Below are 57671 nucleotides of genomic sequence, written 5' to 3'. Positions count from 1 at the left end.
ATCTAGTAGATTCATAATATCCCTCATTACTTAACACAGGCCCAATCAATCTATCAAGAGCATTATAATCGCTATATTCACTCATATTAAGGCTAAATTTCGGAATTTTAAACTCTTCCGATAAAATATCCGTCAATTTGCATTTTCCAGCTCCAGAAGCACCAATAAAGGCAAATAAACCAATAGTACTTCTATTGGCAAGCAAATTAAATTTTAATAATTTAATATTTAATATCAAATCAAATACCAAACTATCCTCTATAATAAGTTCTTTTTTTATTCTATTTTCTAAATTAATTAGTAATTCACTATTATACTCTTCAAAATTAAAAATATTAGAACCAACAAAAGACTTAATCAGAGCACAAACATCATCTTTTGTTATGATCCTTTTTATGTTTTCAAGCTTAAACTTAGAACCTAGCTCATCTAAAATATCAAAAGCTTTATCTGGAAGAAATCTATCTTTAATATATTTTTGAGACATGACAATGCAAGCTTGTATTGCCTCGTCCGTATATTCTACATTATGATATTTTTCATAATCTTTTTTAATCTCCTGCAAAATAATATAGGTATCATCAAAATTGGGTTCTTTGAGCTCTATGCTCTGAAACCTTCTAATTAAAGCCTTATCTTTTAAAAAAAATTTTCTATATTCATATTCTGTAGTAGCTCCAATAAATTTGATTTTTCCCAAAGTCAAAATGGGCTTCAACAAATTAGAAATATCCATACTACCAAATGATGTAGCTCCTGCCCCCACTATCATATGGATTTCATCAATAAAAAGAATAACTTTTTTTCTTGAATTTAAAAAATCTAAAACCCTGTTAATTCTACTTTCAAGATCACCCCTATATTTAGTACCAGAAATAAGCCTACCAATATCAAGAGAATAGATTTCATATCCTATTAAATCCGCTGGAACATTCTCTATTTTTATTTTATATGCAAGACCTTGGATTAATACTGTTTTTCCAACACCAGGTTCTCCAAATAAAATAGGATTACTTTTATGTTTTTTAAGTATTACCTGGATTAAACGAGATAATTCTCGCTTTCTACCGATTAAAGGATTGTGTTTTAAATCCAAAGTATCAATAACGTTCGTTAAAAAATTACCAATAGCATCTTTATTCTCTAAAAAAATATTATTTTTATCTAACTGATCACTATTATTATCAAAAATATGAAAGCCTCCTTTACTTTTTTGGGCATTATTATTAATATATTCTGCAATTAATTCACCGCCATAAACTGAATCAGATTTAGCATTAACAGCCAAATAATCATGAACTTCAATAAGTTTGTCAAAAATAGTCAAATTAAAACCTGAATTAACTAACGTATCTAAAATACTGTTTTTTCTTTTTTTGACAAGGACCCATAACAAATCTTTTTCTTGTATTTTATAAGGTTTTTTATAAAAAAAAAGAACACCAATTATATCGTCATACAAATAATCCATACTAGAAACATAATCTGGAATATAATTGTCTCTTAAAGGAAGTTTGCTAAAAAATTCTTTTAGTTGTTTATTAAGTTTATCAAAATCAATTGTGCACAAACTAAGTAGCTCTTTAACTTTATCGCTTTTTATCAATCCATAAAAAATGTGCTCTTCTGTAAAAACAAGATGCTTAGACTCCATGAAAAACAAAAACGTGTTTAAAAACAAACAATTTAAAGCTCTTCTGTCATACATTAAAAATCAACTATAAAATAATTCGTAAAAATTTTTTTTTACCTACTCTTAATTCAATCTCATTATTATTAAAATCCACTCTAGTAAGACAATGGTTCTGATTTTCTACCCTTTTACCATTGATATACACTCCTCCAGAATTAATCAATCTTCTACCTTCTGACTTGCTAGGCACAATTTTTGAATCTAACATTAAATTGATCAATAATACTTCTTCTTCTAAGCTAGAAAAGCTAAATTTAAAAAACGGAATATTACTTCTATCTCCACTACCCCTAAATGCAGCAAAGGATGCCTCTTGAACCTTTAAAGATTCCGCTTCTCCATGAACAATTTTAGTTATTTCAAAAGCTAAAATCTCTTTGGCTTTATTTAAGGAATTTCCTTTAAAATTTGAAATTAATTCAATCTCATCTTCTTCTAAAAAAGTAAAAAGGTTTAAAAAAGTTTTCACATCAGAATCTGAAGTATTTCTAAAATATTGATAAAAATCATAAATACTGTAAAGATTAGAATCAAGATAAACAGCACCTTTTTCTGATTTACCCATCTTTTTTCCATCACTTCTTGTAATTAATGGAAACGTAAGTCCAAAAGCTTCTGCTCCAAATTTCCTTCTAATTAAGTCAACGCCCGAAATAATATTCCCCCATTGATCATCACCACCAATTTGAAGTCTACAATTTTTAATCTTATTAAGCATATAATAATCATAAGACTGCAAAAGCTGATAATTAAACTCAATAAACGAAAGTCCAAAATCTAGTCTTCTTTTATAAGTTTCAAAGCTTAACATGCGATTAACAGAAAAATGAATACCAATATCTCTTAAAAATTCAATATAATTGAGATTATCTAACCAACTTGAATTATGAATAAAACATTTTGAACTAAACTTAGTTATTCTTTGAAGCTGATTTTTTATTGACAAAGCATTATTGCTAATCTCTTCTGAAGATAAAATCTTTCTCATTTCACTTTTCCCGGAAGGATCGCCTATTTTTGTTGTAGAATCTCCAATCAAAACAATTGGTATGTGACCATGTTGTTTAAGATGCATCATAGCTAAAAAAGGAATCAAATGGCCAATATGAAGAGAACTAGATGTTGCATCAACTCCAGCATAAAAAACTATTTTTTCTCTATCCATTAAGTCACTTAAAACTTTTAAAGATGTACATTGCTTTAAAAATCCCCTCTTATGCAACAGATTTAAAGCAGGATTCATTTATTAAAATCCTCTTTGTAATTTAAAATCTCTGTTTTAATATGTGAATATAAATCATTAATAAAAATTCTCTTCTGAGTCATATTATTTCTTTCTCTAATAGTAACTGTTTTATCCTCAACGGTGTTATAGTCTACCGTTACACAATAAGGGGTTCCTATTTCATCTTGACGTCTATACCTCTTACCTATTGTTCCATTATCATCGTAAAATATATGAAAATCATCACAAAGCTCCATGTAAATCCTTCTGGCAACTTCAATAAGCTCAACTTTTTTAACAAGAGGAAATATAGCAATTTTGTAAGGAGCCAGCTTAGGATGCAATCGTAGAACAATACGCTTATCCCCATCTGAGAGCTTCTCCTCATAATAAGCATCACAAAGGGTCATTAAAACAGACCTTGTAAGCCCCGCAGAAGTTTCAATAACATAAGGCACATATCTCTCTTTTGTTAACAAATCATGGTACTCAAATATTTTAGGTTTGTTAGAAAATTTAGAATGCTGAGTTAAATCATAATTACCCCTATTGTGAATACCTTCTACTTCTTGAAATCCAAATGGAAATTCATACTCAATATCAAATGCAGATTTTGCATAATGAGCAAGTTGTGCCGAATCATGAGCTTTAAATCTTAATCTATTGGGGCTAATTTTAAGAGTTTCTATAAAAAAATTCATTCTATTTTGCTGCCAATAACAAAACCATTCATCTATTTGCTTAGGATGAACAAAAAACTGCATTTCCATTTGCTCAAACTCACAAGTTCTAAATATAAAATTTTTAGTAACTATCTCATTTCTAAACGCTTTACCTACCTGAGCAATTCCAAAAGGAATCTTAAGCCTTGAAGAATCTAAAACATTTCTAAAATTAACAAAAATTCCTTGTGCTGTCTCGGGCCTTAAATAAATCTCACTAGAACTATCCTCTACTACTCCAATATGAGTCTTAAACATTAAATTAAAACTTCTTGGAGAAGTAAAATTATTCCCAACTTTGCAATTTGGACAATTTTTTGACAAATCAACAAAATCAGCCCTAAATCTACTTTTACAATCTTTGCAATCAACCATAGAATCTGAAAAACCATCAATATGACCAGATGCTTTCCAAATTTCAGGTCGCATAAAAATAGCACTGTCTAAACCTACAATATTTTCATGCAAGTACACCATGCTCTTCCACCACTCTTTTTTTATATTTTTTTTAAGCTCAACTCCCAAAGGTCCATAATCCCAAGCTCCCGAAAGACCTCCATAAACCTCTGAAGACTGAAACACAAACCCTTTTCTTTTTGCAAGAGAAATAATATCTTCCATTCTAATCATAAAAATATCCTTAATAACTATTCATTTGTTCTTAAAAATTCCTGTGCCAATTTTATTCTTTCAAAAACTTTAGACTTACCTAGCAATTTTAAAGAATCAAAAAGCGGAGGAGAAACTTTGCTGCCAAGCACTGCAATTCTAATAGGAAGAAGAATTTCTCCCAATTTAAAACCATTACTCTCGGCAAAATCATAAAAAATTTTATCATTTTCTTCTGACGATCTTTTTTCAAATCCTTCTAAAATAGGCCTTACTAACTCTAAAATAAAGCAAACCTCTTTAGCCGTTTTTTTTCTACTTAAAAAGTCATCTAAATTCCAAGATTTAATGTCTTCATAAAAAAATCTGGTCATATTTAAAGCATCACTTAGCTTTTTAATTCTACTCTTTATAAGAGGAACTAATAATTTTAATTTCTGACTCTCTTGTAAAGTGCTAGGATTAGAAACATACCCTTTTTTTTGGAAAAAAGGGAGCAAAAGATTAAATAAATCTTCATCTTTTTTCTCTCTAATATAGTAACTATTGAAAAAATCCAACTTATGATAATCAAAAATTGCAGGAGATTTATTGATCTTCTCAATTGAAAAAAATCGCTCAAGGTCATTTTTTGAAAAAAATTCTCTCTTATCATCATAAGACCAACCAAGCAATGTAACATAATTAATAATAGCTTCTGGAAGATACCCATCATCAATAAACTGCCTTAAAGCTGTTGATCCATGTCTTTTGCTTAACTTTTGACCATCATTTCCCATAACCATTGGAAGATGACAATAAATAGGCGGCTTCCAATTAAGAGCCTTATAAAGAAGCGCGTGCAATGGACCTGAAGAAACCCATTCTTGAGCCCTTAATACATGGGTAATTTTCATTAAATAATCATCAACAACATTCGCAAGATGGTAAGTTGGCAGTCCATCTGATTTAAGAATTACAGGATCAGGGCTAATGTCTTTATTTGACCATGTAATCCTTCCAAGCAAAACATCATCAAAGCTAGTATCTCCTTCTAAAGGAATTTTAAATCTAACAACAGGCTTGATTTTTTTAATTAACGCATTCTCAACTTCATCATCACTTAAATTCCTACAATGTCTATCATATCCAGGTGGCATCTTATTAATATTTTGAATTTTCTTAATCCTTTCCAACCTTTCAGAACTACAATAGCAATAATAAGCGTGCCCAGATTCAATTAAATATTTAGCATATTGTTTATATATTATACTTCTTTGAGACTGAACATAGGGCGCATAATCGCCCCCTACAACAGGCCCTTCGTCAAAAGAAATACCAAGCCATTTAAGACTTGCATAAAGATCATTTTCTGCTTCTGGGAAATATCTGCTTTGATCTGTATCCTCAATTCTAAGTAAAAACTTACCCCCACAAGACTTTGCAAAAAAATAATTAAACAAAGCTGTTCTAATCCCACCAATATGTTGCAAACCCGTTGGAGAAGGCGCATAACGAACTCTTATACTCAAAAACAACTCCTTCAATAAAAAACATCTTTTTTAGAAAAATCATAAATATAATAAAAAACAACAAAAAATAAATTTGAACCAAGTAGTCTTGTATGATTAGAATCTATCCTATTTTTAAATTTATAATATCGATTTCTAATCTCAATTTTCTTGCTTTCAAGCAAATCAAAAGATATTCTTGATTTTCGCAATAAATAATAGAAATAAAGAGTAAAAATATCATTTTTTAAAAAAAACTTATCTAAAAAATTTACTAACTCTTTTAGCTTTAAATGCTCCTCAAATGACAGCATACTAAGAGCCTCGCAATATTTCACCCACTTGTTTCTACTGGACTTGTAATTTAAAATCAAACTAGAAGCTTTCTCTTTCTCTCTAAAACTAATAAGAACAGAATAAAGCTCTATTATTGTCTTATGTCTCAATTTGTTGTCTTTTAAATAAAAATAAAGCTCATCAAGACTTTTTTTGTCTTGTTTTATTAAAATAAACCTAAGAAGAATAGATATTTCAAAAACACTTTTAAGCTTTTTACGAACCATTTTAAGCTTTAAAAAAGTAAATGTATCTTCCATCCCATTTAAAATAAAATATAATCTTGGAGAAAAATATCGGGAATAAATAACATTAAAAACAAGCACTAGTAAAAAATAAATTACAATAAATTGATAATTAAACAAAATAAAGCTTAATTCCATTTGAAATCTTAAAATTGTAAGAAAATAAACAAATAATCCAAGAAATATAATATTAAAACCTAAGCGTATTTTTTCTACCATAAAAATCTCTTCAAAAGAAGCTTAATTCAAAAATTGAGATATAATAAGTATATTATACTAATAGATAGACAATTAATAAATAATATGATATACATGGTTATTATAGCTTAATTTCAAGGAAATAAATGCAAAATTTTGAAAGCATTATCAAAAATATAAAAACTTCGTCATATTTAATAGATAAGGAATTCTTAGTTTGGCCTGAGAATGCATTTATTGGTGACAAAAACATTGCGCTTATTGAAAAATGGAAATTAAAATCATACATTAAAGAGAGAACAAATTTTTTCAGTGATGATTCTGTTAAAAAAGAATATGAAGAAATACACAAAAAATTTGACGAAGAAGCTATTTCTAGTTACCATGTAATAATAAGCAATTTAGAGGAAATTTATGAAAATTGTAAAAGAAATAAAAAAATATATTACCAAGATATTATCCCTACTGTAAAAAAAGTAATAGAATTTTATAAAAAACAGAAAAAAATTTTTATCAAGTATTTTAGAATTCCTAAGCTTTCTGCAAATTATCACATTATTCATTCAGTAAATACAGCTATCTTAACAGTAGCTCTTGGCAATGAAATGGGACTAAATAACTACAAAACAGTAGAACTTTGTAGTATTGCTCTTTTACATAAAATAGGGTTTCTATTTATCCCATCAAAAATCAGCGAAAAAAAGGAAAGATTAACTGACGAAGAACTGAGCATAATAAAAAAATATCCCATAATCAGCTATAAAGTAGCTTCAACTAGCAATTTGTCACAATCAATATGCTTGACACTTTTAACACACAAAGAAAATCTAGACGGGACAGGCTATCCTAAAGGCCTGACAAGTGAAAACATAAGCATAGAATCAAATATAATAGGCGCTGCTAGCGCCTATTCTGCTATCATTTTAGATAAGGCCTACAAAAAATCTTTTAATTCTGGGGCCTCTATTATTGAATTAATTAAAGATGCTGACAAAAAATTTGACAAAAGAGTTTTAAAGTTAATAATCAATGCAATATCTTCTTGCCCTTTAGACTTTATTGTAGAACTTAATGATAATTCTATAGCCAAAATAGTGGATATAGATGATTTTAACCCAAATCTTCCATACATAAACTACATAATAAAAAATGGAAAAGTTGTAGACAAAAATGAGCAATCTAACATTCAGTCCATACCAAACACAAACACAGGAATAAAAAAAATACTCAATCAAAATGAAATAGAATTAATTAAAAATAAATATTCTTTAACGGATATCATATAAGAACACTTAAAAGGAGAAAAGCATGATCTTAATCATATCAGCCATGCAAGAAGAATCAGAGGAAATAAACAAGTTGCTTGATGACAAAGAAGAAATTATATTAAACGGCTACTTAGAAAATACAAAAATTTATAAAGGAAAAATTTTGGGAAAAGATGTAATATCCTTAACTACAGGAATTGGAAAAGTTAACGCAACAACTTGGGGCAATCAAGTTATATCTAAGTATAAAATCACTCATATAATAAACTCTGGGAGTTCTGGCGGAATAAAAGAAAACTCTAACCTTAAAATCTCAGATATCATAGTATCCTCAGAAACAGCATACTATGACTTTGACTTAACCAAGTTTGGACACAAAATAGGACAAGTTCCTAATTTGCCACAAAGGTTTAAAGCAGATGAAGAACTATTAAAAAAAATAGTCAATATTGTTGACAACAAGCTTTTAAACATTAATATCCATATTGGCTTAACACTAACAGGAGATCAATTTGTTGACAATGAAAAAAATCTTGAGACAATTAAAAAAAATTTCAAAGATGCTTTAGCTGTAGATATGGAAGGAGCTGCAATAGCTCAAGTAGCATATATCTTTAAAATACCATTCATAATAATTCGTTCAATTTCCGATTTACCAAACAATAAAGATAACCATATAGACTTTAATACATTTCTAAAACAATCATCAATAAATTCGAGCAAAATGACAAAGGAACTTATCAGGTTAATATGAATAAAATAATAGCAGCTAACCAAATTTTAACTTCTGAGGCTGTATCTGAGGGACACCCAGACAAAATTGCAGACCAAATCTCTGATGCCATACTTGATGAAATGCTAAAATTAGATAAAAATGCAAAAGTAGCTTGCGAAGTCATAATTGCACAAAATTTAGTAGTAATAGCAGGAGAAATAAATAGTCCTGCAAAAAAACACATAGATATAAAAGAAATCGCTAAAAACATCATTAAAAATATAGGTTATACAAATATTGATTATGGGCTTGATTACAAAACAATAACGGTAATAGACGCGATTGGCAATCAATCGCGTGACATTGTAAACGCAATTGAAAAAAAAGGATCTAATACCCTTGGAGCAGGTGATCAGGGAATAATATTTGGATATGCTTGCGATGAAACAAAAAATTTTTTACCCGCTCCTTATGAACTTGCCAATTCAATTCTAAAAAAAGCCAGCAATCTTAGAAAATCAGGAGCAATAGAATGGTTGAGACCCGACTCAAAATCTCAAGTCACTATGGAATATGATAAAAATAGAAATCCTGTGAAAATAAAAAATATTATAGTTTCTCATCAGCACCATCCAAATATCCCCCAAAAATTAATACGACAAACAATAATTGAAGAAATTATTAAGCCTACCATTCAAGACAAGTCAATGCTTGATGAAAATACTAATTATTGTATTAATCCTTCTGGAAATTTTGTAATTGGAGGACCTACCGGAGACACAGGCCTTACAGGAAGGAAAATTATTGCCGATAGCTATGGAGGATTTGCAAAACATGGAGGAGGGGCATACAGCGGGAAAGATGCCACAAAAGTAGACAGATCGGCTGCTTACATGGCAAGATATATCGCAAAAAATATGGTAGCAGCTGGAATTTCTAAAGAATTTGAGCTACAACTTGCATATGCAATTGGGATTGAGAACCCAATATCCATTCAAATAACTGCAGGAATAAATGATCCCAAATATGAAAACAAAATATTAAATTTCATTGTCAATAACTTCGATTTAACTCCCAATGGTATAATTGAAAAATTAAAACTAAAACAACCCGTATATCTTAAAACTTCTACCTATGGCCATTTTGGAAAAAATGAATTTGAATGGGAAAAATTAGATTTTGTAAAAAAAATACACTCGGTGCTAAAAAATTGAAAAAAATAACAAGCTTTACAATAGATCATACAAAATTAAAACCTGGCATATATGTTTCAAGAAAAGATACCTTTGAAAATGTAATATTTACTACAATGGACATTAGAATCAAAGCCCCCAACATCGAACCGATAATTGAAAACGCAGCAATACACACAATAGAGCATATAGGCGCTACTTTACTTAGAAATAATGAGGTTTGGGCCGAAAAAATAGTATATTTTGGTCCTATGGGATGCAGAACTGGTTTTTACTTAATAATTTTTGGGAGCTATGAAAGTAAAGATCTTGTTGACTTAATATCGTGGCTTTTTTCCGAAATTGTAAATTTTTCAGAACCCATTCCAGGTGCAAGTCATAAAGAATGCGGAAATTATAAAGAACACAATCTTGATATGGCTAAATACGAAGCTTCTAAATACTTACAAATATTAAACAATATCAAAGAAGAAAATTTAATATATCCCTAACTAACAAGGTTTACAAAATAGAAAGTATCTCACTATCATTTTTTGTTGCTACATCAAACTGAAAAATAAAACCTAGGGTTATTTTATGCATTTGATTTAAAAGTAAAAGTTTGTTATAAAAAATTGGAGAAATTGTATATTCCAAAAAAATAAAATCTATATTAATTCTAGCTCCAATGTCTATTCCCAAAATAACATTATTCAGCAATGCCCAATCATTTGAGCCTCTAAAACGAATTTTAGCATCAATATATGAAAATTTTAAACCTGTAAAAAAGTTTAAACTAAACATTGCAGTATAAGGTAAAAAGAAATAATTACCATACATCCTCATTGATATTGAGACATCTTTTACTATGAAATAACTTAAAGAATGCTTCAAATATGATTGGTCATCCAACATAAACATAATATCCTTGGTGTAAGGAGTATAGCTCGGCAAAAATTTAATATCTAAATTAAATTCTCCGCCAATTGCGAAACTTTGAGAAACATTAACGCCAAGTCCACTGAAAAACTGATACCTAAGTCTTTCATAGAAGAATAAATCTTGAGTAAAATTATCAACACCAACCCCAACTCCATTGTACACATTAAGATAACCAGGAATTCCTGAATAAATTCTTAATGCATTAAGCATAAAAACAAAAAAGAAAAAAAAGTTTCTTCCCATAAAGAATCCTTTTTTATAAAATAAATTTAAAGATTCATACTTATTTTCATAGATAATTCTTTAAATTTTTCAACTTCAAGATTAAGCTTATCACCTCTTTTAAAACCAAAACCATCATTTTTAAATCTTGGAATTACATGAAAATGAGTATGAAAAACTTCTTGCCCTGCACCAGCTCCCAAAGAAGAATAAATATTTATTCCACTACAAATACTTGAATTTATTTTTTTTAAAGCATTGGAAATTTTTTTACACACTCTTAAAATTCTTTCGTTAAATTTATCATCCATACTCAATAAATCCTCACTATGTTCTTTAGGAATAACAAGAGTATGTCCAACAGTTAACGGATTAATATCTAAAAATGCTAAAATTAAATCGTCCTCATAAACTTTATAACTGGAAAGCTCCTTGTTTACTATTTTACAAAAAATGCAATTATACATTAAAAATGTCCTTATAAAAAATAACAATTAATACATTAAAATGAAATTTAAACAGCATAACTAACCAAAACCCATTTTGCTATATTAAAATAAGCTATCAGAGTAATAGCATCTGCAATAGTAGTGATTAAAGGACCTGCCATAAGTGCTGGATCCAACTTGAAAATTTTAGCAACAATGGGCAAAAGACCTCCCAATATCTTGGCTACTGTCAAACTTACCATTAAGCAGGATGAAACTACAAACGCTATTTTCAACTTATCATCATGCTGTGGAGCTACAAAAAATACAATTCTTAAAAAATTAACACCAGCAAGAATTACTCCCACTAAAATACTAACACATATTTCCTTTAAAAAAACTTTAAAAAAATCTTTTACCTTGATAGTACCAAGAGCAAGCTCACGAATTATTAATGCAGATGCTTGAGAACCAGCATTGCCCGAAGTATCCATTAAAAGAGGAATAAAACTAGCCAAAACCACTAAAGACAACATTAAATTTTGATAATTCGAAATGATTGTAGCTGTAAAAGTAGAAGATACCATAAGAACTAAAAGCCAAATTATCCTATTTTTTGTCATAACCAAAATAGAAGTATCAAGATAAGAAGTGTCTAAAGGTTTAACAGCAGCAATCATTTGAAAATCTTCAGTATTTACTGATTGAATAACTTCTAAAATATCATCAATAATAATAACACCTATCATTCTCCCCTCATTATCAACAACAGGAACACTGGTAATATCATATTTTTGAAAAAGAAGTGCAACATCTTCTTTCTCATCGTTGACTCCCACAATATAAAAACCGCTATTTCTCATTATTGATGACAGAATGACATCGTCTTTGGCTAATATTAAATCTTCGATTTTTATCACTCCTTTTAAATGCTTTTCATCATCTGTAATATAATAAGTGTAAATATCTTCTTTGGTTTTAGCTACCCGTCTAATATAATCAAGAGCTTGACCAACAGTGAAATCTTCTTTAAGTTCAACATACTCAATTGTTACAATTGATCCTGCAGAATCATCACTGTAAGACAAAAACTTATTAATGATTTCTCTATTCTCTTCTGTAGAGCTTGCTAAAAATCTCTGAACAACATTTGCAGGAACCTCCTCTAAAAGATCAATAACATCATCAAGATTTAATTCATCAATCATTTCACTGATTTCTTTATTCGTAAAAGAATTTGCTAACTTATTTTTTGTAGATTGATCAAAATTCGAAAAAGTTTCAACTGCTATTTTTTTAGGCAAAAATCTGTAAAGTAAAATCAATTCAGATCCATTAAGTCTTTTAAGAGCCTCAGCAATGTCAAAAGAATCGTGCTTCAAAAATTTTTCTTTAATTTTAGAATAACTCTTCTCTTTAAGAAAAATTCTCAATTCATCAATATCTATCATTAAAAGGCCTCCAAAAATTTAAATTTTACAAGACATTTAATGAATCCAATTCATCAAAGCTTATCCAACAACATAGAACATCTTCCTGAAGGAATAGGAAGGGTTTTTTCTTTTTTATTTAATATATTTATTGTAAAATAATAAAGTTTTTCAGATTCCATTTTTATTTCCCAACCCCTTTTCCCTTTATTACAAATTATTGTAGTTTGATTCTTTTTAAGAGATAAGCTTTCTATCCCCATAATCTCAAGAGTAGGGATGTTCCAATATACAGTTTTATCGGGCAAACTAATCGTAAGACCAATAATATTTTCTATCATCAAGCTAATGCTAAAAAGCGCAAGGTAGCAAATAAGATTTTTTTCAGTATAAGTTTTTTTATTAGAATCAAAATATGCAGGCCCTTCTTGCATAGGCTTATAAGCTTCCCAAATGTGCCCTTTAATTTTATTAAACGGAATTAAAGTATCTAATATATAATATAAATGTCTTATAGTAAATTCTCTTGCAATATTTGCACGACCACAATATTCAAGACCTTTGATCACAAAAAAATTCATATAAGTATAAACTGAGCCATAATATCCATTGCCATCTTCACTAAAACCTGGCTCACTAACAGAAAGCGTTGGAAAAGGGTTTGGAGTCCCAAAATGCTTAGTACTTTTTAAATAAAAAACCATTCTTTCTATTCTGTCTTCACTAGGAATCTCAGAAAGCATTGGGAAAAACCCTACTATTGTCTTAATTTCAATAATATTCTCATTAATATCAAGATCATAATAAAATCCATCTTTTTCACTCCACATTAAAGAATTAATCTTGACTTTAAGAGAAAAAAAACGTTTTTTGTATTCAAGTGATAAATTTTTATCATTTAAAATGTCTGCTAATTTAGAAATACAATATGCACTATGAAGTTGTAATGAATTAAAATCTATAGGATAGTGTGCATTTACTCTTGGAGAGTTTTTATAAAAAATTTTATTTACATCAACTGAATAAAGACCATTTTCCTTTAAAAATTTTCTTTCTATCCACTTATAATACTTATCAAGAATTGGTAAAACTTCAGAAATTCTCTTTTTATTTCCTGTTTTATGATACAAATTATATTCAGCCCATGCAAAAATAGGAAACCCAATATTCTCTTCATTCTCATCAAGATCAACAATAGCATTGTTATTGTCATACCTAGCCCTAATTGCGCCAGATTCCTCCTGCAGCTGATAAAATTTGTCAATCGAAGATGTAGATGAATATTCTCCATTACTATAGACAAGAAAAAAGCTTGACATACAAGCTTGCATCTGATCTATATAATTACAATTCTCCGAATAATAATTTTTATCTTTTTTGCCTTTATCAGCAACTTTTTGTAAAACGACCTTGTCTTGAATCCAAGATAAACTTTTATTATAAATATCAATAAAATCTTGATCATAATAATAAATCTTGGGAAACATTTTTTTATTCAATGCTAAATCCTCTAAAACAATAGAAATTTGCTTATATTTATTATAACACAATAAATATAGCATAATTAAAAACTAAAAAATTAAAATCTTTTTTAAAAAAGTCTATAGCTTTAATATTTGCTTTATAAAAATTTCATATCCTTCCTGATTGAAAGGAACAACAATCTCTTTATTGATTATTTTACTTTCAAGAACTTTTATGTATTCAAATTCATTCGCATTAGATAAACCAACAACACCATCTCTTAATCCCATTTTAATAATTTTTCCACCTTCCTCCCAAGTATTATTGTTTTTAAGATATTCGCTAGTAATCAAATATAATGCGTCACCAACATTTTTTATAACAGAAGTAATAAAATTTTTAGGAGCAAGATAAGACTGATCTTGATCAGATCCAATAACATAATAACCATCACCAAGTTCTTTTGCTGCCTCGATAACACCAATCCCTGCCAAACCAGCTGCAAAATGAATTATATCTATTCCTTTAGAATACATTTTATTAGCCATGATTCTACCAATATCAACATCGGAAAAAGAATTGGAGTATTCACTTACAATTTTTATGCCTTTATTAGCATACTTAGCACCAGCCTCATAGCCATAACGGAATGCATCCACTATATCGCCCTTTACCCCTCCTATAAAACCTATTTTACCAGAAACGCTTTTTTTAGCTGCAATATAGCCGGCTAAAAAAGCACCTTGCTCTATTCTAAAAACAATACCAATCAAATTTTTAGGGATCTGAACATCATCACCATAAATAGGATCTATTATTCCGTAGCTAATTCTTGGATTTTCCAATGAGACCGATAAAGCAACATCTGTAAGCATATACCCTACAAGCCAAATCAAATCTGAACCATTCATTTTTAAATTATCAAGATCTGAGACATAACTAGAATAAACCCCAGAAGCAGCATTAGAAAAAACTTTTTCAATACTTTCTGGAAAATCTTTTTTCAAGCGCAACAAGGCCTTATTAGCACTAGAATTAAAAGATTTGTCATCAAGAATACCATCTACAAACATAGATATCTTAATTTTACTTGAACCAGATTCTATTTCATTTTCACCCAAGCAAGAAGTCAACAAAATACCGAATATAAAAATTGTAATACTCATATAGAACGCTTCTCCATTCCCACCATTTACACAAAATCAATGCGTTTTTATATTTAAAAAATAAAATACATTGATTATTTATTCAAAATTTATTCAAAATTTATTCAAATAAATTCTTTAAGAAATTTTTCATAACTTTCTTTATTATACGGAACAATAACTTCTTTATTGATTATTTTACTAGAAAGACTATCGATTTCTTTTTCAAGTTCAAAGGGAATCATCTTGGGATTTCTTACGAACCCTACAACTCCTTCTTTAAGACCATAATTTATTAATTTCCCACCTTCAAAAGCATTAGTTTTTAAATAGTTAGATGTAAAAATATTTAAAGCTCTACCGACATCTTTAGTTGAAGATGTAATAACATTATCAGGAGCAAGATATGATTGATCCTCATCAACTCCAATAATGTAATGCCCAGAACCAAGTTCTTTCGCAACCTCAATAGAACCAATTCCTCCAAGACCTGCAGCATGATGAATTATGTCTATTCCATCAGAATACATTTTAGTTGCAACGCTTCTACCAGCTTCAATGTCAGCAAAACTACCAATATACTGAGTAGATATCTTTATATCTTTATTGGCATACTTAGCACCGGCCTCATACCCATACCTGAAAGCATCTACTATCTCACCCTTTATTCCCCCTAAAAATCCAATTTTACCCGTTTTAGAAATTTTTGAAGCAATATAACCTGTCAAAAACGCGCCTTCTTGAGCTCTAAAAGTCATACCTACTAAATTCGCAGGAATAGGCTCATCAGAATAAACAGGATCAATAATTGCATATTTCACCTCAGAATTTTGCAAAGAAACAGCCTTGGATACATCGCTAAATTTATACCCAATAAGCCAAATTAAATTTGAGCCCGTATCTTTAAGCCCTTCAAGATCAGATAAATAAGAATTTGATGTAGATTCTTTTAAAATAAATTCAACTTTAAATTCTTCTTTAACCTTTTTTATACCATTTAAAGCGCTCTCATTAAAAGATTTATCATCAAAAGTTCCATCAATTATTACAGACACCTTAGGAATTCCACCCTCAAGACTACCCCTACCACTACAAGATAAAAAAACAACACCTTCAAACAAAATCAATAACAACAATTTACCCATAAAATATTTTCCTTTTCAAATAAAGCTATACCTAAGTAGTTTATAACTTTGATTTAAATAAATCAAATGCATATTCACTATCAGGAATAACAATTTCTCCACTTATTATTTTATTTTCTAAATCAAGAACTTCATCAACTAGTCTATCATTTAAAACATCAGGATCCTTAACAATTTCTATTACCCCTTCTTTCAATCCTCGATCAATAACAACTCCGCCCTTAAAAACTCCATTTTTAATATAATCTGATGAAACAGAATAAATAACCTTACTAATATCCTTAAGTATTGAAGTAATAACATTTTGCGGGGCAATATATGATTGATCTTGATTTAAACCAACAACATAATATTTAGGTCCAAGCTCCTTAGCAGCGTCAAAAACCCCAAGCCCTGTTATACCGGCTATTGGAAAAATAACACCTACTTTATCCTCTTTGTACATAAACCGAGCCATTTCTTTACCTTTCTCTTTATCAAAAACAGAAGGCGCTTTTTTCGATACTAATCTTATTTTGGGGTTAGCATAAAAAATTCCAGCCTTAAAACCAAACTTAAAATCATTCAAATGTTCACTTATAGGACCTGTTAAAAATCCAATCTTTTTCCTTTTACTCATCTTAGCAGCAATATATCCAGCTAAAAATGCAGCTTCTTCATTTCTAAACTTAATGGCCAAAGAATTCTTAGGAACTTGAATATCGCCATAATCAAAAGCATCTATAATCCCATAATAAATATCTGGACGTTCATACGAAAGCTTAACCGATAAATTGGAAAATTCATACCCAATCAACCAAAAAAGATTTAAAGGATTTTTTTGAACCTCATAAGCATCCTCTGCCATTGCTTCATCAACAGTAAGAAGTCTTTTGCCCTCAATAGGATAAGGCCTTAAAGATTTAGTTATAAGTTTTATTCCAAAATCATCTCTAAGTTTTACAACACCATAATGAACACTTTGATTATAGCCTTTATCATAAAAGCTACCATTAGCCAAAACACCTACAATAACTTTATCAGATTTAACAGACTTTTTATTAGATTTAAAACAAGCCAATACTAATAAAGGTAAAACAATAAAAATAAACCTTTTAAACAAAATTAATCCTCTCCTTACAAAATTTACTTTAAAAATTTAAATTTTTTAAAATCAAAATATTAACTTTATTTTACTAACAAGTAGCATTCTTTATTTATAAAACATAAAATATTAATAAACTTATAAAAACAAATAATACTTTTAACATTAACAAAAACACGGCGGTAGTAAAAAATTAATTTTTACTACCTCACCACAATATCCAAATTTAAACCCTTTTATAAGATTAATCTAAACTAAACTTACAAAAATTAAAAAACTCTTTAAAATCCTTTTAAAAGGATTAAAAACATTTTTAACAAGTGCCCCATACAAATCAAGTTAATTTTTTATTTGCAAAATAAAGTTATCATAAGATATCTTGTCATAAGGCGCTTTTATTATACCATTAATTATGCTTTGTCCAATTTTCAATGATTTGTCATAAATCTCAGAATAATTTGATTTTAAATTTTCATTTAAAACCAAACCAAGTCCATCTTCTTTAAGCCCAAACAAAATGGTCTTGCCCCCATCCCAAACTCCAGTTTCTAAATACTTTTTTGTTAAACTATACATCAATGAATCAACTTTCTTTACAGCAGAAATAAGAACATTATTAGGAGCAAGATATGCTTGATCCTGATCAACTCCAACAATATAATGGTCAGGCCCTAATTCTTTTGCAGCCTCAATTACTCCTATACCAGAAAGTCCTGCAGCTGCGAATATAATATCAACCCCATCTCGATACATATTAGATGCTGTTGAACGACCAAGTCCAAAGTCCCCAAATGTGCCAACATATTGAGAGACCACTTTAATATTGGAATTTGCATACTTAGCACCAGCTTCGTATCCATACATAAAAGATTCCAAAACTTTTCCCTTCACCCCCCCAATAAATCCAATTTTACCTGTTTTAGAAGCCTTTGACGCAAAATATCCTGCTAAAAACGCCACCTCTTCGGATCTAAAACTAATATTAAGAAGATTTTTAGGTATTTGAATTTCATTATAAACTCCTTCTATGATTGCATAACTAATGGAAACGTTTTCTTGAGCTCTTTGCAAAAGAGTATCTGACAATCGAAATCCAATTCCCCAAATCAAATTTGAATTGCCATCTTCTAAATTTGAAATATCTCCCAAATAAGAATTACCTGTAGATGCTTTTTCAATTATATTTATATTAAAATCTGTCTTTAATTTTCTTATCGCCTTAGAAGAACTTTCATTAAATCCTTTATCATCAAAAGCACCATCAACTATAAGCGAAACTGTTTTTGATTCTAAATTACCACCATCAGAGCCAGAACAAGCAATAATAAATAATAAAAATAATAAATAATAAATTTTTTTTAACATAAAAATACCCTCACTTTAATAAAATAAATACAAAAAATAGCCTTATAATACACAATATATAAGCAAAAAAAAGACACCTTACAAAAAAAGGTGTCTTTTTACCATCTATAATGAGTAAAAGCTTTGTTTGCTTCAGCCATTCTGTGAGTATCTTCTTTCTTCTTAAAAGCAGCGCCAGTAGAATTATATGCATTTAAAAGTTCGTTTGACAACTTCTCCTTCATAGACTTACCACTAGATTTCCTAGCAGCAAAAATAATCCACTTCATAGCCAAAGCCTCTCTCCTCTCTTCTCTAACTTCAACAGGAACTTGATATGTAGCGCCACCTACTCGTCTACTTCTTACTTCTACCAACGGTTTAATATTGTCTAAGGCTTTATAAAAAACAGCCATTTTATCACTATCTTCAAGCTTATCAGCAAGCAAATCAATCGAACTATAAAGTATATTCTCGCTTATTGATTTTTTTCCATCATACATCATTCTGTTTGCAAACTTTGCAACAATCCTAGAATTATACCTGGTATCAACAAAAATTTTCTTTTTGATTTTTTTATTTTTTCTTGACATATTTAATATTAACCCACCTTCCAGTTAAGCTTTAGGTTTTTTTGTTCCATACTTAGATCTACCCTTTTTCCTATTATTAACACCAAGAGTATCCTTGGCTCCTCGAACAATATGATACCTTACTCCAGGCAAATCTTTAACTCTACCACCTCTAATTAGAACCACGGAATGTTCCTGTAAATTATGACCAATTCCTGGAATATATGCTGTTACTTCAAACCCATTTGAAAGTCTAACCCGTGCTACTTTTCTTAAGGCCGAATTGGGCTTTTTGGGTGTTACAGTCATTACACGTGTACAAATTCCTCTTCTTTGAGGGCAATTTTGAAGCGCAGGAGATGCGGTCTTCTCCGTTTGACTTTTTCTAGGCTTTCTAATTAATTGATTAATTGTAGGCATACATCAACGCTCTCCTTTTCTTGAAATTATTAATAAAATGGTAGCAAATATATCACTTATTTTCAAGTTAAACTTTAAAATCGATATTCTCACTAACTTTAATCTTTTTATAAAGCCCCATACCAGTTCCAGTAGGAATTAAATGACCAATTACAACATTTTCTTTCAATCCTCTAAGATCATCTATTTTCCCAGCAATAGAAGCATCTGTTAATACTTTTGTTGTTTCCTGAAAAGAAGCCGCAGAAATAAAAGAATCTATATTAAGAGATGTCTTAGTTACTCCTATAAGAATAGGACTTGCTATTGCTGGCTCACCACCTTGTTCGATTACTTTTCTATTTTGCTCATAAAAAGTGTGCTTATCTACCTTTTGTCCATAAACAAAATTAGTATCGCCAACTGCTACAATCTTAACTTTTTTCATCATTTGTTTAATTATCACACCAATATGTTTGTCATTAATACTAACGCCCTGTTTTCGATAAACATCTTGAATTTCTGCTAACAAGAACTCTTGCAAACTAATTCCGCCTAAAATTTCAAGTACATCATGGGGATTGATTCTACCATCACAAAGCATATCTCCTGCTTTAACAACATCTCCATCTCTAACTAAAAGATGCTTGCCGGCCGGAATATAATGCTTATGTTCAACTCCATACTCATCTAAAATATTAATCAGTCTTTTACCTTTTTGAATTGATTTAAATTGTACAATTCCACTTACTTTAGCCATCTCAGTTAAATTCTTAGGGATTCTTGTTTCAAAAAGATCATTAACACGGGGCAAGCCTCCTGTAATATCTTGAGTTTTTTCAGAGCCTTTAGAAAGTTTCGCAATAACATCTCCTATATTAACATTCTGACCATCTTCAACTTGAAGGTAAGCATCACCTGGCAATACATAAGATGCAACCTCAATACCACTACTATCAACAATAAAAATTCTAGGATCAAGGGACTCAAAAACATTATCTGTAATTCTTTTTTCAGCATTTCCTGTTTCAGTATTTATCTCTTCCTTAAGAGTGGTTCCTAAGATAATATCCTTAAACTTAATTCTACCTTTAACCTCTGCAATAATAGGCTCTGCAAACGGGTCAAATGTACCAATAACTTTACCCGATTCAACATAATCACCAACTTCTATTTCAAGCTTTGTGCCGGCTTTCAAGGCAACCTCTTGTTCTTCTGATACTATGAAAAATTTATCATCTCTTAATTTAACATAACCAATATAAGAAGAGAGAATTTCTGCACCATTTTTATTAATAAATAAAGGGACTCCTTTGATTACTCTTTGAGAATCTAAAACTTTAATCTCTTTTATGTTATTAATTATTTCCTCATAAAAAACATTGATTATTTTTAAAGTTCCTTTTCTTGTGAAAAGAATTCCATTGTCAACCTGAACATTAAAACCTTCTATGCCATTAAGTATAAAAGCATTCTTTAGAGATATTTTATCATCCTCACTACCAGCCTGGGCAACTCCACCAATATGAAAAGTTCTCATGGTTAATTGAGTACCTGGTTGCCCTATGGACTGAGCAGCAATTATTCCCACTGCCTCACCAATGTTAACAGGTTTGTTCTTTGAAAAATCTCTACCATAACATTTTTGACAAACGCCATGTTCAGCTTCACATGTTAAAACAGACCTAATCACAAGTTTTTCAATACCGATTTTCTCTAATAACTCTATTTTAGCTTCTGATATTTCTTCATTTGCATCCAAAACAATCTCACCGGTAATTGGATTTTTTATTCTTTCAATAGAATAACTCCCAACAGCTTTTTCTTTCAAAGATTCTAATATTTCTTCACCATTTTTTACAGTCTCAACTTTTATTCCGTTTATAGTGCCACAATCCTCTATTCTAACAACAACATCTTGAGCAATGTCTACTAATCTTCTAGTTAAATACCCAGCATCAGCCGTCTTAAGAGCAGTATCCGCTAGACCCTTTCTCGCTCCATTTGTAGATATAAAAAACTCTATCACAGAAAGACCTTCTTTAAAATTAGAAATAATTGGAAGCTCAATAATATCCCCAGAAGTTTTTGCCATCAATCCTCTCATACCAGCAAGTTGCCTTATTTGATTTCTACTACCTCTAGCACCAGAATCTGCCATCATATATATAACATTAAATCCATCTCTGTCTTTCTTCAAAATTTCCATCATCTTATTAGTAAGTTCTTCATTTGTCTTTAACCAAACAGAAACTACATTATTATAACGTTCTTCACCAGTAATAACACCTTTGGCATAATCATTTTGAATTTTAGCAATCTCTTTATTTGCCCTGTCTACATAAGTTCTTTTTTCATCAGGAACAATAATATCACTCATGCTAATTGTGCACCCAAACTTAGTGGCATACCTAAAACCAAGCTCCTTTATAATATCAAGCATTTCAATTACAGTAGAAGAACCATGAACCACATAAACCTTTGATATTAAAATTTGTAGTTCCAAATCACTAAGAGTTTTATTTACAAATTCAATTCCATTGGGCAAAGCCTCATTAAATATAACCCTGCCAGCTGTAGTTTTTTTGTATTCACCATCAATTTTTACATAAATAGAAGCATTGTAATCCAGGCTCCTATTATTTATAGCAAGAATAACATTATTAAAGTTTAAAAACTTTTTACCTTCTCCAACAATATTCTTTTTTTCCATTGTTAAATAATATAAACCCAAAACAATATCTTGAGATGGAAAAACAATAGGGTGCCCATTAGCAGGATTTAAAAGATTATTTGTTGAAAGCATTAAAGCCCAACTCTCAGCTTGTGCTGATGGAGTAAGGGGCACATGCACTGCCATTTGGTCACCATCAAAATCAGCATTATATGCATGACAAACAAGGGGATGCAATTTTATTGCCTTACCCTCAACTAATACAGGCTCAAAAGCCTGAATTCCAAGTCTATGAAGAGTAGGCGCCCTATTTAACAGAATAGGGTGCTCTTTGATAACAAGATCTAAAATTTGCCATACCTCGTCAACTTCTTGTTCGATCAAATTTTTTGCTCTTTTAATATTAAAAACGGCCTCACTCTCAATTAACCTTCTTATAACAAAAGGCTTAAATAGCTCAAGAGCCATTTTTGCAGGCAATCCACATTGATGTAACTTTAGCTCAGGTCCAACAACAATAACAGAACGACCAGAATAATCAACTCTTTTACCAAGCAGATTTTGCCTAAATCTTCCTTGCTTGCCTTTTAATGCATCGGAAAGCGACTTAAGAGGCCTGCTAGATGAGCCTTTAACAACCTTTCTTTTATGAGAATTATCAAATAAAGAATCTACCGATTCTTGAAGCATTCTTTTTTCGTTTCTCACAATAATCTCTGGAGCATTAAGAAGAAGCAGCTTCCTTAAACGATTATTCCTATTTATAACTCTTCTGTAAAGATCATTAAGATCAGATGTTGCAAAGCGACCTCCATCAAGCTGAACCATCGGCCTAATTTCTGGAGGGATAACAGGAAGAACATCCATAATCATCCATTCTGGCTTATTTCCAGAAATTTTAAAATTTTCAATAATTTCAAGACGTCTTAAGAGTTTTTTATCAGTTTTATCATCTTTATCTATCATTTGAATTCTAAGCTTAGATGAAAGCTCTTCAAGATCAAGATTTTCAAGAAGAGTTTTTATAGCTTCAGCTCCCATCGAAGCATTAAAAGACATACCATATCGCTCTCTAGCCTCTATGTATTCATCTTCATTTAAAAGCTGCATTTTTTTAAGATCAGTATCACCCGGTTCAATTACCACATATTTTTCATAATAAAGAATAGAATTCAAACTAGATGCTGTAATGTCAAGCAAAAGACCAATTCTAGAGGGTATATATTTGTAATACCAAATATGGGCAACCGGAGCTGCTAGCTCAATATGCCCCATTCTTTCACGCCTCACCTTAAAATGAGTAACTTCTACATTGCAACGATCACAAATAATGCCTTTATATCTAACTGATTTGAATTTACCACAATAACATTCCCATTCTTTTGTAGTACCAAAAATCCTTTCACAAAAAAGCCCATCCTTTTCGGGTCTCAAAGTTCTATAATTAATAGTCTCAGACTTTTTAACTTCTCCGTAAGACCAATTTCTAATTTGATCGGGAGATGCTATTTTAATTTTTATTTTTTCAAAATCTTTTATCTCTTTCATAAAAACTCCAAAAATTTAGCTTTTATTAATCAATTCTTCTTCTTTTTCCGTCAAAGGAACCTGATTTCCATTATCATCATAAATTGACAAATCAAGTCCAAGTCCTCTAAGCTCTTGCATTAGCACATTAAAAGACTCGGGAATCCCTGATACATTAGTAGGAATGCCTTTTACTATATTTTCATATATTTTGACTCTACCTGACATATCATCAGATTTTACTGTTAAAAGTTCTTGAAGGGTGTGAGCCGCACCATAAGCTTCAAGAGCCCAAACCTCCATTTCTCCAAGTCTTTGCCCACCAAATTGAGCCTTTCCTCCAAGAGGTTGTTGAGAAACAAGAGAATATGGCCCTGTTGATCTTGCATGCATTTTATCATCAACAAGGTGGTGCAATTTAAGCATGTAAATTACCCCAACCATTACTTCATTTTCGAAAGGCTCTCCTGTATAGCCATCATATAAAATCTCTTTAGAAGTTGGATTAAATCCAGCTTTTTTTAATTTTTCTTGAATTTGTTCATTTGTAGCCGATTCAAAAACAGGAACATTATAAGATTCTTTAAGATATTTACCAGCAAGACCTAATTGTGATTCCATTAACTGCCCGATATTCATTCTAGAAGGCACTCCTAAAGGATTTAAGCATATATCAAGAGGAGTTCCATCCGCCAGATATGGCATATCTTCAACAGGAAGGATTTTTGCAACAACCCCCTTATTGCCATGTCGACCAGCCATTTTATCACCCTCTTTAAGCTTCCTTTTTTTAGCAACATAAACTTTAAGGATCTCTTCAACTCCAGGAGAAAGATTACTAACATCCTCTTTAGTAATTCTTTGAACATCAATAACTGTACCTTCGGTACCATGAGGAACTTTTAATGAATTATTTTTAACATCTTTTGCTTTTTCTCCAAAAATAGAAGTTAAAAGTCTAAATTCGGGAGTAATGTCTCCTTCTGACTTTGGAGTAACTTTGCCGACCAGAATATCGCCAGGCTTTACATAAGTTCCTATCCGTATAATTCCATTTTCATCTAATTTATTTAATATCTTTTCGCTAACATTTGGTATATCTCCTGTGACTTTCTCAGGACCAAGTTTAGTTTCTCTTACTTCTATACTGAATTCTTTAATATGAATAGATGTATAAAGATCTTCCTTTACAATTCTGTCAGAAATTAATATAGCATCTTCATAATTAAATCCATTCCAAGGAATAACTCCCAGCAATAAATTATTACCAAGAGCAAGCTCTCCATATCTAGTAGCAGGACCATCAGCTATTATTTCATCCTTTTCAACCTTTTGACCCTCTTTAACCAAAACGGATTGATTAAAGCAAGTATCTTGATTTGTTCTTTCATACTTAACAATCTGATATTCATCTAAATCTTTAGCATTCTCCGATTCAAAAGGTTTAATAACGATTTTATTGCTTGTTGCAAGAATAACTTCTCCACTTCTTTTAGCCTTAATTACCACTCCAGAATCCTTTGCAACAACACTTTCCATACCTGTACCAACAATCGGAGGCTTGGGAAAAAGCAGAGGTACTGCTTGTCTTTGCATATTAGAACCCATAAGCGCTCTATTTGCATCATTGTGCTCAAGAAAAGGAATTAATGCAGAAGATACTGAAATTAACTGCCTAGGAGAGACATCCATATAGTCTATATTTTTAGGATTTGTTGTGGTATAATCACCAGAAATTCTAACAGAAACCAAATCTTCAAGATAATTTCCATTAGAATCAAAAGCAGCATTAGCCTGGGCAATACACTTTTTTTCTTCATCAATAGCAGATAAATATTCTAATTCGTCAGTTACCTCTCCATTAACAACCTTCCTATAAGGGGTTTCTAAAAAACCATAATCATTAACTCTAGAATAAGTAGCTAAAGAAACAATAAGTCCGATATTTGGCCCTTCAGGAGTTTCAATAGGGCACATCCTGCCATAATGAGTATAATGGACGTCTCTTACTTCAAATCCTACTCTATCTCTTGAAAGTCCCCCTGGTCCAAGAGCATTAAGGCGCCTTTTATGAGTAAGTTCGGCCAAAGGATTGACCTGATCCATGAACTGCGAAAGCTGGCTGGTTGCAAAAAATTCTTTAACAGCAGATACAATAGGTTTAACACTTATTAGTTCCTGGGGTTTGAGATTAAAAACTTCCTTGTTAGACATTCTATCTTTAGCGATTTTTTCAACTCTTGACATTGCCCCTTTATATATATTAGTAAGAAGCTCCCCAACAGAACGCACCCTCCTATTTCCCAGATGATCAATATCATCAAGAATATCATGGCCTTCATATATTCTCAAAAGATGAGATATGGTATTAACAATATCATTCATAGTCAAAACCGATGTATTCAAGTCATCAAATCCAAATTTTTTAGAAAGCTTATATCGTCCCACGCGTCCAAGATCATATCTTCTTTCAGAAAAAAATATAGTTTTTAAATCGTTTTCAGCATTATCAATAGATATTGGCTCACCAGGAAAAAGTGCGCCATAAACAGCGAGCATAACCGATTCTTTTGGAAGCTCTTTAGAACTATCCTTTAAAGCAAAAAAAGCATCCTCTTTCTCAAGACAATTTAAAATAACATTTGAACTCACAAAATACTTTCCAAAAACATCATTATAACCATCAAAATCAACAAGTTCTATTTCATTTACCCCATTTTGTAAAAAATCTTCAACATCTTGTAGAGTAATCTTATCTCCTGCTCTATAATGCATATTCTCTTTTATGTCAACACTCTTGGCTAAATATTGACCTGGAAGATCTCTTTTTGTGTCATCTTTAACTTTAATTTTTTTAATATTGTAGAAAGTTTCTATTATTTTTTCTCTCGTATCAAACCCCAAAGCTCTCAAAAAAAGGGTTATAAGTATTCTTTTTTTTCTATCTATCTTTACATAAAGATAATCTTTTTTAGAATCAATCTCAAATTCTAACCAAGAACCACGATAAGGAATTATTCTAGCAGAATATAAATCTTTTTCTTTATAAAAAACAACTCCTGGAGATCTATGAATCTGAGAAACAACAACTCTCTCAGCCCCATTAATAATAAAAGTACCCCTTTCTGTCATTAAAGGAATAGTTCCCATGTATACATCTTTTTGTCTTATTTCCCCAGTAGCTAAAAATTGCAAATTTAGTCTTACTTTTAAAACAGCTTCATAACTTTGTCCCTTTCTTTTACATTCTTTTTCTGTAAAATCAAGAGCATCATATTCTATATAGTATCTTTCATACTCAAGAGCAACATCACCATTTCCACTCTTGATGGGAAATATATTTCTAAAAACAGACTCGAGGCCTTCATTAAGTAAAGGTTTTTTATTTTTTAATTTATCAAGTTGTAAAAATTTTTCATAAGAATTTAATTGTATTTCTATCAGGTTAGGTAAGTCTAAAATCTCCTCAGCTCTTCCTTGTCCCAGATGAACTCTTTTTATCATTAAAAGACTCCTTTTTTAAGACATAACAAGCCGCATATCATAAAGACATGCGGAATAACAACTTTGATATATTTTTAATTTCTTATTTAACTTCAACTTTTGCGCCAACTGCCTCAAGTTTCTTTTTCAATTCCTCAGCATCTGACTTAGAAAGACCTTCTTTAACAGCTTTAGGAGCAGCTTCAACTAAAGCCTTAGCTTCTCCTAGACCAAGCCCTGTAATAGCTCTAACCTCTTTTATAACATTTATTTTGCTATCACCAAAAGACATAAGAATTACATCAAATTCGGTTTGTTCCTCAGAATCAGTTGAGCCTGTTGAAGCAGCTACCCCCCCACTAACAGCAACAGCAGCAGTTACTCCAAACTTTTCCTCAATAGCCGTTACAAGGTCAACAACTTCCATAGTTTTTGCACCTTCAAGCCAGGTTAAAATATCTTCTTTATTTAGTGCCATATTAACTCCTTATATATTTTTATTCCACAGTGATAGCATGCACTCAAAAATTAAGACTAACACTGTCATGTTAATTTTTAACATCAGCCAAAGCTTTCAATGTCCTTACAAGCTTAGAAACTGGCGATTTTAACACGCTAGCAAATAAAGAAATAGATTCTTTTTTGGTAGGAAGTTTGCTATAAGCTTGAACTTTAGCCTCATCATAAAACTCTCCTAAAATAAAACCGCCCTTTACTTTTAAAGTACTACTCTTTACAAAATCATAAAAAATTTTTGCTATTACATTAGCTTCTTCTAATGCAGTAACAACAACTGTGGGGCCAACCAAACAAGAATCAACAACATTAATATTCCTTTCTTTTAAAACCATCTTCATTATATTGTTTTTAACAACTTTTAATGCTCCATGTTCGCATTCTATTTTATTGCGAAGATCTGTCAACTGAGACACACTCAACCCTCTGTAATCTAAGAAAAAAAGATTTTGCTTATTGTCTATAAACTTTTTCAATAAATCAAACATTTCCAACTTTTTAGAATTTATCTTTCTGCTCATACTATTACCTCCAAACAAAATTAACTTTTATAGAAGGCCCCATAGTAGATGAAATATAAATACTATCTATAAAAGCTCCTTTTAAGTCACTCGGTCTTTTTTTAACAACTTCCTTGATAAATTCCTCATAATTTTCTTTTATCTTTTCATTGTCCATAGAAGATTTACCAAAAGAAAAGCTTATTACACCATTTTTATTTGCTCTAAATTCTGTTCGGCCCTTTTTAAGACTATTGATTGCATCCTTAAGATTATTTGTGACTGTTTGAGTCTTTGGATTGGGCATTAAACCTCTTTTCCCTAAAATAGGGCCAAGTCTTCCAACATCCTTCATCATATCAGGAGTTGCAACAACAACATCAAATTCATCCCAGCCACTTCTAATCTTATTTATAAGGTCATCATCCCCAACATAAGTTGCACCAAAAGATCTAGCTTCATCTGCTCGATCACCTTTTGCAAAAACAAGTATTCTTTTTGGCTTCATAAACTGATTTGGCAAAACTATAGTGTCTCTAACAGTATGATTCTTTTTTAAATTAAGATTAATAGATATATCTATAGTTTCATCGAATTTAACAAATTTAATTTCTTTCAATAGTGAAATTGCATCTTCAATGTTATAAAATTTACTTCTATCTACTTTGGAAAAAGCTGCAATATATTTTTTACCCTTTTTTGACATTATTTTTCAACCTCAACACCCATTGAGCGCGCACTTCCTGCAATAATTTTAAACGCTGCAGATTCTGATTTTGCGTTTAAATCAGACATTTTAATTTTTGCTATCTCCATCAACTTTTCTTTTGATATAGTTCCAACTTTATCTGTATTGGATTTCTTAGATCCTGATTCTATTCCAATAGCTTTTTTAATTAAAATCGAAGCTGGGGGGGACTTTATAATAAAGGAAAAACTTTTGTCACTATAAACGGTAATGATAACAGGAACCACGATACCGGGATCCATCTTTGCGGTTCTCTCATTAAATTCCTTTACAAACTGAGGACCACTAACTCCGTGGGGTCCAAGCGCTTGACCTATTTTAGCTCCTGGAGCCGCTTGAGCAGCTGGAACCTGCAATTTAATCCAAGAAATTGCTTTTTTTTTTGCCATATAATCTCCTTATGGTAATAACGCCTTCAAAGCTCCCATTAGTATCAAATTTTAAATCTTCTCTATATGTTGAAAATCAACTTCAACAGGTGTTGATCTTCCAAAAATTTGAACTGCAACTTTTAATTTCTTTCTTTCATAATCAATAGAACTAATAAGCCCTTCAAAGGAATCAAAAGGTCCACCCTTAATTCTAACTCTTTCCCCTTCTTCAAAGTCATAAAGCATAAAAATAGACTTATTTGCTTTAATTTCACCAGTAAGCATAAAAACACTTTTTACTTCTTCATCATTAATAGGGATAGGCTTTTGCCCCTTGTTAACACCAACAAAACTAATAACACCTTGAACTTTAATAATATTAGCAACAATATCTTTCCAACCTACTTCTGGAAGATCTAGCTCAATAAGAATATAGCCTGGCCAAATTTTTCTCTCCCTTATTCTTTTCTTACCATTTCTTATCTCTTCTACTTTTTCAATAGGAGCCTTAACATCTAATACTACACCACCAAAAACACCTTCACTTATTAAAAGTCTTATGTCTTGTTCTATCTTTTTTTCATATTGAGAATAAGTTTGAACTACATACCAAGCTCTAGGCATAATTTATCCTTCTTATATTAAAATACATAAGTTACAACAAGGAACATAAGGTAATCAACTATGCCCAAGAAAATCGAAACAAATAATACCAACCAAAAAACTTGCTTTCCATTTTCAACAACTTCATTATACTTAGGCCAAGTTACCTTCTTAAGCTCCAAGATACTATCTTTGATAAACCTAAACACTTATAAAGCCTCACTTTAATTTTAACAACAGGTCAGGAGGGATTCGAACCCCCAGCATACAGTTTTGGAGACTGTCGTTCTACCGTTGGAACTACTGACCTATTATTATTTATTATTATTTTATTTTTCCTTCCTTATGAAGAGTGTGTTTCCGTAATTTTGGACAATATTTCATCAATTCTAACTTCTCTTGTTTATTACGTCTATTCTTAGTAGTGGTATAATTTCTGATTCCTGTCTCTTCACAAACCAAAGATATAAGCTCAACAGCTCCTTTTCCCTTCTTTTTACCCATACAATAAAACTCCTAACTACCAATAAAAGCCCTCAATCGGACTTGAACCGACGACCCCCACCTTACCATGGTGGTGCTCTACCAACTGAGCTATAAGGGCATTAATTCCTTATAAAACTCTCTACTATCTTAATTGATTGTTTGGAAAAAAACAAGTATTAAGTTTAAAATTTTATTACTTTATTACAACAAGTTTCCCATCTTGTAAAAGTTTAATGTTATTACTATTTGAAAACAACTTATTAATAGAATGCTCGTCAAGTATAATGTCTGTATTGTTTTTACCATAAATACTTTTGGCAACCAATTTTAAAGGACGATATCCAACCCTATTTTTATTGTTATAAAGAACATCATTACTATACTCAAGCATTCCCCATTTTTTCAAAGCCTCTGAAGAAACCATTCTCTTATCAAAATACGGTCTAATGTTTTCATCATAAATTTTGATAAAAAAAGAGTCTTCTAATTTTTTATTAGAACCTAAAGCATCATTGTAGACTCCTCCTACATAAATCACAATTCCTGTATAATCAGTTTTATCAACATCAGAATTTACTAATGGATAAAAAGCTTTATAGGGCTTTTCATGCGAAAAAAATAAATTTATAAAATCGGGGAAAAGACTTAGCTCATACCTAACAGTTAGACTCCTTAAGTCTTCTGAATATTTTATATAAGATCTTTTCAAAATACTATTGGGACCTGAAAACTTAAGTATTAAGCTGGGATTTAGGTCAAAATAATTTTTAAAAGTATTTTCAGAGTCCATAATTATCTTAAAAAGAGACTCTCTTATTAAAGTATCTTTAAAATCATTAATAGTTGATATTAATTTAGACGCTGTATTTAAACCTACTGGTCTAAATTCATTTTCATTAATTTCCTTAACAATGTCAAAACAAATAACCTTCCTATCCCAATCAATTATTCTATGTACACTTGTCTCAGTAACCTCATCTTTTATTATAGAAACATTAGAATAAAGTAGAAATAAATAACTAAAAAGAACCTTAAGAAAATGCATTATCTCCTTCCTATTATTTTTTACCTAAATATACACCTATCCAAGTCCAACCATTATTAATTTCTGGATCTTTAGGATAAACAATTCTTTTAAAAACAAAATACCATTCCCGAATATGATCCCAGCCGCTTGATTCAAGATAAGATATATCATCACTAGAATCCGCTTCAAGATGCTTTGCAAATTGTATTCCATTTTTTCGTCTTCCCCCAAGCCTAATCATTGTAGTTAAAAAGCTGTTAGTATTAATGGAATTACCTTTCCCGCCCTTTTGATCCCAGCTTTGAATAAAAAAATTATTCTTATCTCTTATATTAAGCAATTTAGAAGTATTCCCAGAAAGCACAAAATTTTTAACATCCTGGATTAAATCCCCCAAATTTCTATACACAACAAACTCTGGATTATTAAAATAATTAATTTTTGTAACAACATTATAATAGTCTCTAGAATCTACTTTTAAATGTGACCTTGGAATTGAAAGAAATTTTTTATAGTAAAAATAAGATTCATCATAATCTTGAATATCTTCCAAACTTAATGCAAGATTATAAAAATAATTACCCTTTTCCTCATTACTTAAATCATCAATCCCTATGTTTAATATAAATTTGTAATAATTGATCTTATCGATTGAATCAATATTTAAATTAACAATCTTTTTAGCCACCCTTGTTTTCACTGAACAGTTCTCATAAACATAATCATCAAAACTGTCAACAACATGCCTGTAAATACTAAAAGCCACAAAATCTTCTCCCATAGAATCATAAATATTACCCATTAAATAAAGATATAAAGAATAATATTCTCTAGATTCATCGTCAACAATCCCACTATTTACAATCTCTAAAGCATTTTCATAGTTCTTATTTGCAATATATATATTAACAACCCTATCAATAATAAGAAACTTATCTAATCCATTTTTATTAGAAGATTTTAAAAGGTGAGTAAGATTTTGAATTTCACTTTGTTTTTGTTTGCAAGAAATAAATAAAAACAAAATCAAAATGGATTGAACAATTTTAGTCAACAAATTCATAAAAACATTTTACAATATAACCTACACACAATAAAATATACATTTCAATTTATATAAATTATCAAAAATTTTATAAATACTAAATTAATATGACCAGATTTTATATTAATACAAATACAACAACATAAAAACTAAAAAATAAATTTATAATTTAGTATAAAAATACCTAACATTGTTAAAAACAGGAAAAAATCATTTCACAATTGCCAATTGTCACCATATAAACATTGAAAAACAATCTTATAATAACCTATAATAGATGTTAATCTGATACTTAATTTAATACTTATTTAAAACAATAATATAAAATTAGATACTTTATTAAAGGAATACAAAAATCACAAAACATGGGAAAAAAAATCATTATACTTTTACTGTTATTACAAATAATAATGAATTTAAATTCAACAAGTATTGATACAAGCACTAGAATAATAAAAAAATTGCAAAAAAATTTGTATGTTTTCAATAGTAAAGAATACCAAAGCAATAAAGACGCTTTAAATAAGGTTATAAATTCAATAAATATAAACGACAAAAAGACCTTACAAAACTTAAAAAATATCAAAAATGATCTTTTTATAATATCTGTTTTTTTAAACAATATAAAAGGGGTTTTAATTGCACTAAATCTTGGAGCAGAAATAAACTTTAAATATAAAATATCTCCAATTTCCATTTCAATAATAAACAATGAATTTGAAATCATAAAAATATTGGTAGATTATGGAATAAGCCTTAATCAAATAGATGATACTGGACAGTCTCCAATATTTTGGGCAATATATACTAATAACGAAAAAGCATTTGAATTTTTAAAAGAAAGCGGTGCTGATTTAAGCTTAACCCTTAAAAATAGAAAAACACCAATGCAAGCCGCAATAGAAATAGAAAATGTAAAATTAATTGAATCTCTGAAAAAGAAAAAAACTTACATTGACGACAATTACAAAAAAGAACTTGGGACTCTTAAAAACAAAGAAATTATCAAAATTTTAGCAAAATAGAAAATAAATTTAATACCCATCAGATACTTGAATATTTTTATCTTTATCAATAAGATCTTTGTATATGAAAGATTTTTTAGCAAGCGTCTCTTTTAAATCTTTAGAAAAGGGCAAGTTCCTCCACATTATACCGCGCACTAATTTTTCAAGCTTTTGAATTCCTTTACTTTCTTTTTCTATCCAAAGAAAATAATCTTCAAGAAAAAAATTTTTAACATTTCCTCTTTTAATAAATTTAACATAATAATCGTAATATTGCCCTGTAATTCCTGTTTCCATCCACCTAAAAGAAGCTTGTTCTTTCGCAAGCTCCCAAACAAAATCACCAATACCTAAAATAACCGCTTTTCTTAAGTTTTTAGCATACATAGGTATCAATATTTTACCCCTACCATTTGCTCTATTCTTAACATCAATTGATTCCCAACAAATTCCTTTATCTCCATAAGAAGGTATTAATATAAAATAAGGAACCACTCTAAGCAAATCTCCTCTATACGCTTTTTGAAAAAGTCTAGGCTGAATATCTTCAATTTCCCAAACAAGTTGCATAATTCTTTCTCTGCTTCCAAAGAGTTGGGGATTAGCAACTATATTATTTCTCAAAAGAATCGGGAAATGATTACCTCTTGGGCCTATTGCAAGTTTATTGGCACTTCTGACAACCTCAACTTCATCATATGCAATAGTTGATTCAACAGGCATTCCAATATTATTCATTTTATTTTGAATTTCAAAAAGTTCTCTGTTAGCATCTTCAATTTTACTAATAAAAACATTGAGATCTCGATTTGATTTAATAAGATCATCAACATAATCACCAGCAAAATTTAAAGGTTTTAAAATCGAATTATCATAAGGACTTAGCACTCCATATTCAGGCATATAAGGTAAATCATTTTGACTATTGCTTGAAAATAAAAATCCAAACATGCTTTTTAACTTACAAATAGCTTCTTCTCTAATCTTATCAGTTCTTTTAAGACTACTCTTTGCAAAATCAATATTTGCCAAAAGCTTTTCTCTTTTATTAAGTAAAATTTTTTCCATATCTTCTTCTTTAAAATTATCTATTGGCAAATCTGTTGCTAATCTACTAAGCTTAAAACTATTAACCCCATAAAGCCACTCATCAAAATAAAGAAAAGATTCATTATAACGATTATCCCAAATAGTTTTTGAAATTAATAGCTGAATTTCAGATCCAAGCGCATTTGGAATAAGAGCAGCAAATCTAAATAAAATTTTTTGCTCCATAGTCAATTTTGAAATATTTTTTGCAATTGATCTGAGAAAAGACCAATAAATATTAATCACTTGATTATATTTTAATACTCTATCAACATCTTCTGACTGCGGATTTAAATAATCTACTAAAACTTTATGAAGCTTAAGACCAATTTCTTTACTACTTGAAATAAGATTTTTATAAAAATCTTTAGTAAAAAATTGCTTATCATGCTCCTCTAAAGTTAAAATATTTGGCAATCTCGAATCTAAATCTGTATCTACAAAATCAGGATATTTATACAAGCAACCCCCAAAAACACCCATAAGCAACATAAAAACACAAGTACAATTGTAACTCTAAAGTTTATATTTACAAAAAATTTTAGTACTATTTATTATGCACAATGCATCTTAAATCTCTGAAAGGAGAAGTCATATGAATGTAAAAATTAATTTTTTTTTCACACTACCTATTGGAATCTTTTTGGGATTATTTTTTCCTCTTGAAATTTATAACTCTTTATCTCACGCTTTTATAAGATTATCATACTTGTCCCTCATCCCTTTTTTAATATTTTCAATTCCATTAGGAATTGAAAATATTATTGAAAATAAAAACTTTAAAAAGCTTTTTGGAAAAACAATTTATTATGGACTTTTAATTAATTTATCTGGCGTTGCTGTGGCGATAACAGCTGCAATAATATATCTTCCACAAAGAATTCCAATCCTAGAAAAAACAATGCAAAATACATATTTTTTCGAAAAAGAAGTTTTATTAGAAACATTTTTCCCAAAAAATATTTTCAAAATATTTACATCTAGTAATCCAAACCTACTGAGCATCTATATGATTTCAATAATAATAGGCACCAGTTTTTATTATGCAAAACAAAAAGGCAGAATAACTAGAGAACTCATGCTAAGCGCATCCAATCTTTTTTACCATGCAAATGGATTTATTGCAAATATATTAAATATAGGAACCATTTTTATAACAGCAGATTACACTACAAGCTTAAAAAGCTTCAAGGATTATCAAAATTACGCAAACAGCATAACATTCTTTTTGGCATGGACAATTATAATTTTATTCGTAATACTGCCAACAATTAGCTATAAATTAACAAAAAATTTTAAAATGATATATAAAGGCATCTTTGTATCATTCCAAAACATAATATTTTCAGGATTAACAAAAGATCCTTATTCTCCTTACATAATACTAATAGAAGATATTAAAAATGAAAGAATAAATATAAAAAAATCTATAATTACAAACATACCTCTAATAAATTTTGTTTCTAAATTCGGAACTATTTTTATTTCAGTAATATCATTTTTTATAATTTTAAAATCATATTCAAGCTTACCTATTTCTATATACGAAATAAGCTATATGAGTACTTTATCATTTTTTTTTGTACTTGCATTTCCTCATATGCCAAATAGCTTAATTTATATAATTACGATGCTTTGCTCTACCTATACAAAAGGAATAGAGTTAAATGTTTCCAATATAACACCAATGCTGCCAATATTAACCTCTTTAGCCTTACTAATTGACTTTGCTTTCAACATTGCAATAATTCATATAATAAACCTTAAAGAATTAAAAGATCACTAAAAAATTAATTAAAGCTAAACAAATTAATAAGATTTGGCAAATAAAACAAAATATTTAGCCCTAGAAGCGCAATAAATACAAGCCATGCCTGTTAAATCTTTGGCTTTAAAATCATTAGGAATACATCTTATTGTAGCTTTGGTTTCATTCTTAATAATATTTTCGCAATTCAAACTACCGCACCAACAAGAAAGCACAAATCCAGAATAATCATTCATATGGGCTTTGAATAACTCATAACTATCCTTCCCGCTTCTAAAAATTTCCTTAGTATTTAAAGTTCTAAAATTCAATGCCTTTTTAAATAAATCCCTTTGCATAGAATCAAGTTCTACCTTAACCTTGCTGACAAGAGAATCGAGTGATATTTGATACTTAAAGTTTCTCTCTTTATCTCTTCTTGCAAGAGTAACAGAGCTTAAAAGGACATCATTTATTCCCACTTCAAGACGTATTGGAATTCCTTTAAACTCAGCAGATGAAAACCTAAATCCTGGAGAACTTTTAATGTCCTTATCAATTTCAACCCTAAATTCTGCTTTTTTTAAAATTTGCATAACACAATCGGAATATTCCAAAATTTTTTTATTAATCTCATCTTCTTTTTTAAAAATAGGAATAACAATAATTTCTATTGGAGCAATACGAGGCGGCAAAATTAAACCCTTCTCATCAGAATGAACCATAATCAAAGCACCAATCAATCTTGTAGAAACTCCCCAACTACTAGCAAATACATGCTTCATTTTGCCATCTTTGTCTTGAAATTTTACATCAAAAGCCTTTGCAAAATTTAAACCTAAATAATGGGATGTAGCTGCTTGAAGCGCTTTTTTATCCTGCATTAATGCCTCAATTGAATAAGTAGAAACAGCCCCCGCAAATTTTTCCTTTTCAGACTTTTTACCACAAAAAACCGGAATAGCTAAATAGTCTTCCATAAATCTTTTATATACATCTAAAATAAGTAAAGTTTCTTCTAATGCCTCCTCTTCAGTAGCATGTGCAGTATGCCCTTCTTGCCACAAAAATTCGGTAGTGCGCAAAAAAGGCCTTGTTCTTTTTTCCCAGCGAATAACATTTGCCCACTGATTAATTTTAAGAGGAAGATCCCTGTAAGACTCAATCCACTTACTATACATATTCCAAATGATCGTCTCAGAAGTAGGCCTTAAAACCAAAGGCTCAGCCAAACTCTCTCCACCAGCATCCTTAATAATAGCAAACTCGGGGGAAAATCCATCAATATGATCCTTTTCTTTTTCTAAAAAACCATAAGGAATAAGCATGGGAAAATATGCATTATCGTGTCCCGTTTCTTTAAATTTTTTATCAAGTATACTTTGAATTTTACTCCAAATAGAATACCCATAAGGCATAATTACCATACACCCTTTTACGGGACTGTAATCAGCAAGTTTTGCTTTCTGAACTATATCTAAATACCACTTAGAATAATCATCTTCTTTTGAGGCTATAAAATCACTCATACATTATCCTTAATAAAACATTACATTTCTTTAAAACACCAAATAATTATATTCAATATTTTTTAATTTCAACCATAAACCGTTTATACTTATTCCCATAAGAATTTAAAATAATTTTTTCTAAAATAAAAACAATTCCATCTTCATTTGGAAACAAAACAATCTCCCTTATTTTGTAATCAATAACATTCTTTCTATAGTAATTCCCCCTCCCAATAGTTAAATGTTTTTCTAGAGTTGAATTACTATATCTAACAGATAAAAAAATATTAAAAGAAGAGGAAAGTTCTTGAGAATTAGTATCCTTATTTACAAAAACTTGATATTCGTTTCCGGTTTTAAAATCAATAAAATTTAAAAAATCTGTTTCTGGAATTTCACTCTTAACATAAAAATAAATTTCTCGTCCTCTTCTTAAATGATTAATTTTAAATTCTTTAACTTTAAAATTAATTATCTTTAAAAGTTCATAAAGACTTTTATCATAACTGTCTAAATATTCAATGTGTTCTTTAAAAATCCTAGAATGCACTCCAGATTTTGCAAAATTATTTTTAATAACATCAACAAAGTATGCAGCAGAATAATAATATCCATTTTCAAATCCATATTCGCCAAACATAAAATACTGATCATTATTAGAAAATCCTAAATTTTTAAAAAAAATATTTTCCGAAAACCCCAATAAAAAAGAAAAAAAATAAAAAAAAACAATATATAGTTTAATCATAAGCTTTGTGTAAGTTTAATAAAAATTAATTATGTACTAAACTTATTTATAATTAATTTAATCTTACTTTAAATAATATCAAACAGCATTTTAAATTCAAAACTTTGATCTATTATTTGTTTATAGATTAAAAACTTAATATTCAAATTTTTGGGATAAATTTTTGAGCAAAAAGATCGATAGCCTAAAATTAGCTTTAAAGGCCTTACAGCAGGTAATATTTTTTTGCAAGCGTTTTAAAACACAACATTACAGTAAAGCTTATTTATTGCAAGTGCATCAATTTATATTTTTTTTAAGGATCGATAAGTCAAAGCAAAAATATATTTTCAAAAATCTTATACTAACGAACAAGATTAACATCAATATACAGTCAAGTAGTATAATAATACCTGTATTTGTGATTAAAAATTTTTTGATAAACAAAACTTTGATAACCAATACGATAACAAATTTAATAATAAGGTTTTGCTATCAAAATAAGCAAATAAATATCAATATTTTTAATTTTTTATGCTTTATTAAAAATATTGTAAAGAAAATATCTAAAATTGGATATAAAAAAGGAGAATTTCAATGAGAATGCTATTAGCAACAATAATACTTATATTAACAACAGGCTTATTAACTGCCCAATCAAAAAGCAAAGCTATGACTGAAGATGACTTTGATTTTGAGAAACTTCTTGCAAAAGAAGAATCTGTGCGCCGTTTATTTGGCATAGGTTTCGGGGTTGGATATCCACTTACAAATATTACAATATCTATTCCATATGTAGATATAGACCTTGGCTATGGGGGATTTGTGGGGCTTAAACCTAACAATTTTGTGCCGTATGTTGTTGGAGGAATAGATCTTTTATTTAAAGATGAAATACATAAAAACACTATGATTTCAGGCGGCATTGGAATAGGCGCAGACTGGTCAAAAGGAAGTCCTGAGAAATCGAATGAAAAACCCGAAGAAGAAGAAGAAGAAGAAAATGGAATTCAACAAGCGACTTCTCTTCAAAATAGAGTAGGAATTGTAGTAAGACTACCTTTGGTAATAGAATACAGCTTTCTTAAAAATATTGTAATTGGATTTAAAGCTGTTGCTACTATTGGAACAACTATACTATTTGGCAACCCAATGTCATTTGAAGGAGCTAGATTTAATTTCTTAGGCACGGGCTTTATAAAAATATATATATAGTGGAGAGTAAATGATAAAAAATTTTAAAAAAATTCACATTTTAACATTAGTATTAGGTATAACACACCTTTCTTTTGCATCTGACAATTATATGGTCAGATGCAGCAAAGAAGAAGATTCAACCACCTGCATCGCAAAGCTTAAAAGCATAAAAGAAAAAAAAAATTATGACTTATTTTCAATGGGCATTGGAATAGGCAATCCTATTGCAAACATTATAATTACAATTCCTTATGTCAATATTGATTTTGGATATGGAGGTTTTATTGGCCTTAAGTCAAACAATTTTGAAAATTATCTAAACGGTGGAATAGATATTATCTTTAAAAAGCAAATTGGACAATATATGAGAATCGGCGGTGGCATTGGAATAGGCGCAGACTGGTCAAAAACATCACTTATACCTCCCGATGAAGAAGAAGAAACTGATTACGAACGAATAGGAGCTGTTATAAGAATTCCTTTTGTAATGGAATATAACTTTGCAAAAAATTTATCTATAGGATTCAAAATTTATCCTGCACTAGGACCAACAATATTGCTAACAAAACCAAACATTTTATTTGAAGGAATTAAATTCAATTTTTTTGGATTTGGATTCATAAAATTTGCATTTAATTAGTTAATTAGAATTTAATTGGAAATTAAAATTAAGCTCACATAAGCAAGCTTAATTTTAATCAAAACCAGCAATAAAAGCTTGACCATCCCCATTAATAAACAGGTTTTCATCTTTTTTGCCTATAAAAATACTTTCACCTTTGTTAAGATTTAAGGACTTATTTACACTCACAGACCCATCCAAAACCAACAAGACCATCCCACTATTTCTATTGATACATATATTTTCATTTATTTTTTTTTGAATTAGTTTCAAATTAGTATTTGGAAGTCTAAATACGTTAAAACTATTTTGAAAATCGGGATTTAAAAATGATAACTTTCCTTCCTCAAATTGACCAACTCTTAACATTTCTTCCTTATCAATATACTTGGTAGTAAGTCCAGCTCTAATAACATTGTCAGAATTGGTCATAAGTTCAATGCAATCTCCCTTAAGATATGCATGCACCTCCTGACTATTTGTATAAACAACTTCTCCTGGTTTTAATTTTAAAATATTCATGCCCAAAAACACTAAAAGTCCCACATCTACACCATAAATATTGTAAATTTCATTAAACCAATACTCCCTAAAACTATCAATAAGATTTAAATTTTTTAAAATTTTTCCAATAATATTTTCAAGTTCATAAGTTTGTAAATCAAAAATAGTCTTTACAAAGTCTCTATGTGATTGAAAGGCAAAATTTAATTTCAAAATTTCACAAATTTTTTTAATCTCATCTAAAGGTAAAAACCCTTTAAGAGCATAAAAATCACTCAAGGCATAAATAAGTTCTATTTTGGGATTTTTGTCTTTATATGTCCTTTTAGGATCATCAATAGCTATCCCTTTATTATTCTCTAATTCATACCCTTTTAAGGCAATATCTTTAGAGGGATGAATTTGAATAGACAAAGGTTTATTTGCAGACAATACCTTAAATAAAAAAGGAAATTCGCCATTATAGCCCAAAAGTTCTTTATGGTCTTCTAGAAAATCGCTTAAAAGCACATATTCATTTCTATATAAAATCTTACTAGAAAATGTCTTGTGTGCTCCAAGCCACATCTCAGCCTTAGGCCTTCCATCAATCTCATTACCTAAAAGATTGGGAATAAAACTAATTCCTCCCCAATCATATTCTTTAATATTATTTTTCATTAAAAAAATATTATCTTCATTCATTCAGATTCCTTTAATCTTAAAGATTTCAAAAAAATTACTAAGGCTGTTGCAACTGCAACTCCAACAGCAATTGCAATAATAAACTCAAATCTATTATCAACAACGGGAAGCACTATTGGCCCTCCGTGTGGAGCATGATTAGCAACCCCTAAAAAAGCAGCAATAATACTTGACACAGCTCCACCTACCACTATTGAAGGAATTACCCTTCCAGGATCACTAGCAGCAAAAGGAATAGCTCCCTCACTAATACCAATAAATGAAATTAAAAAGGCTATTTTGCCAGATTCTTTCTCTTCATTTTCAAATAATTTGGGCGCTAAAAAAGTTGCAAGCCCCATAGCCATAGGAGGAACAGGGATCGCTGCTGCTACCATTCCCATTATTTCTGGTACCTGAGGAATTAGCCCCACACCAAAAAGAAATGCTACCTTATTAAAAGGCCCACCCATATCAATAGTAATCATTGCACCTAGTATTAAACCTAAGAAAATTTTACCCAAAACGCCAAACGTTTCTGAATTGCTCTGTAAAGATTTAAGTCCACTTTCAAGTAGCCCCATAAATTCTCCAACATAAACACCAACATACAACATAAAAAACCCAACAATAATAGTGCTTATTAGTGGAATCACAAATATAGGCATCACAGGCCTTAACCACTCAGGGACAGATCTTTTTGCTAAAAATCTTGCAACATATCCTGCAAGAAATCCTGCAAATATTGCACCCAAGAAACCCGCTTTTACATTTCCAGATATTACTCCACCAACAAGTCCGGGCGCAAGACCCGGCTTATCAGCAATTGCCATTGAAATAAAACCAGCAAGCACGGGCAACATCATTCCAAAAGCCACAGAACCAATATCTGCAATCTGCTTATAAAACGGATGCCCAGAAAAATTAGGGCCATCGGGTCCAATCCCAACAAAAGCAATACTAAGAGCAATTAAAATTCCTCCACTTGCAACAACAGGTATCATTGGAGATACCCCACTCATTAAGTATTTATAAAAACTACCCTTGCCTGTCGCAATTACACCTTTAGAACTGCTACCATCACCAGAGTTTTCGCAAAAAAATACTGGGGCATTAAAAGCTTCCTTAATAATATTTTCCGTATTGTTTATCGCTTTTACAGTTGAAACCTTATAAACTCTCTTGCCTTCAAATCTCTTCTCATTAATATCTTTATCAACAGCAAGTATTACAATAGCTGCATCCCTAATTTCTTCTTCTGTTAAGGCATTTTCAATGCCAATAGATCCTTGGGTTTCAACTCTAATATTGTAACCCTGCTTTTTAGCTTCATTTTCAATTTTCTTTGCTGCAATGTATGTATGAGCAACTCCAACGGGACAAGCAGTTACGGCCACTATTTTCTCTGCTTTTGTAGTCCCCAAAACCTCATCTTTAGCTTTTCTTTGAACATTTTCCATATAATAATAAATGTCATCGGGAGTAACAATTCCGCTTAAAGCATTTTGAAAAGCATCATCTTCAAAAAGTTTAGCTATAAAAGCAATAGCCTTAAGATGCTCATTGCCTTGCTGCTTTTTTGACATACAAATCAAAAATATTAAATTAACAGGGGGATTTTCTTCAGACCACTTAACCCCAGCACCCTTAATGTAAAGCAGTGAAATAAAACTGGTTTTAACAACATCTCCTATAAAATGAGGAATTGCAACCCCATTTTCCCAAGAAGTATCGCCTATTTTCTCTCTATCAAGAATTCCTTGAAGAAACTCACTTTTATTATCTATATATCCCTTATCATTGACCTTTTCAACTAAAAAATCAATTACATCTTCTTTTGAATTTACTTCTGGCAAAATAAATACAAGATCTTTTTTCAAAAAATTAAAAAACATAAATGTAGTCTCCTAGCAATTAAACATATTGTATAATATACAATAAAACAGCATACTACAGACACCTAATATAAAAAATATTTTCACACTAAACAGGAGTATTGTCCTTGAATGCATACTATAATATTGAAAAGACAAAGCAATTTTTATATTATTTAAAATAATTTGTTTATGAAAAAACCTCCAAACATTTATATTCTTTTAATATTACTCACCACTTCCAATTTAAATGCACTTGCAAATGAAGAAGACAGTACTAATGAAACAAATAATCAATCCAAACAAAACTTCAATTTTTTTAGCCCGGAAAGAGGATTCACATATTCAACAGGAATTGGAATTGGAATTGGATTTTTTCTAAATTCAAATATAAAACATATTATTTTTAGACCTTATTACATATTCTCTAGCAATACTTTTGATTTTTTAATCGTTGCCATGATATTAACAAAGGAAAGCCTTAGTATCCCAAAAAAAATGCAATACTTTAACTCCTACATTGGAGGGGGAATAAACTGGCACATTGCAAACTTAATTAAAAAAACAAAATATTTTTCCTCTACTATTGGCATAGGTGGCCGTTTTTATTTATCTACAAACTTTATAGGGGACATTCAATTTTACGAAAAATTGCCTTATGTGTTAGAACCTTATATGTTTATTGAAATTTCTACGAAAAAAGCAATCCCTTTAATGGGATTAGATTTTAAAATTGATTTTTTATTTTTAGATACATTTAACATTTCTTTTAATTTCACTATTAGATATAATTTTAAGGAAGAAAATGGGATAGAAACATGAAAAAAGGGTCAAAATTTTTTCTTTACTGCTATGTTTTATGTTTAACAGGATTTTTATTTTTTTCCCTAAATCCAAAAGCCCTAAAGCAAATAAAAAACAAAATTTATGACTATTTAGAGATAATAGAAAATAAATACATTAACATTACAAAATCCATTCCAATAAAAGAATCCCAATTAATACCAAAAGGATACCTTACTACCCAAATAATAAGCAAAAAACACTATACCTTGGGATATGCCGAAAGCGCACGACAATCCGAATGGGCTGCTTATCCTCTTAAAAGAGAAATGGTAGAACTAGCATTAACTTTGTTAAAATCAAAAAAGATTAAACGTAGTCCCAAATTCTTTGAAGACACCAACATTAAAGGCATTTTTCCAAAACTTGAAGATTACTTTAAAAGCGGTTATGACAGAGGCCACATAGTAAGTTCTGCAGACATGTCTTTTTCTGAAAATGCCATGAAAGATACATATTTTTTATCAAATATGTCACCTCAAAAAAGCGAATTTAACTCTGGAATTTGGTTAAAACTTGAAAAATTAGTAAGAAAATGGGCAATCTCAAAAGGATATATATATATCATTAGTGCCGGAATTTTAACAGAAAATAAAGGATTTATTGGTAAAAGAAAAATTTTGATACCTAAAAATTTTTATAAAATAATACTAGCAATTAATAATAACAATTTTTTTGACATAATCTCTTTTATTATTCCAAATGAAAAAGCAAAAGATTTGGATTTAAAAAATTACATTGTTAATGTCGATTCAATTGAAAAAAAAACAAAGATAGATTTTTTTGAAAAACTTGATTCAAAGATTAAAAAAAGTATCAAAAAAATACAAAACACCCACTCTTGGAAGTTTGAATGAAATCAATATTTACAAAGTTAAATGCATCCATTAATCTCTTTCTCTTTATAATTTTTATTTTAGCAACACTAGTTATACTGATTTTCTCTTATAAAATAAAATATAACGAAAATTATCAAAATTATGTTCTAGAAATTTACAATAATAATTTTATAATACTGGTTAATAAATTCGCTATCTTTATTACTGGAATCATAGGCTCACTATGGTCATATATTAATTATAAAAGAACCAATAATATTCAATTTATATTTTTTTATTGCTTTATTAGTTCATATACATTAGAACCTATCTTGATTTCTGAAGACTTTTTTTTAAAAAATAACCTAAATTCAAGTTATTACTTATTTACAAAATTTATCCTTTTTGTAAATACTTTTTCATTATTAAATTTATTTTTCCTAAGTTTATATATATGCGATTTCAAAATAAAATCAATACATTATACAATTTACATTATTTTGACATTTGCCTGCATATATAGTTATTCAATGCCTATTAATTCGTACGAAAATAGTCAAGACTATGGCATTCTTAAAATCGAAAGCACAAAATTTTACATAGACGCATTTTTGTCGCTTATTTTAGTAAACTTTATAGTAGCATTTTTAAGAAAAAAAAACTTTGACTATTTTTTCCTTTTTGTTTCAATGCTTTTAATATTAAGTGGAATTTACTTGAATTTACTAAAAATACCTTATGCTTTTTTTCCAATCTCAATTGGTATACCAATCTACTTAAAAAAATCGGGAAAAATTTTCTTTTACTGGCTATAAAAAAAGAAAGTCAAAAAATAAGAAGAGGTTGAAACAACAAGTGGTAAAAACAAATTATCATAATTTTCAGCATCAAAAAGCTCTACCAATACTGCTAAAATCCCAAGAATTAAAGCTGCTGTTAAATAAGGGAAAAAATAATAATATGAAAAAAAAGTAACACAAAATACAACAAAGCTACCAGAAACCGTTTTGCCATTTACAAGCTTAAAAGAAGGAATTAACTTTCCAACAAGACTTGCAAATCCATCGCCAAGACATACCGAAAATATGCCAATATAATTAAAGGGGCCCATAACCAAACAATATGATGTCAATATACCTAAAAACAAAAGAACAGGTGGAAAAGATACTCTATTGGGTAATATTTCTCTTGATTTTAATATTATATTTGAAATATTTTTAAAGAAAAGTATTTTTTTTTTAGTAATTCTAAAAACTTCAGAACTTAAGTATAAAATCATAAAAAGTATATTAGAGACAAGTCCTATCCAAAAATTTATTCCATAAAAAACTAAAATTATCAAGCTAAAAATATGAAAAAATTTTCTAAAAATTTCATACTTAATATCTTCTCTAAAAATTGTTCTTTTAAATACATCAAACATTATTCAATCTTTTAAGTAGATATTAAATCATCATTTGCAAATATTTTTTTCAACACTCATTAAATAAATTCCTCATTTATTACTGCAAATAAATTAAAATAAACAAAAACCTTTTTATAAACCCATATCTTATAATAAAATTATTTATATTAATTTTACAATTTTTTCAAAAAAAATATTCTAATCTAGAGATTTATTATAAATAGGCAATACTTATTTATAAAGAGAATAATTAAGCAGGTTCCCAAAAATGCTAGAAATTGAAGATAAACTATTTTTAAAATTTTGCGACTTTATATATAACAATAGTGGAATGCGTTTTGATGAAAAAAACAAATTTATTCTTCAAAGCAGAATTAATGACGCGGTACGAGAACTTGATCTTGAAAATCCATCACAACTTTATAATTTAATAATTAATGAAAAATTAAAAAAAGAATATTTTTTGGATTTAGTCACAACTAATTTAACAAGATTTTTTAGAAATTCACTACACTTCCAAACTTTTGAAAAATTTGTAATTCCTAATTTAATTAAGATTAAAAACATAGAAAAAAAAAATAGAATTATTATCTGGTCTGCAGGATGCTCAACAGGAGAAGAGCCTTATTCATTAGCATTTGTGCTCAAATCAAAGCTTCCAAAAGAAATAGATTTTGTTATTATTGCTTCTGATTTAAGTTTAAAATCTTTGATGATAGCAAAAGAAGGATATTACTCAGCAAATAAATGTGAGAACATTCCTAAAGAATACCGACATTATATATATTCTCATTCAAAAGGATACAAAATTAAAAATGAAATTAAAAATCACATAAGATTTGATTATCATAATCTAAACTTTGAAAGCAATTTTTCACAAATTGATGTTATTTTTTGCAGAAATGTATTAATATACTTTGATGAAAAATCAAAAATTAAAGTACTTAAAAAATTTTACAATAACATGTCTAAACACGGCTATTTATTTATAGGACACTCAGAATCACTTTTTGGACTTAACCTTCCTTTTAAATTTCTAAAAACACCCTGGGCAATAATATATGAAAAAAAAATACTGGCTATCAAAAAAACAAATTTAAATTAAAAAATAAATATAAGTTATAATTTAACAAGAATTAAATAGGAAAAAAGTAACGGTGGAAACAAAAATTTCTGTACTTATCATAGAACACTTTGCTGTAAAGAGAAAACTTATATCGGACCTTATTAATTCATCTCCTAAGCTCCAAGTAATTGCAACTGCTTCCAATGGCAAATTCGCGACAAATAAACTAAAAAAACATAACCCCGAAGTAATATTAATGAATTTAGAAGAAAACAACATTAAAGATATTTTCTTTTTGGAGAAAAAAACCTATATAAATAAAACAATACCAATTGTAGTAACGTCTTCAAATCAAAATCTAATAAATATTGCTGCTTTAAAGGGCGCTGATGATCTTATATTAGTATCTAAAAATAAAAAATCACATGAAAACAAAAAAGAACAAATTATCAATTCTCTTTTGGCCCATGGATTTCTATCTATAAAAAATAAAATTATCTGCAATAAGAATACGGAAACAAAAAACTATAAAAGGGCTAATTTTTTTTTAAATCATAAAAATGACATTTTTTCATTAACTCAAATTGAAGGACATACAAAAGAAAAAGTATTGAATGAAAAAGAAATAAAAAAACTTAAACTGAGAAAATTTGACATAATAGCTATTGGAGTATCAGCAGGAGGACCAGTGGCCTTAAAATCAATATTACCAGAAATACCTGAAAGCTTTCCACCAATAATAATTGTTCAACATATGCCTAAAGGATTTACAGAAGAATTTGCAAAAAATCTTAATAATCTTTGCAAAATAAACGTAAAAGAAACTACCAACAAAGAAATATTAAAACAAGGTCATGCGTACATAAGCTCAGGCGGATATCATACAAAAATTAAAAAAATTGATGGTAACTACCAAATACAAACATTTGATGACAAGCATATCAATGGTCACAAACCATCTATCGGGGTATTATTTCAATCTATTGCAGAGACTGCAAAAGATAAAGCAATTGCCTTAATAATGACTGGAATGGGAAATGACGGATCAAGAGAAATTGGCGATATAAAAAAAGCTGGGGGACTAACTATTGCACAAGATAAAGAAAGTTCTATGGTTTTTGGAATGCCAAAAATAGCAATAAAAGAAAACAACATAGACTATATAGTTCCACTAAACCATATGGTAAAATTATTAAAAGCTATACTAATTAATAGCTAATTTTTTTAATAAGGAATATTTTTTGGATAACAAAAAAGAAAACATCGAGACAGAATACTGTTTTTCTCATGTAAGCAAATTTAATATACATAATAAAACAATATATATACTTGGAACTGCACACGTATCAAAAAAAAGCTCAGAAGATACTGCAAATTTAATAGAAATCTTAAAGCCGGACTATATTGCCGTTGAACTCGATGAAGCTCGCTACCATTCGATCTTAAACACCGATGAAAATGAAAAATGGAGAAACTTAGACATAGATAAAGCTTTAAAACAAGGCAAAGCCTTCTTTCTAATAATAAACATAATTCTTAGTAATTTTCAAAAAAAATTAGCAAAAGAACAGGGAATAACACCTGGTGAAGAAATGAAAACAGCTATTTTAAAAGCTAAAACACACAATATTCCACTAATTCTTGCTGATAGAAAAATTGAAACAACTCTAAAAAGAGCCTGGATATCTATTCCAATATTTGAAAAAGCAAAAATAATCTCAAGCCTTTTTTCCCTAACAGATACAAAAATCACAAAAGATGAAATTGAAAAACTCAAAGAACAGGATGCTCTTTCAAAAATAATGGAAGAACTTTCCAAAGAAATACCTAAAGTAAAAAAAGCTTTAATTGACGAAAGAGACGAATTTATTACAAACAAAATACTTGAAGGAAAAGGCACTATTCTTGCCATTGTAGGAGCAGGGCATGTAAACGGAATAATGACAACCTTAAAAGAAATAAGTCAAAATAAAAAAATAATAAACGTTGAAGAACTCGACAGAATACCTAAAAACCATTTTTCATTAAGTAAGATAATATCTTATTTAATTGCAATTTCAATCGTTTTACTAATAGTAAGCTCTTTTTACTTTAAAGGATTTGATTTTGCTTACAAAAATTTAAAACTTTGGGTAATATCTAACTCTCTCTTTTCAGGCATTGCATCCATTTTATTAAAATCTCATCCCTTAACAATTTTAACAGCTATCATGGGTTCTCCAATATTCTCCTTAATACCATTCATAGGAACAGGCATGGTAGCAGGACTTGTTGAAGCTTACATAAACAAACCAAAGGTCAAAGATTTTGAAAATCTACAAGAAGAATTATCAACAACAAAAGGATATTTCAAAAACAAAGTTACAAGAATTTTATTAATAGCACTTTTTGTAAACCTTGGATCTACAATTGGAACAATTGTAGGACTTAAATTTTTATTAAATGTTTTCAAATAAAAACCCTTAAAATAATAAATATCTCACAGGAGTTATATGTATGGGACTTGTTTTTTTAGGACCCCCAGGTTCTGGAAAAGGGACTATTTCAAAAATTATTTCTAACGAATTTAAATATCATCACATTTCAACAGGAGATTTATTTAGAGAAAATATTTCAAATATTACAACTCTTGGAAAAGAAATAAAAAAAATTGTTGAAAAGGGAGAACTGGTCCCAGACTTAATTACAATCAAAATTGTAGAAGATAAAATTAAAACTATTGAAAAGAACAAAAATTTTATTTTAGATGGATTTCCGCGCAATATTTGTCAAGCCAAAGCTCTTGACAATTTTTTGCCAAATGCAAAAATAATAAACTTTTTAATTAATAAAGAATTGGTAATAAAAAGACTCTCGGGAAGAAGAATTTGTAAATCTTGTAATAATATTTTCAATATATATACCCTAGCCACAAAAACCAATGGCATTTGCGACTTTTGCGGAGGAAATCTTTACCAACGAGAAGATGATAAAGAAGAATGCCTAAAAACAAGGCTTAAAGAATATGAATTACAAACAAAACCATTAATAGAATTTTACTCAAAATGCTCTAGACTTAATAATGTTGATGCATCTGCTAAAATTGATGAAATCAGGGAAAAAATAATTAAAATAATGTTAAAAAAAAATTAAATGGAAAAGGTGTTCAAAATAAATGTTAAAAAAAATTTGCTTTTGCTTGCTTTTCTTGCAAGCAAAAATAATTCTTGCCCAAGATCAACAGGACCTAGAACTAAATGATAAATATTTTTACTTTAATTTTCAATCTGCTTATTATCCTCCCCACGAGCTGGGAACAAATGGAAGCAACTTTTCACAAAGCTTTAAACATCCCAACTTCCAAAATATTGAACCAAGTTTAAAAATTCCAGACAATTATTGGGGAGGAATAAAATTAATATCATACATAGGATACTATAAAAATTTTAAAGTCTTAAACAATCCTGATTCCATATTTTTTAAAAACAATGGCATAAACATTGACCTAAATATCGGATTGTCTCCTGTAAGTATATCACTTAAAAGCATGCTAAGCTTTACTCCTATTGCTTTTTTAAATTTATATGCATCAAATGAAATTGGCATGGGCTGGGAAGCTTTTGGATTTAAAGGAATTGGCGTGCATACTGGAAATGGTAAATATTCAAATACTATTGAATTTTATTCAGAAATAACAACAGGAGCACGACTCCAATTTGATTTAAACGCCATTTTTCAAGGAGAATGGACACATATTATTACAGTTGTTGGCAATGATTTTATATACTTAATTAATCCTCATGCAAAAACGGGTCAACTTTGGAAATATAAAGCAGACGATGGTAAAAATATAAATGGCATGCTAATAAAGCCTTATGCTCTTTTAGCTTATAAAATGCCAATACCTCTTAACACCATAGGACTACTTTATGAAGGAAAAACACAAATCGGCAAAGAAAGAAGCATAAGCTCATGGAAAAATAAAGGCTGGGGAAGTGACATTTTTTATCACAATATTTCTATTATTGCTAATTTTGAAATTATCAAACCCTTAACAATTGGTCTTCAACTAAAATTATCTACAAATCCCACATACACAAATAACACCGCTGGACTGGCTGATATTTCAAAAAGAATAGCAACTGGCAATTCTTACTTCTATTACGATTCTATTGGAATCTCTATAACTTATAAATACTAAAATTTAATAAATATAAATTTTTTAATATCTAAACTGATTCCTTCCCGAAACTTTAGCCTCATAAAGCTTGCTGTCAGCAAGCTTTATGATATTGGTAAAATTGTTGTCAATAGGAATTTCTTGAGCAAGCCCTATTGAAACAGTCACAATGCTAGAAATGCTACTGTGTTCATGCACTATTCTTAAGCACTTTATATCATTAATCATTGTCTTAATAATGCCAATCATTTCATTTAGGCTCTTGTTAACAGAAAAAAAAATAAATTCTTCTCCTCCATACCGAGCAACATCTATTTTATACTTTAAAGAAACCTTATACAAGGCTTTAGCAATCAATTTAAGACATTCATCACCATTGGTGTGACCATAATTATCATTGTAATTTTTAAAATTATCAATATCCAACATTCCAACAATTATTATTTCCTTGTTTTCTAAAGCCTTCATCCACGACTTAGAAAATTTATCCATAAAAAATCTTCTGTTTGGTATCTGAGTAAGTCCATCAATTCTAGATAAGCTTTTAAAATAATCTCTTAGCCGTTTTAATTCAAGATGTGTCTTCACTCTAGCGTCAATTATTCGGCTATTAAAAGGTTTTAAAATATAATCTACCCCACCAACGTTAAATCCCTCGAGTTGAGCATCTGTAGAACTTCTTGAACTAATGAAAATTATAGGAATCTCCTTAGTATCAGGATCGTTTTTTAGCCTTCTACATACCTCATAGCCATTAATATCCGGAAGACCTATGTCAAGAAGTATAAGATCGGGACTATCTTTTTCAACTTGCCTTAAAGCATCAAGTCCATTTGTTGCAACCTCAACCTCATAAGAATCTTGCAATATATTTACCAATAAATCTAAATTGGTAGGAGAATCATCCACAATTAAAAGCTTCTGAGTCTCTACTCCAAAAGATTTATCTTTAATTATCATTTCCACTACTAATACTCTTATTATCGCCAAACTTTTCAATAATCTCTTTAAGAATCTTAGAGCTTTCAGAGAATCTATATAATCTTAAATTTCTGCGAAGATCACTAAATAATACCTGAATATTATCGTCTAAAACATACTTGTCAATGCTCTCAAGAATTTCTTTATATTCTCTTGGCTTTCTGGTTTTAATACCAATTAAAAGTTTATTGAGAAGGTCTAAAAATTGACCATTGTTTTTAAAGTATAGCTTATTATCACTAACAATCTCAGGCTCAAACAAAACCTTCTCCTTTATGTCGCTCATTAGCTGCAATAAATCATCTTTTACAAAAGAATACATTTTTTTTAACTCATAAATTGAATCTTTACTTGTTTCAATCTTTTTAAAATCTTTATACAATTCGCTACGCATATTAGAAAGAGCTCCAGATATTGAATGCGATATGTCCCTAATTAAGGACAAATTTCCATCATCAAAAGCTTTTTCTAAATCAATAATATTGATAGAAATAAAATCAATAAGTCCTCTACATAATTCAGAATATGATACATATGAAAGATTTAATTCTTTTAAAGCTCTATTAACATCTAAGTTGGGAAACTTAACAAGTTGATTCAAATCTTCATTCTCCAAAATATCATTAGCTTCAAGCTGTAAATATTTTTTTAATATAATTTTAATTGAACTTATGTGTATTGGTTTTGATATATAATCATCCATACCGCTTGCAAAACATTTGTCTTTATAATCTTGCAAAGCATGCGCTGTTACAGCAACCAAAACACATGGCTTTAAATTTTTCGACTTTTCAAATTTTCTAATTTCTTTAGCTACTGAAAATCCATCATATCTTGGCATTCGTATATCAATAAAAGAGATAGCATATTTTTTCTCTTTTAAAGATTTCAAAGCCTTTACTCCATCATCTACAATATCAATAGAATTTTCGCTAATACCTATTAAAACAAGAATGTCTTTTAATACTTTTTGATTTACTTGATTGTCCTCAGCTATTAACACATTAATTGGTTCTTTTATCTTAAAAGAACTATCTATTGGAACCAAATCTTCAAAATCCATTTCTGCTTTAAACTCTTTTCTAGAAAGAACAGAGGCTATACCAAGCCCCATTAAAGGCTTTTTAACATACATATATTTTAAATTTTTTAAAGCTTTATTATCTAAATAATAAAATAAAAAAATAATTTTTACATCAGGGCTTAGTCTTTCAATATTATTAGCAAATCGAATACTCTCTTGAATATTATCGTTATTTACATTTACACAAACAAAATTATAAAAAGAGTATTCTTTAAATAATCTGTAAGCATCTTCAAAAGACGCTACATAATGCAAATTAGAAGAATAGCCCAACAAAGTCGAACAGTGTTCAAAAATTTTAATAGATCTTTGACTCAAGAGCACATTCAACACTTTATTATTACTATTTATTGATTGAAATCTATTGATTGACAAACCTTTACTTTTAAGCTCCCCGCCCAATAAAAAAGGTAACATAAATGAAAAAGTTGTACCCTCTCCCACCTCACTATCAACAGAAATGCCAAGACCACCCATTAATCTTACAAGCTCTCTAGATATTGATAATCCCAATCCTGCACCCTCATGAACTCTTGAAGAAGAATCATCCTCTTGTTTAAATATTTCAAATATTTTAGAAAAATTTTCTCTTTTAATTCCTTTACCCGTATCTATTACTTTAAATTCAATTGTAACTAATACTCTATTATCATCAGTTCTTGTTCTACATACTTCTTCATAGTTTAAGACAATAACACCATCATCTGTAAATTTAAAAGCATTTCCTATTAAATTAATTAGAACTTGTTTAATTTTTACAATATCGCCTTTTATATAATTCTTTAAAATAGATTTAGAATAAGAGAATAAATCAATATTTTTCTTTGCGCATTGAGATTGAAAAGTTCTTAAAACCATTTCCATTTCACTCTCTAAATCAATCTCATGACTCTCAACATGTAATTCATTAACATCTATTTGGGACAAATATAGTATATCGTCAATCAAAGAAAGCAAAGAATCGGATGAATAATTTATCATCCTAACATAGTCCTTCTGAACATCTGTAAGAATAGTTGTATCTAAAAGCTCAGTAGCCGCCATTATTCCATTAATAGGCGTACGAATATCATGGCTGATGTTAGCTATAAAAATAGTTTTAGCGGTATTAGCAGATTCTGCAATCTTTTTTTCATTCATTACAAAAGAATATTTTCTTTTCTGCTCAAATGATAACTTGAACAGAAAAATTATCACAAATACTAAAAAAGTAAAATAAAATATAATGACTGTTAACACCAAAAATTCAAAGTTTTTAAACCTACTGCCTTTGGATTTATAATAAATATCAAATTTCCAATCATTTAAATACCTTTGCCCATCAATATTCGAGCGCATAACAACTTTTTGAATAATTTCTTTCAAGATATAATCTTGATTATAAATAGCAAGACTCAAATCAAAAACCAAATTTCTAAAAGTAGGAAGTTTTTCAACATCGACAACATTTAATTCTTCAAAAACAGCAGCAGCTGTATACTCATCGCTAATAATACCATCTATACTTCCTTTATAGAGAAGAAGTAGGGCTTCTTTAAAACTACTTGTCAAAATAAGCTTTGATTTAATCTTAGAAGCCAAATTTTTACTATATAAAAAGTCAAGTACAGCAAATCTCCCTAAAGATCTAGATGGAAGTACCCTTTTTTTATTTGAGAAAATATAAAGTGGAATCCGAGAATTTAATTTTATATTGAAAACATTACTCAAATTTGAACCAATTGCATTAGTATTTAACATATCAACTTTCCCAGATTTAATTAAATTTTCAAGATTTAGGCTACTATGTGCTTCAATTATTTTAAATTCCAAACCAGAAAACATTCTAATCTTATCAAGCAAAAACTGATTTATTCCTTTATAACTATTTGCTTCAACATAATCTATTGGATACCAATTTTTAACAGCAAGATTTAATTTATTATTTTTTAATAACCAAATTTTTTCTTCTACATTAAATTTAACCTTATTCATGATTTTATAACTATTCATGCGAGAACTATTAATCTCTTCTTTATCCAGCCAATTTTTATCTATTTGAAGCAAAGATTCAAATGAAATATCATCAAATATAGAATTAAGAATGTATTTAATAACCTTATAAACCCTGTTATCAATAGCTAATACTAAAAACCTATTTTTATTAAAAATAGAATCGTAAGATTTTAATTTACCGTTATATCCATTTAATTTTAATAAATATTTTGTCGTTATTGAATTTTCTATAAATCCATATGAATTATTAACAATATCTATAAAGTTATTAACAATATCTTGATCCTTATTTAATCGAATATTATTAAAATCAAAATCAATAAACTGAGAATTTATTGAACCAGTGCTATTGCTTAAGTCTTTAGAATAAAATTTAAAATTAAGAGGGTATATTGGCTTACTTATTACATAATTAACATTTTCAAAAACACTATCATTACTAATAATTCCTCCAAAAATGCCTACTGCCTTTCCATCTAATGATTTCTTAATATCCTCTTTAGGAAATCCCTTAAAAATAGGTTTAAAGATATGCTGTCTTGAAATAAGATTCCACAAATCTACTAAAATGCCAGACAATTTTCCCTTTGAATTAATAAAACTCAAAGGGGGATAATCATTATATAAACCAACATCAATAAAATTTCCCTTAGCAGTACTGTCTAAAAAAGAAACAACATATTCATCAGGCATTTTCATCAAATATGAAAACAAATCTAAATTCAAATTCTTTATTATCTCGGGGGCATTTTTACTAATAGCCACTCTATTTTTGATACTATAAAATACATCTCCATTAAAAATAGCAAGATCTTCACCTAAAAAAAACTTTGCAGCATAATCTAAAGTCTTACAATCACCATATATATAATCAACTTTATCATTTTTTAAAGCTAATAATAGCTCTTGGGCATTATCAACTAAAAAAATGTTGTTGGCACCTCTTAGTCTTAAAATATCTTCATATATTGTATTTTTAAGAACTCCTATATTAAAATTGGATAAAAATGTTGAATGGGTATTTTTATATTTTTTATTAGAGCTTTTATAAAACAAAATTGCAATACTCCTAGCAATCTCGCCTTTAAAATAAAATAAATCATTTAATTTTGAATTATAAGTCAATCCTAAATATATTGCTTCGTCTTCAATTTTACTTTCATTTAAATGATCAACAGGCTCAACTTTAATATCAACATTATTATCTTTTGCCCATTTATCTAAAATAGAAAAAATAAGTCCCTCATATTCTCCTTTATTATTTTTATGATAAAAAGGAAAGTATTGGCCTACAAGCTTAAATTTGAAAATATCCTTAGAAAATAAATTAACATTGACAAAGCAAACTAAAAGTAAAATTAAAAAATTAGTACTCAAAAAATTTGCTTTTTTCATGTTATTTTAAAATTTCCTTATTAAAATACAATACTACTAATGCGTAAAAATAAGTATACACAATAAATTTAAGGTTTGAAGTACAAAATAAAAACCCTGGCAATAACTTACTCTCCCGCGAACTCGCAGTACCATCAGCGAATAAGAGCTTAACTT

General features: G+C 29.3%; 50 protein-coding genes, 2 tRNA genes and 1 pseudogene (1 of these 53 running past the window's edge). 17 read left to right on the top strand and 36 right to left on the bottom strand.

Going from position 1 to position 57671, the window contains the following annotated elements; genetic code table 11:
• The 5 genes in view from HNP68_RS02465 to HNP68_RS02445 are tightly spaced (at most 17 nt apart) and all read right to left on the bottom strand, a layout consistent with a single transcriptional unit that may run on beyond the window.
• Nucleotides 1-1708, bottom strand: the 5' portion of a protein-coding gene (locus HNP68_RS02465) for an AAA family ATPase (protein WP_183220097.1). It extends 587 nt beyond the left edge of the window; the window shows 1708 of its 2295 coding nt (coding positions 1-1708); it begins with the start codon at nucleotides 1706-1708; its stop codon lies beyond the left edge, outside the window.
• 10 nt (nucleotides 1709-1718) lie between these two features.
• Entirely contained in the window at nucleotides 1719-2936 is a 1218-nt protein-coding gene (tyrS, locus tag HNP68_RS02460) for a tyrosine--tRNA ligase (RefSeq protein WP_183220095.1), read from the bottom strand.
• Nucleotides 2933-4270 carry a glycine--tRNA ligase gene (locus tag HNP68_RS02455; protein WP_183220094.1) on the bottom strand — a complete coding sequence of 446 codons (1338 nt, stop codon included), beginning with the start codon at nucleotides 4268-4270 and terminating at the stop codon, nucleotides 2933-2935. The genes tyrS and HNP68_RS02455 overlap by 4 nt, the downstream gene beginning before the upstream one ends.
• A gap of 17 nt (nucleotides 4271-4287) precedes the next feature.
• The gene (gene gltX / locus HNP68_RS02450) at nucleotides 4288-5760 is read right to left on the bottom strand and encodes a glutamate--tRNA ligase (RefSeq protein WP_183220092.1); all 1473 of its coding nucleotides are present in this window, start codon (nucleotides 5758-5760) and stop codon (nucleotides 4288-4290) included.
• 11 nt (nucleotides 5761-5771) lie between these two features.
• The gene (locus tag HNP68_RS02445; RefSeq protein ID WP_183220090.1) at nucleotides 5772-6539 is read right to left on the bottom strand and encodes a hypothetical protein; all 768 of its coding nucleotides are present in this window, start codon (nucleotides 6537-6539) and stop codon (nucleotides 5772-5774) included.
• A 125-nt stretch (nucleotides 6540-6664) separates the two neighbouring features.
• Here HNP68_RS02445 and pdeB point away from each other — a divergent pair, with 125 nt between their 5' ends.
• Genes pdeB through HNP68_RS02425 form a run of 4 tightly spaced genes read left to right on the top strand, consistent with a single transcriptional unit; the run spans nucleotide 6665 to nucleotide 10185 of the window.
• Nucleotides 6665-7804: a cyclic di-GMP phosphodiesterase PdeB gene (gene pdeB / locus HNP68_RS02440; RefSeq protein WP_183220088.1), complete on the top strand. Its 1140-nt coding sequence runs from the start codon at nucleotides 6665-6667 to the stop codon at nucleotides 7802-7804.
• A 22-nt stretch (nucleotides 7805-7826) separates the two neighbouring features.
• Nucleotides 7827-8540: a 5'-methylthioadenosine/adenosylhomocysteine nucleosidase gene (locus HNP68_RS02435; protein ID WP_183220086.1), complete on the top strand. Its 714-nt coding sequence runs from the start codon at nucleotides 7827-7829 to the stop codon at nucleotides 8538-8540.
• Entirely contained in the window at nucleotides 8537-9715 is a 1179-nt protein-coding gene (metK, locus tag HNP68_RS02430) for a methionine adenosyltransferase (RefSeq protein WP_183220084.1), read from the top strand. Before HNP68_RS02435 ends, metK begins: the two co-directional genes overlap by 4 nt.
• A complete protein-coding gene (locus HNP68_RS02425) occupies nucleotides 9712-10185 on the top strand; it encodes an S-ribosylhomocysteine lyase (protein ID WP_183220082.1) in 474 nt (157 codons plus the stop codon). The genes metK and HNP68_RS02425 overlap by 4 nt, the downstream gene beginning before the upstream one ends.
• Before the next feature lie 10 nt (nucleotides 10186-10195).
• Here the strand turns inward: HNP68_RS02425 and HNP68_RS02420 are convergent, their stop codons facing one another.
• From HNP68_RS02420 to HNP68_RS02310, 23 genes are all read right to left on the bottom strand, one after another.
• Nucleotides 10196-10858, bottom strand: coding sequence for a hypothetical protein (locus HNP68_RS02420; RefSeq protein WP_183220080.1), 663 nt, complete (start codon nucleotides 10856-10858; stop codon nucleotides 10196-10198).
• Nucleotides 10859-10884: 26 nt separating this feature from the next.
• Nucleotides 10885-11304 (bottom strand): HIT family protein, encoded by a 420-nt coding sequence (locus HNP68_RS02415; RefSeq protein ID WP_183220078.1) that lies wholly within the window; start codon nucleotides 11302-11304, stop codon nucleotides 10885-10887.
• Nucleotides 11305-11351: 47 nt separating this feature from the next.
• Nucleotides 11352-12716 carry a magnesium transporter gene (gene mgtE / locus HNP68_RS02410; protein WP_183220076.1) on the bottom strand — a complete coding sequence of 455 codons (1365 nt, stop codon included), beginning with the start codon at nucleotides 12714-12716 and terminating at the stop codon, nucleotides 11352-11354.
• 53 nt (nucleotides 12717-12769) lie between these two features.
• On the bottom strand, nucleotides 12770-14194 hold the full coding sequence (locus tag HNP68_RS02405) for an MGH1-like glycoside hydrolase domain-containing protein (protein ID WP_183220074.1): 1425 nt from the start codon (nucleotides 14192-14194) through the stop codon (nucleotides 12770-12772).
• Between the two features lie 102 nt (nucleotides 14195-14296).
• The gene (bmpB, locus tag HNP68_RS02400) at nucleotides 14297-15325 is read right to left on the bottom strand and encodes a nucleoside ABC transporter substrate-binding protein BmpB (RefSeq protein WP_183220072.1); all 1029 of its coding nucleotides are present in this window, start codon (nucleotides 15323-15325) and stop codon (nucleotides 14297-14299) included.
• Between the two features lie 104 nt (nucleotides 15326-15429).
• A complete protein-coding gene (gene bmpA / locus HNP68_RS02395) occupies nucleotides 15430-16449 on the bottom strand; it encodes a nucleoside ABC transporter substrate-binding protein BmpA (RefSeq protein ID WP_183220070.1) in 1020 nt (339 codons plus the stop codon).
• A gap of 40 nt (nucleotides 16450-16489) precedes the next feature.
• Nucleotides 16490-17551: a nucleoside ABC transporter substrate-binding protein BmpC gene (gene bmpC / locus HNP68_RS02390; RefSeq protein WP_183220068.1), complete on the bottom strand. Its 1062-nt coding sequence runs from the start codon at nucleotides 17549-17551 to the stop codon at nucleotides 16490-16492.
• A gap of 321 nt (nucleotides 17552-17872) precedes the next feature.
• Nucleotides 17873-18898, bottom strand: a complete 1026-nt coding sequence (bmpD, locus tag HNP68_RS02385; RefSeq protein WP_183220066.1) for a nucleoside ABC transporter substrate-binding protein BmpD — start codon at nucleotides 18896-18898, stop codon at nucleotides 17873-17875.
• 98 nt (nucleotides 18899-18996) lie between these two features.
• Nucleotides 18997-19470, bottom strand: a complete 474-nt coding sequence (gene rpsG / locus HNP68_RS02380; protein WP_044006541.1) for a 30S ribosomal protein S7 — start codon at nucleotides 19468-19470, stop codon at nucleotides 18997-18999.
• A gap of 24 nt (nucleotides 19471-19494) precedes the next feature.
• A complete protein-coding gene (gene rpsL / locus HNP68_RS02375; RefSeq protein ID WP_002656492.1) occupies nucleotides 19495-19869 on the bottom strand; it encodes a 30S ribosomal protein S12 in 375 nt (124 codons plus the stop codon).
• A 67-nt stretch (nucleotides 19870-19936) separates the two neighbouring features.
• Complete coding sequence (gene rpoC / locus HNP68_RS02370; protein ID WP_183220063.1) at nucleotides 19937-24070, bottom strand: DNA-directed RNA polymerase subunit beta'; 4134 nt, start codon at nucleotides 24068-24070, stop codon at nucleotides 19937-19939.
• A gap of 15 nt (nucleotides 24071-24085) precedes the next feature.
• Nucleotides 24086-27553 (bottom strand): DNA-directed RNA polymerase subunit beta, encoded by a 3468-nt coding sequence (rpoB, locus tag HNP68_RS02365; RefSeq protein WP_183220061.1) that lies wholly within the window; start codon nucleotides 27551-27553, stop codon nucleotides 24086-24088.
• An 82-nt stretch (nucleotides 27554-27635) separates the two neighbouring features.
• The gene (gene rplL, locus HNP68_RS02360; RefSeq protein WP_183220059.1) at nucleotides 27636-28010 is read right to left on the bottom strand and encodes a 50S ribosomal protein L7/L12; all 375 of its coding nucleotides are present in this window, start codon (nucleotides 28008-28010) and stop codon (nucleotides 27636-27638) included.
• 70 nt (nucleotides 28011-28080) lie between these two features.
• Nucleotides 28081-28569, bottom strand: a complete 489-nt coding sequence (gene rplJ, locus HNP68_RS02355; RefSeq protein ID WP_183220057.1) for a 50S ribosomal protein L10 — start codon at nucleotides 28567-28569, stop codon at nucleotides 28081-28083.
• Nucleotides 28570-28573: 4 nt separating this feature from the next.
• Nucleotides 28574-29254, bottom strand: a complete 681-nt coding sequence (gene rplA / locus HNP68_RS02350; RefSeq protein WP_183220055.1) for a 50S ribosomal protein L1 — start codon at nucleotides 29252-29254, stop codon at nucleotides 28574-28576.
• On the bottom strand, nucleotides 29254-29685 hold the full coding sequence (rplK, locus tag HNP68_RS02345; protein WP_183220053.1) for a 50S ribosomal protein L11: 432 nt from the start codon (nucleotides 29683-29685) through the stop codon (nucleotides 29254-29256). The genes rplA and rplK overlap by 1 nt, the downstream gene beginning before the upstream one ends.
• 51 nt (nucleotides 29686-29736) lie before the next feature.
• Nucleotides 29737-30291 (bottom strand): transcription termination/antitermination protein NusG, encoded by a 555-nt coding sequence (gene nusG / locus HNP68_RS02340; RefSeq protein ID WP_183220051.1) that lies wholly within the window; start codon nucleotides 30289-30291, stop codon nucleotides 29737-29739.
• 17 nt (nucleotides 30292-30308) lie between these two features.
• Nucleotides 30309-30479, bottom strand: coding sequence for a preprotein translocase subunit SecE (gene secE, locus HNP68_RS02335; protein ID WP_011600998.1), 171 nt, complete (start codon nucleotides 30477-30479; stop codon nucleotides 30309-30311).
• A gap of 28 nt (nucleotides 30480-30507) precedes the next feature.
• Nucleotides 30508-30580, bottom strand: a tRNA-Trp gene (locus tag HNP68_RS02330).
• A 14-nt stretch (nucleotides 30581-30594) separates the two neighbouring features.
• Nucleotides 30595-30774: a 50S ribosomal protein L33 gene (gene rpmG / locus HNP68_RS02325; protein ID WP_183220049.1), complete on the bottom strand. Its 180-nt coding sequence runs from the start codon at nucleotides 30772-30774 to the stop codon at nucleotides 30595-30597.
• A gap of 27 nt (nucleotides 30775-30801) precedes the next feature.
• Nucleotides 30802-30874: transfer RNA gene (locus tag HNP68_RS02320), tRNA-Thr, on the bottom strand.
• A 75-nt stretch (nucleotides 30875-30949) separates the two neighbouring features.
• Complete coding sequence (locus HNP68_RS02315; RefSeq protein WP_183220047.1) at nucleotides 30950-31801, bottom strand: hypothetical protein; 852 nt, start codon at nucleotides 31799-31801, stop codon at nucleotides 30950-30952.
• A gap of 13 nt (nucleotides 31802-31814) precedes the next feature.
• A complete protein-coding gene (locus HNP68_RS02310) occupies nucleotides 31815-32846 on the bottom strand; it encodes a hypothetical protein (RefSeq protein WP_183220045.1) in 1032 nt (343 codons plus the stop codon).
• A 347-nt stretch (nucleotides 32847-33193) separates the two neighbouring features.
• Between HNP68_RS02310 and HNP68_RS02305 the strand changes: the two genes are divergently transcribed.
• On the top strand, nucleotides 33194-33853 hold the full coding sequence (locus HNP68_RS02305) for an ankyrin repeat domain-containing protein (RefSeq protein WP_183220044.1): 660 nt from the start codon (nucleotides 33194-33196) through the stop codon (nucleotides 33851-33853).
• A 9-nt stretch (nucleotides 33854-33862) separates the two neighbouring features.
• Here HNP68_RS02305 and HNP68_RS02300 read toward each other — a convergent pair whose 3' ends face one another.
• Nucleotides 33863-35416 (bottom strand): hypothetical protein, encoded by a 1554-nt coding sequence (locus tag HNP68_RS02300; protein WP_183220042.1) that lies wholly within the window; start codon nucleotides 35414-35416, stop codon nucleotides 33863-33865.
• A 103-nt stretch (nucleotides 35417-35519) separates the two neighbouring features.
• Between HNP68_RS02300 and HNP68_RS02295 the strand changes: the two genes are divergently transcribed.
• Nucleotides 35520-36710, top strand: coding sequence for a dicarboxylate/amino acid:cation symporter (locus tag HNP68_RS02295; protein WP_183220040.1), 1191 nt, complete (start codon nucleotides 35520-35522; stop codon nucleotides 36708-36710).
• A 23-nt stretch (nucleotides 36711-36733) separates the two neighbouring features.
• Here the strand turns inward: HNP68_RS02295 and proS are convergent, their stop codons facing one another.
• Both proS and HNP68_RS02285 read right to left on the bottom strand, forming a co-directional pair.
• On the bottom strand, nucleotides 36734-38200 hold the full coding sequence (proS, locus tag HNP68_RS02290; protein WP_183220038.1) for a proline--tRNA ligase: 1467 nt from the start codon (nucleotides 38198-38200) through the stop codon (nucleotides 36734-36736).
• A gap of 52 nt (nucleotides 38201-38252) precedes the next feature.
• Entirely contained in the window at nucleotides 38253-38930 is a 678-nt protein-coding gene (locus HNP68_RS02285) for a DUF2259 domain-containing protein (protein ID WP_183220036.1), read from the bottom strand.
• 163 nt (nucleotides 38931-39093) lie between these two features.
• On the opposite strand from HNP68_RS02285, the gene HNP68_RS07070 reads away from it, so the two are divergent.
• From HNP68_RS07070 to HNP68_RS02275, 3 genes are read left to right on the top strand one after another with little or no spacing between them, the layout of a single operon-like run.
• A complete protein-coding gene (locus tag HNP68_RS07070; RefSeq protein ID WP_235684928.1) occupies nucleotides 39094-39510 on the top strand; it encodes a hypothetical protein in 417 nt (138 codons plus the stop codon).
• Nucleotides 39507-40124, top strand: a complete 618-nt coding sequence (locus HNP68_RS02280) for a DUF3996 domain-containing protein (RefSeq protein WP_183220034.1) — start codon at nucleotides 39507-39509, stop codon at nucleotides 40122-40124. The genes HNP68_RS07070 and HNP68_RS02280 overlap by 4 nt, the downstream gene beginning before the upstream one ends.
• Before the next feature lie 10 nt (nucleotides 40125-40134).
• Nucleotides 40135-40746: a DUF3996 domain-containing protein gene (locus HNP68_RS02275; RefSeq protein ID WP_183220032.1), complete on the top strand. Its 612-nt coding sequence runs from the start codon at nucleotides 40135-40137 to the stop codon at nucleotides 40744-40746.
• 54 nt (nucleotides 40747-40800) lie between these two features.
• Here HNP68_RS02275 and manA read toward each other — a convergent pair whose 3' ends face one another.
• Both manA and HNP68_RS02265 read right to left on the bottom strand, forming a co-directional pair.
• The gene (manA, locus tag HNP68_RS02270; protein ID WP_183220030.1) at nucleotides 40801-41916 is read right to left on the bottom strand and encodes a mannose-6-phosphate isomerase, class I; all 1116 of its coding nucleotides are present in this window, start codon (nucleotides 41914-41916) and stop codon (nucleotides 40801-40803) included.
• Nucleotides 41913-43790: a fructose-specific PTS transporter subunit EIIC gene (locus HNP68_RS02265; RefSeq protein ID WP_183220028.1), complete on the bottom strand. Its 1878-nt coding sequence runs from the start codon at nucleotides 43788-43790 to the stop codon at nucleotides 41913-41915. The genes manA and HNP68_RS02265 overlap by 4 nt, the downstream gene beginning before the upstream one ends.
• A 171-nt stretch (nucleotides 43791-43961) precedes the next feature.
• On the opposite strand from HNP68_RS02265, the gene HNP68_RS02260 reads away from it, so the two are divergent.
• Genes HNP68_RS02260 through HNP68_RS02250 form a run of 3 tightly spaced genes read left to right on the top strand, consistent with a single transcriptional unit; the run spans nucleotide 43962 to nucleotide 46245 of the window.
• Nucleotides 43962-44591 carry a hypothetical protein gene (locus tag HNP68_RS02260; RefSeq protein ID WP_183220026.1) on the top strand — a complete coding sequence of 210 codons (630 nt, stop codon included), beginning with the start codon at nucleotides 43962-43964 and terminating at the stop codon, nucleotides 44589-44591.
• A complete protein-coding gene (locus HNP68_RS02255) occupies nucleotides 44588-45469 on the top strand; it encodes a DNA/RNA non-specific endonuclease (RefSeq protein ID WP_183220024.1) in 882 nt (293 codons plus the stop codon). The genes HNP68_RS02260 and HNP68_RS02255 overlap by 4 nt, the downstream gene beginning before the upstream one ends.
• Entirely contained in the window at nucleotides 45466-46245 is a 780-nt protein-coding gene (locus tag HNP68_RS02250; protein WP_183220022.1) for a hypothetical protein, read from the top strand. Before HNP68_RS02255 ends, HNP68_RS02250 begins: the two co-directional genes overlap by 4 nt.
• On the opposite strand, the gene HNP68_RS02245 is transcribed toward HNP68_RS02250, so the two are convergent.
• Nucleotides 46233-46853 carry a diacylglycerol/polyprenol kinase family protein gene (locus tag HNP68_RS02245; protein ID WP_183220020.1) on the bottom strand — a complete coding sequence of 207 codons (621 nt, stop codon included), beginning with the start codon at nucleotides 46851-46853 and terminating at the stop codon, nucleotides 46233-46235. The genes HNP68_RS02250 and HNP68_RS02245 overlap by 13 nt on opposite strands.
• Before the next feature lie 250 nt (nucleotides 46854-47103).
• On the opposite strand from HNP68_RS02245, the pseudogene HNP68_RS02240 reads away from it, so the two are divergent.
• The 5 genes and pseudogenes from HNP68_RS02240 to HNP68_RS02220 all read left to right on the top strand — a co-directional run bounded on the left by HNP68_RS02240 (nucleotide 47104) and on the right by HNP68_RS02220 (nucleotide 52081).
• Nucleotides 47104-47960, top strand: a pseudogene (locus tag HNP68_RS02240) (protein-glutamate O-methyltransferase).
• 32 nt (nucleotides 47961-47992) lie between these two features.
• A complete protein-coding gene (locus HNP68_RS02235; protein WP_183220016.1) occupies nucleotides 47993-49120 on the top strand; it encodes a chemotaxis protein CheB in 1128 nt (375 codons plus the stop codon).
• A gap of 22 nt (nucleotides 49121-49142) precedes the next feature.
• The gene (locus tag HNP68_RS02230) at nucleotides 49143-50357 is read left to right on the top strand and encodes a TraB/GumN family protein (protein WP_183220014.1); all 1215 of its coding nucleotides are present in this window, start codon (nucleotides 49143-49145) and stop codon (nucleotides 50355-50357) included.
• 40 nt (nucleotides 50358-50397) lie between these two features.
• On the top strand, nucleotides 50398-51033 hold the full coding sequence (locus HNP68_RS02225) for an adenylate kinase (protein WP_183220012.1): 636 nt from the start codon (nucleotides 50398-50400) through the stop codon (nucleotides 51031-51033).
• Between the two features lie 22 nt (nucleotides 51034-51055).
• The gene (locus HNP68_RS02220; RefSeq protein ID WP_183220010.1) at nucleotides 51056-52081 is read left to right on the top strand and encodes a hypothetical protein; all 1026 of its coding nucleotides are present in this window, start codon (nucleotides 51056-51058) and stop codon (nucleotides 52079-52081) included.
• A 21-nt stretch (nucleotides 52082-52102) separates the two neighbouring features.
• Here HNP68_RS02220 and HNP68_RS02215 read toward each other — a convergent pair whose 3' ends face one another.
• Together HNP68_RS02215 and HNP68_RS02210 are read right to left on the bottom strand one after the other, a co-directional pair.
• Entirely contained in the window at nucleotides 52103-53026 is a 924-nt protein-coding gene (locus HNP68_RS02215) for a GGDEF domain-containing response regulator (RefSeq protein WP_183220008.1), read from the bottom strand.
• Nucleotides 53010-57515 carry an ATP-binding protein gene (locus tag HNP68_RS02210; protein WP_183220006.1) on the bottom strand — a complete coding sequence of 1502 codons (4506 nt, stop codon included), beginning with the start codon at nucleotides 57513-57515 and terminating at the stop codon, nucleotides 53010-53012. Before HNP68_RS02210 ends, HNP68_RS02215 begins: the two co-directional genes overlap by 17 nt.
• Nucleotides 57516-57671 lie beyond the last annotated feature (156 nt).

The sequence above is a fragment of the Borreliella yangtzensis genome (genome assembly GCF_014201775.1).
GTDB classification, from domain to species: domain Bacteria; phylum Spirochaetota; class Spirochaetia; order Borreliales; family Borreliaceae; genus Borreliella; species Borreliella yangtzensis.
This window is presented reverse-complemented; position numbering and strand designations above follow the sequence as displayed.

What these genes read in the sequence shown, in the direction of transcription:
- HNP68_RS02255 (WP_183220024.1), top strand. Translation starts at nt 44,588, where the DNA reads ATGAAAAAAGGGTCAAAATTTTTTCTTTACTGCTATGTTTTATGTTTA.
- HNP68_RS02415 (WP_183220078.1), bottom strand. Translation starts at nt 11,304, where the DNA reads ATGTATAATTGCATTTTTTGTAAAATAGTAAACAAGGAGCTTTCCAGT.
- rpoB (WP_183220061.1), bottom strand. Translation starts at nt 27,553, where the DNA reads ATGATAAAAAGAGTTCATCTGGGACAAGGAAGAGCTGAGGAGATTTTA.
- nusG (WP_183220051.1), bottom strand. Translation starts at nt 30,291, where the DNA reads ATGCCTAGAGCTTGGTATGTAGTTCAAACTTATTCTCAATATGAAAAA.
- tyrS (WP_183220095.1), bottom strand. Translation starts at nt 2,936, where the DNA reads ATGAATCCTGCTTTAAATCTGTTGCATAAGAGGGGATTTTTAAAGCAA.
- rpoC (WP_183220063.1), bottom strand. Translation starts at nt 24,070, where the DNA reads ATGAAAGAGATAAAAGATTTTGAAAAAATAAAAATTAAAATAGCATCT.
- HNP68_RS02220 (WP_183220010.1), top strand. Translation starts at nt 51,056, where the DNA reads ATGTTAAAAAAAATTTGCTTTTGCTTGCTTTTCTTGCAAGCAAAAATA.
- HNP68_RS02265 (WP_183220028.1), bottom strand. Translation starts at nt 43,790, where the DNA reads ATGTTTTTTAATTTTTTGAAAAAAGATCTTGTATTTATTTTGCCAGAA.
- rplA (WP_183220055.1), bottom strand. Translation starts at nt 29,254, where the DNA reads ATGTCAAAAAAGGGTAAAAAATATATTGCAGCTTTTTCCAAAGTAGAT.
- metK (WP_183220084.1), top strand. Translation starts at nt 8,537, where the DNA reads ATGAATAAAATAATAGCAGCTAACCAAATTTTAACTTCTGAGGCTGTA.
- bmpD (WP_183220066.1), bottom strand. Translation starts at nt 18,898, where the DNA reads ATGTTAAAAAAAATTTATTATTTATTATTTTTATTATTTATTATTGCT.
- HNP68_RS02435 (WP_183220086.1), top strand. Translation starts at nt 7,827, where the DNA reads ATGATCTTAATCATATCAGCCATGCAAGAAGAATCAGAGGAAATAAAC.
- mgtE (WP_183220076.1), bottom strand. Translation starts at nt 12,716, where the DNA reads ATGATAGATATTGATGAATTGAGAATTTTTCTTAAAGAGAAGAGTTAT.
- HNP68_RS02300 (WP_183220042.1), bottom strand. Translation starts at nt 35,416, where the DNA reads ATGTTGCTTATGGGTGTTTTTGGGGGTTGCTTGTATAAATATCCTGAT.
- bmpB (WP_183220072.1), bottom strand. Translation starts at nt 15,325, where the DNA reads ATGAGTATTACAATTTTTATATTCGGTATTTTGTTGACTTCTTGCTTG.
- HNP68_RS02445 (WP_183220090.1), bottom strand. Translation starts at nt 6,539, where the DNA reads ATGGTAGAAAAAATACGCTTAGGTTTTAATATTATATTTCTTGGATTA.
- HNP68_RS02420 (WP_183220080.1), bottom strand. Translation starts at nt 10,858, where the DNA reads ATGGGAAGAAACTTTTTTTTCTTTTTTGTTTTTATGCTTAATGCATTA.
- manA (WP_183220030.1), bottom strand. Translation starts at nt 41,916, where the DNA reads ATGAATGAAGATAATATTTTTTTAATGAAAAATAATATTAAAGAATAT.
- HNP68_RS02260 (WP_183220026.1), top strand. Translation starts at nt 43,962, where the DNA reads ATGAAAAAACCTCCAAACATTTATATTCTTTTAATATTACTCACCACT.
- HNP68_RS02285 (WP_183220036.1), bottom strand. Translation starts at nt 38,930, where the DNA reads ATGATTAAACTATATATTGTTTTTTTTTATTTTTTTTCTTTTTTATTG.
- pdeB (WP_183220088.1), top strand. Translation starts at nt 6,665, where the DNA reads ATGCAAAATTTTGAAAGCATTATCAAAAATATAAAAACTTCGTCATAT.
- HNP68_RS02305 (WP_183220044.1), top strand. Translation starts at nt 33,194, where the DNA reads ATGGGAAAAAAAATCATTATACTTTTACTGTTATTACAAATAATAATG.
- proS (WP_183220038.1), bottom strand. Translation starts at nt 38,200, where the DNA reads ATGAGTGATTTTATAGCCTCAAAAGAAGATGATTATTCTAAGTGGTAT.
- HNP68_RS02245 (WP_183220020.1), bottom strand. Translation starts at nt 46,853, where the DNA reads ATGTTTGATGTATTTAAAAGAACAATTTTTAGAGAAGATATTAAGTAT.
- bmpA (WP_183220070.1), bottom strand. Translation starts at nt 16,449, where the DNA reads ATGGGTAAATTGTTGTTATTGATTTTGTTTGAAGGTGTTGTTTTTTTA.
- HNP68_RS02275 (WP_183220032.1), top strand. Translation starts at nt 40,135, where the DNA reads ATGATAAAAAATTTTAAAAAAATTCACATTTTAACATTAGTATTAGGT.
- rplK (WP_183220053.1), bottom strand. Translation starts at nt 29,685, where the DNA reads ATGGCAAAAAAAAAAGCAATTTCTTGGATTAAATTGCAGGTTCCAGCT.
- HNP68_RS02315 (WP_183220047.1), bottom strand. Translation starts at nt 31,801, where the DNA reads ATGCATTTTCTTAAGGTTCTTTTTAGTTATTTATTTCTACTTTATTCT.
- rpmG (WP_183220049.1), bottom strand. Translation starts at nt 30,774, where the DNA reads ATGGGTAAAAAGAAGGGAAAAGGAGCTGTTGAGCTTATATCTTTGGTT.
- HNP68_RS02225 (WP_183220012.1), top strand. Translation starts at nt 50,398, where the DNA reads ATGGGACTTGTTTTTTTAGGACCCCCAGGTTCTGGAAAAGGGACTATT.
- rplL (WP_183220059.1), bottom strand. Translation starts at nt 28,010, where the DNA reads ATGGCACTAAATAAAGAAGATATTTTAACCTGGCTTGAAGGTGCAAAA.
- rpsG (WP_044006541.1), bottom strand. Translation starts at nt 19,470, where the DNA reads ATGTCAAGAAAAAATAAAAAAATCAAAAAGAAAATTTTTGTTGATACC.
- rplJ (WP_183220057.1), bottom strand. Translation starts at nt 28,569, where the DNA reads ATGAGCAGAAAGATAAATTCTAAAAAGTTGGAAATGTTTGATTTATTG.
- HNP68_RS02280 (WP_183220034.1), top strand. Translation starts at nt 39,507, where the DNA reads ATGAGAATGCTATTAGCAACAATAATACTTATATTAACAACAGGCTTA.
- HNP68_RS02295 (WP_183220040.1), top strand. Translation starts at nt 35,520, where the DNA reads ATGAATGTAAAAATTAATTTTTTTTTCACACTACCTATTGGAATCTTT.
- HNP68_RS02250 (WP_183220022.1), top strand. Translation starts at nt 45,466, where the DNA reads ATGAAATCAATATTTACAAAGTTAAATGCATCCATTAATCTCTTTCTC.
- rpsL (WP_002656492.1), bottom strand. Translation starts at nt 19,869, where the DNA reads ATGCCTACAATTAATCAATTAATTAGAAAGCCTAGAAAAAGTCAAACG.
- HNP68_RS02455 (WP_183220094.1), bottom strand. Translation starts at nt 4,270, where the DNA reads ATGATTAGAATGGAAGATATTATTTCTCTTGCAAAAAGAAAAGGGTTT.
- HNP68_RS02210 (WP_183220006.1), bottom strand. Translation starts at nt 57,515, where the DNA reads ATGAAAAAAGCAAATTTTTTGAGTACTAATTTTTTAATTTTACTTTTA.
- HNP68_RS02310 (WP_183220045.1), bottom strand. Translation starts at nt 32,846, where the DNA reads ATGAATTTGTTGACTAAAATTGTTCAATCCATTTTGATTTTGTTTTTA.